Genomic DNA, 40,815 nt, shown 5'->3' with positions numbered 1-40,815 from the left:
ACTGATCGGCCGGAATCATATGACTCATCATCAGGAAGCCGACGGTGTCCATGCCGAGCTCGCGGGCATACTCGATGTGCTGTTTCGACACATCCGCTTCGGTGCAGTGGGTGGCGATGCGTACCACTCTCGCCCCGGCCTTGTAGGCCGCTTTCAAGTCATGCACCGTGCCGATGCCAGGCAATAACAACGTCGTGATTTTGGCGTGACTGATGACATCGGCCGCGGCCTCAATCCACTCAAGGTCGGTGTGCGCCGCGAAGCCATAGTTGAAGCTCGAGCCTTGCAGGCCATCGCCATGGGCGACCTCGATTGAGTCGACCTTGGCCTTGTCCAGGGCACGGGCAATGTCCTGCACGTTCTGGATCGAATATTGGTGACGTATCGCATGGCTGCCGTCGCGCAAAGTCACGTCGGAGATGTAGAGCTTTTTGCCGGGATTAAAAGTCATGTCGGTCTCCTCAGGCGTTGAGCATCGACTGCGCCATGCGCTCGGCGGTGGCCAAGGCAGCGGAGGTCATGATGTCGAGATTGCCGGCGTAGGCGGGCAGGTAATGGGCGGCGCCTTCGACTTCAAGGAACACCGAGGTCTTGAGGCCGGAGAATTTCCCAAGGCCAGGAATATTCAGCGGTGCGTCTTCAGGGATGACGTCGAACTGAACCTTTTGTTTCAGGCGATAGCCCGGTACATAGGCCTGCACGGCGGCGGCCATCTCCACGATGGACGCTTCGACCAGCGCCGGGTCGGCCACTTCAGACAGCACAAACACCGTGTCGCGCATAATCAGCGGCGGCTCGGCCGGGTTCATCACGATGATCGCCTTGCCCTTGGTTGCGCCGCCGATCACCTCGATGGCTTTGGAGGTGGTCTCGGTGAATTCGTCGATGTTGGCGCGAGTGCCGGGGCCGGCCGATTTGCTAGCGATCGAGGCGACGATTTCGGCATAGTGCACCTTGGTCACGCGCGACACCGCCGCAACCATCGGGATGGTCGCCTGGCCCCCGCAGGTGACCATGTTGACGTTAAGTCGATCGAGGTTTTGCTCAAGGTTGACCACCGGCACGCAGTACGGGCCGATCGCCGCAGGCGTTAGGTCGATCAGGCGAATGCCGGGTTTAATCGAGCGCAAAAACGCGTCGTTCTTCACATGGGCACTGGCCGAGGTGGCATCGAAGACGAAGTCGATGTCCTTGAATACGTCCATGCCAGTTAGGCCTTTAACGCCTTCATGAGTGGTAGCCACGCCCATGCGCTGGGCACGGGCCAAGCCGTCGGAAGCCGGGTCGATACCAACCATGACCGCCATTTCCAGATGCTTGGCGTTACGCAGAATTTTGATCATCAAGTCGGTGCCGATGTTGCCGGAACCGATAATGGCGACCTTGAGTTTTGTTTGGCTCATTGTGTCGATCTCGTAGGCGGCCGGACGTCTGGAGCGTACGGCGAAGGATTGGGGTTAGACGAAACAGCAGCTGACTTCGCCCAGACGCGTTAAACGCAAATGCAGGCTGTCTCCAGCTGCTACCGGTGTCATTGGCCCAAGCGCACCGGACAGCAACACGTCTCCGGCCTGCAAAGGACGGCCCATCTCTGCCATGGTTCGCGCTAGCCAAAGACAAGCATCCAGCGGATTACCCAAACATGCGGCGCCTACGCCGATAGATGCTGTGACCCGATTTTTCTCTAGCAACATCCCTTCAAGTCGCAGGTCGAGCGAGGAAAGTCGAGTGGGCTGTTTGCCCAGCACATAAAGGGCGGATGACGCATTGTCTGCCACCGTATCAACTAAAGAGATGTTCCAGTTTTCGATGGCTGAGTCGACGATTTCCAAGGCCGGAACGACATACTCCACCGCGCGCATAAGCTCAGCCAATGTGGTGTCAAAATAGGGAAGATCGCGCCCCAGAACAAAAGCGATCTCACCCTCAGCCTTGGGTTGTATCAGTTGACTAGTCTGAATTTCCCCGCCGTCCGCAATTTCCATATCAGCGAATAACATGCCGAAGTCCGGCTGGTTCACCCCTAATTGCTGCTGCACTGCCGCGGAGGTCAGTCCAACTTTTCGCCCAATCAAACGACGGCCTCGAGCCAGCGCTAGCTTGGTGTTGATTTCTTGTACTGCATAGGCACCTGTCAATGAGTCAATACCGAAGGTTTCTGATATTCGGGTACAGGGCTTTCGTTGTTCGCGAGCTACAGACAACGCTGCGGCGGCTGCTTGCAGATGCTGCATCGGAAACGGATTCATGCGCTTTTCCTCAAAACAGAAGAAATAGGAGCCACAACCTCTTGGCCTGGTACCCATTGCAACTGAAATTTGAGCTCAGCAAGTGCACGATCCAGATCACTGGATTTGACCATAGCGAATGTGAATTTATCTGGACGCACGACTGCAATGGCGCCTGACGAGAACCCCGAACGCTTGAACCAGGCAACCATTTCACCGCTTGCATCCTCGACTTCTGTTAACTCACAGGTATTGGTGCGTTCAACGTTTTGGCCTTGTGGACGTTTGGCGAACTCGAAGAGTGTGAGATAGCGAGTACCCTGCGCTTCGAGCAATTGCCTTGAGGCTGGGCAAAGATGTTCTCGGGGATCCACATTCAGACCAATAAGGGCATACCCTTCGCCCAATACCTCATCGAGCAGCACACGCTTTCCTTTGAAGGTGCGTACTTCGGGCTGAGGGATCATCGTGCCTTCAGGGGAGCGTCGGTGCTTGCGTGGCAATCCCAAATAGCTGTCGAGTTCATAGGTTGGGGCGGGTTTGAAGCGTCCCTCGCGAACGTACCGACCGAGAAATGGGGTTACTAGGACGGTCTTAACAAGCATGTTTCGCAGCCTGCTGGTAATCGGGTTAGACATCGAAACGAAATCTTTCATCTGCACCGAAATATCAATCATGGCTTTGGCATGATGAAAGCGCTCAGTCCCATATGTATCGAGCAACCGATCGTTGGCGCGCCCCTTGAGGACCGAGTCCAGCTTCCAGGCGAGGTTGTAAGCATCGCGCACTCCTGAACTCATGCCTTGACCCATGAACTGAGGGGTCATATGCGCAGCGTCTCCAGCAATAAAGACTCGACCTTTGCGCCAGTCTTTGGCAACAAGTGCATTGAAGGTATAAACCAGCTTACGTTTGACAATGAACTTATCTGGATCGACATGGCGACTGATGAGCGCACGCACGACTTGTGGATCTTCCATCTGCTCCTTTGTCTGACCGGGCATCAACATGAATTCGAAGCGATGGAAGCGGCCAGGCTGAGGACAACAAACGGTAGGGCATTCGGGGTCGCAGATAAAACTGAAATAAGGGAGATGACGTAATGCGTCCTCGCCTTCTTTCATTTCCAGATCGACCACCAGCCAAGGCTCTGGAAAGTTCTTGCCACTCATACCGATACCCAATGCTTCACGAACGGTACTACGACCACCATCAGCACCTACTAAATAACGAGCACGAATGGTTTGTGGGTCGGGGTCGGTAGCAATTTCGGTCCGCGTATCGGTGTCATCGCTGAAGCGAAAATTACTGGTGGCTTGGTGAGTAATGGTGACGCCTTCGTCATCCTGTTCAAACTGCGTGAGTTCTCGGCCTCGGACGACCTGAACTGAGGGGTAGCGCTTAAGTAAGTCAGTCAGTGTTGTTTCAAGCCAAGGCTGGTATAGAAAGTTGATGATGGGCCAGCCGAAAGGGCGATCGAGGCGCCAGTACTGACCCAGTATTTCGCCATTCGCAAGCACCCATTGGGCAGGTGTGTCCACCTGCATGTTGATAGCTAGCTCGTCCACGACTCCGGCGGCTTGCATGACGCGCATGCATTCATCATCGGTGTAGACCGCCCGAGCGTTACCATAAAATGTAGGCTCGCGCTCGAGCACGATCACCGACAAACCACGCATTCCCAGCAGATGCGCCAAGGTTGCTCCGGTTGGGCCGAGCCCAGAAATGACCACGTCGACCATCTGCTCAGTAGAGTTCTTATTATTCATAGGGGTACCCTTCTTACAGCGGGGAATACTCGGGCTTCAACAACGAACGGACGCCGCGGCCAAAGTTGCCAAGATTGGTAGTTAACTTGCGCCAAGTGCCGGTTTTCTCGGGTCGATGGCCCCAGAGGCTAATGCCCTGATACGAAGTCGTTTGCCATTGCGCCTCGTCAACGACCAAAGCGTTCCAACCCAACTCCACCTCGAATCCACAAGGGGTCATCACGTAGAACGATTGTTCGCGATCGTTTGGGTGTTCACCGATTTCGTGAGCCATCTCAAAACCCAGTTTTCGGCATCGCAAAAATGCATCGGTGAGGGCGCCGGCAGAGATCGTCAATAAATTCATATGCTGGATTCGGGTGCGAACCGGATCCATTGGCAAGTCGCGTAGGCGCGCGATAGCAATAGAGTGGTGTCGCTCATTGACCCTTAAAAAATCAATGTCCAATGTCAGGCCGGCAATGCGCTCAACAATGTGGTCGCTATCTCTTGCATCAAAGATTTCTTGCCAGAAGCGACGCATTTGTTGTGGCTTGCGTGATGTGATCGCCAGATGTCCCATACCGGCTATTCCGGTGATAAAGCCGGCGTTGAGCATCGTCAGCGGTTCATCGGTAATCAATGGCTCCCAAAATAATTCGACGGCCATCCCCTTGGGGCCAACAATTCGCCAGAACTCCTTCACTCCCCTCTGAGCCGCTTCGCTCGGATCACTGTTCTCTGCTTGAATGCCCAGTCGCTTCAAGCGAAGTAAAACTTCGGTCAGTGTCTCTTGATCTCGCAGCTGCCACCCCACAGCAATGAAATCTTCCTGCCGGCCGCGTTGGACGATGATTCTGCGTTGGTGCGAATCCATACGAAATGCCACCGCTTGCTCATCGTCACAAGCCAAGTGCAGACCAATGCCGTCCTGAAATAATGAACGCCACGACTCCAAATGATTGGACTCGATCACCGCATATCCCATGCTGCTGGCGCCGAAGATGTCTAGGCTTTCTCTGTTTGCCATTGATTGATTCTCCATATCGGCAAGTCAGAGCGCAGTGCGGCAACTGAGAAACGCGGTGGTCACGGCGTTGAACTCATCCGCGCGCTCCCACTGCACCCAATGACCGGTTTTACTAAACAGATAGAGGTTGCAGTCAGGCATTTGTCTGCGAAGTGCTTCGCCACCACTGGGGCGATTGACCTTGTCTTCAGTCCCCCAGAGCACCAGGGTCGAAACTTGGCATTTTTTCAGGCGGGGATCTCGGGTGAAATCCCAGTTACGAAAGTTTGGAATACCTTGAGGTTTGCGCAAAGGCGGAGCAGCGATTACTAGTGGATCAATACTCGCTTGGTAGCGCTCTTGGATCATCGCATCGCTGACTTTACTGCCGTCATAGACTAAATACTCACGGATAAAACGAGTGATTTTGGCCAGGGTTGGACCTTCACCCGAATAATAATTGAGCAATAGTTTTAGACCGGGAGTTGGCAGGCTGCGTGTCGTATTGACACCACCTGGCCCCATTAGCACCAATGCAGAAACCCGTTCTGGAGCATCCAACGCCATGCGTAACGCGCAGGCTCCGCCCAATGAATTGCCGACCACGTGTGCACTGCTGATTTTCAGACTGTCCAGCAAACCAAGCATTGCTTGGGCCAAGTCCCCAAAAGGATCCTTACGATCAACGCCTTTGGTTGATTGGCCGTAGCCAGGCATGTCGGCAACGATCACCCGAAACCGTCGAGATAGCGCATCGATGTTCTTTGAGTAGTTGGATAAGCCGGATGCACCAGCGCCACCACCATGCAGCATCAGAAGTGGGTGCCCTGTGCCTATCTCGCTGATAAATATTTGCCGACGACCCACCTGCACCGTTCGTGAGGTCAGGGCAGGGAGGGGTTCTTTATTGTTCATTGTTAGCTCCTGTCGAAAGGCACTGCTCCCCATCAAACGGGTCTGTGCTTTTGTCGACTTTATCACTTAAGCTCAAAAATGAACAACTGTGTTCAACTGTGTTTTTTAAACAAAATCTGGATTGCACCCTTTGAGAGGGACGTACGCAGTCCGAAAAACGGTATGTGAGATTGGAAGGGGCTCTGCCATCGAGACCTTCAAAAGAGAAAGGACCTGATGGCAGGTAGGCATGAAAGAATCAGATGGGCAGCAAAGGTAATTCTTTGGTGGCAATCAATTGTGCTTCGTCGGCGGGGACCCCTAATGCCCGGAGCACGAATTCGGCCGTGTCGGAGCCGGCGTCCCTCCAGGTTTTGTGGCCTTGGATCACCAACATGGTCGCAACAAGTACGCTACCGCCAATCATGCTCATCACTGACGGCAGCTGCTCCTGACGAAAGCTGTATTTTTGGGAGGCCAAGCCACTGAGCACGTCGTGCATTGGAGGTCCGGTCCACATTTGTTGCAACGTCGTGTTACTGGCCGCATAGCGTACGAGGAAGCTGCCCCAGTAAGGTTCTTCATGGGCTCGGCGGATATAAAAGCGAATGCCATTAGCTAGGCGTTCGGTCGGTTGCATCTCAGGATTGGCGCTTCGGGCTACGCGGTCATTCATTTCGGCGCTCAGTTGACTGGCAACATCCTCGAACAATGATTCGATCGAGGTGAGATTGTTGTAGATCGTGCCACGAGCGACACCGGCGATCTGTGCAAGCTCACTGACATTGACCTCTCCGACACTTTTCTCGGCGAATAGCCGCATGGCCGCTTCGTGGATTCGTTTTTGAACGGTGCTTAAGTTCAAGGACTGAACTCCATTAGGACATCAAAAAAACATTGAACATCTGCGTTCAAAATAAAGCAACTCAGACGAAGAGTGCGTTGACAAATTTGAACATTGATGTTCAAAATTGTCCTCGTCGGTTAGACCGCTGCTCGCACTCGTGTTAGGTGCCGTGCCCCCTCAGTAGCCCTGTCGTTCAGTAGAACTCCAGCCAAGAGAGTCGCCATGTCAATCAAACAAGGCCGTATTGACGTTCATCACCACATCATCCCCCCTGCTTTTGTAGAAGCCATGGACGCTAAAGGCCTTAGCAAGGTCGCGGGGGCCCCCCTGCCGAAATGGACACCGGAAAAATCCATTGAGGTTATGGACGTGAATGGGATAGAGCGAGCGATCACTTCGCTGTCGGCCCCAGGAGTACATTTTGGCGGGGGAAAGCAGGAGGCCAGCGTATTGGCACGCCGTTGCAACGAGTTCGCTGTCAACATGCGCTCTCGTTATCCCACTCGGTTTGGCAATTTTGCTGTGCTTCCCATGCCGTTTACCGAAGCGGCCTGTGCTGAAGCTGTGTATGCATTGGATACGTTAAAAGCAGAAGGAGTCGTGCTCCTCGGAAGTACGGATGGCGTGTTTCTCGGAGATCCGAGGTTTGACGAGCTGATGGCTGAACTGGACCGACGTAAGGCCGTGGTGTTTGTTCATCCGAACATGCATGAAACCAGCGAGAGCATTGGGTTGCAGACACCTGGATTTCTGATCGAGTTTCTCTGCGACACAACCCGTGCGGCGGTCAACTTGATATTAAGCGGCACAATGGAGCGCTATCCTGGCATCAGCTGGATTCTCTCCCACTCTGGTGGCTTTCTACCGTTCGTTGCTTGGCGTGTATCCCTCGCCAATGCTTTGCCAGAGTTCCAAGACAATGCTCCCCAGGGCGTCATGACCTACATACGGCGCTTTTACTACGATACGGCACTTTCCCCGTCGAGCTTCTCCATGGCGGCACTTAAAGAGCTGGTAGACCCATCGCACATTCTGTTTGGTAGTGATTTTCCCTTCGCACCTGCGCCCGCCACGGCTTTGCAGTGTCAAACCCTGGACAGCTCAACGATGTGGCCGCATTCGGTTCAACACGGAATTAATCGTGGCCATGCCTTAAGCCTTTTCCCGCAGTTCAAGCAACCCAACGAAGTCATCGCGCCCGCTCCAATTTATGAGGGGGAATCGTTCACACAGCGCTTCAAGCGCAGCCTTACCCGCCCGTTGGGAGCGATGGCCGAGCGAATCCGCAACCGCTGAAGCTGGGCCCTTGTCTACGCATCAGATGCGCGGATTGCCTTTTTGGTCTGTGGGTTTTCCAGGTGAAAACGATCCAATCAAAACAGATTTGATCTCTATTGACTTTATTTGAACATGAGTGTTCAATTGGTTGATCGAGAGTAATTTCCGACCGCTTCAGAAAAATAATAAGAGCCGTAGCCATGACAATAAAAAATCAGTTTTGCGCACTGGGGCTTTGCCTTATGTCTACTCATACTCTGGCCAATGGCTTACAGGTCAATGAGCAGAGTATTAGCTCCGCAGGCAAGGCGTATTCCGGTCGTGCATCGGACGTTCAGGATGCCAGCATTGTCTACGGCAACCCTGCCGGCATGTCGAAATTGGCGGGTGAGCACGTCAGTGGCGGTATTAGCTTCATCGATGTCGACACCCACATCAGTGCAGTTAACACGTCGGTACCGGGTACTTCCCGTGGCGACATGGTACCCAGCCCGGTCGTGGTGCCTTCGGGTTTCTACACTTTGCAACTCAACCAGGACTGGCATATTGGGATGGGAGTTTATGCTCCCTTTGGCGGTTCGACGGATTACGAAGATAGCTTCCAAGGACGCTACCGCAGCTCACGCACCCAGGTGAAAGTGGTGACTTTGCAGCCTACGTTGAGCTATCGAATCAATGATCGACTGTCAGTAGGGTTTGGACCAACGATTAACCGTATCGACGGACTGCTTGAAAGTAAGATCAACAATCGAGCGGTGGGGGGGCAAGGTGATGGCACGGTCAAGGTAACAGGCGACGATACCGCACTGGGTTTCAATGTGGGCATCATGTTCGATCCACTTGATGACTTGACGCTGGGGCTGACCTATCACTCGAAGGTTGATTACACCCTTAAGGGCAAGACTAAAGTGTCCGGTGCCAATGGACTTCTGGCTCCAATTCCAGCGCTGCGGTTACCGGGGCTCAATGGAAAATACGATTCGAGCCTCGACTTCACTACGCCCGAAACCGTCGATGCTTCAGCAACCTGGCGCTTCAGCGAACGTCTGGACTTCTCCGCCGGTGCGTTATGGAGTAGATGGAGCCGGGTGCCTGAGTTGAATGTCCAGAATACGGGGGTGCCGTCTTCCTACGCCGCATTCGATACGATTGTCGAAACCCTAAAGTGGCGTGACACATGGTCGTTTTCAACAGGCATGTCTTACCGCCTCAACAAACAGTGGAAAATTCGTACGGGTATCGCTTACGAACCAACTCCAATGCCCAACCAGTACACCTCGACTCGGGCACCCTCTGGCGATCGTAAAATCTTAACATTGGGTTTGAACTGGCAAGCGACCGACAAAACGTCGTTGGACTTAGGGTACGGCTATATCCGCGAAGACACAGTCAAAGTTTCTCAACCCACTTCGCAAGGCGGTTTGCGTCCGGGTTACAGCGCAAAATATCAGAACACGATCAACGGACTAGGCTTACAACTGAATTATGCGTTTTGAAAGTGACGGAGTGGCCGTCCCCCGCCAAGAGTGAGGACGAGCGAAGGCTAAAAATCATCGAACAGCCAGCTCTACGTAAACGAAACTGATTCACCGCTAACCAAACATTGCGGCTTTGTTATTCAAGGCCAATGGACAGTCTTGGCCCGCGAAAAGGCAACGGAGAACAATAAAAATGATAGGCCACACTGCTTTTCCCCAAGCTGTATTGGCAACGCCGCAACCGGCGCGTCACTCCAAACCCTCCGTCAAGGCCGCAAGCATCGCCTATCTGATTTTCGAACGACCAGACCTCGACAAGGCTGAGCAGTATCTAACTGACTTCGGTCTGATCATCACGCAGCGTAGCGATGATGAGTTGTACCTGCGCGGCACTGGCTCAGCACCTTATTGCTATCGTGTAAAACGAGCAGAAACACCCCGATTTATCGGATTTGGCTTGTCATTGAGTTGCCATGAAGATTTAAAGGTAATTGCCCAAATACCCGGGGCCTCTACCATTGAAAAGGCACAGGCTCCTGGTGGGGGTGAGCTAGTTACGTTAACCGACCCTTCCGGTTTTTTAGTTGAGGCTATTTGCGGGCAAACTCCTGCGATCGAACTGCCACACCGCGCAGCGCTACTTTTCAATCAACCTGAGACCTCGCCACGAGTTAATGCTACCCAGCGTCTTCCGCAAACGCCTCCTGAAATCCTTCGTCTAGGCCATGTAGTACTGGAAGTCGCGGACTATCAGGCAACGTGTGCATGGTATACCCAGCATTTTGGCTTGATCCCCAGTGACGTGCAGGTACTCCCCGACGGTTCGCCTGCTGTGACCTTTATGCGTCTGGACTTGGGTGACACCCCAGCGGATCACCACACCCTGGCTCTTGTTCAAGGATTTATGCCTACCTACAGCCATAGCGCCTATGAGGTGGTTGATACCGATGCAATCGGTATGGGCCAGCGTGTCTTGCGCGAGCGAGGTTGGACACATGCCTGGGGTATTGGTCGACACATTTTGGGAAGCCAAATTTTCGACTATTGGCAGGATCCTTGGGGCGATAAACATGAGCACTATTGCGACGGTGATTTGTTCACCGCTGAGCACGCCATGGGTGTGCACAGTGTGAGCGCCGAGGCCATGGCGCAATGGGGCCAACGCATGCCCAAGAGCTTCACTAAACCTAAATTCAACGTGGCTAATATCCGCTCGCTATTGCGCAATCTCCGGCATAGCCCGGACCTAACTTTTCGCAAGCTAATCATTTTGGCGCGTCTTTTCGCCTGATTTGTTGCGCCCTGAACGCACCGATATTTAGAACATAAAATGTGATGCACAGGAACCACTGCCATGGCCACGCACGTTGTCCGTTTTATTTACCAGCACAAAATTCAGTGGGGGGTAATCCGCCAGCAACGTATCACCGTCATTCCTGGCCAATTTGCTAGTACCGGTGACTTTATTCGGGCTAATACCGATTCCTCCTTGATGGAATTGCAGGGCGATGAACTGTCATTGGATCAGATTACTTTGCTGAGCCCCGTGACCCGAGATCAACAGTTTGTGTGTCAGGGCGCCAATTATCGCCAGCATATGATTGAGTCGGGCATGGATCCCGACGTCAAACACTTCAACATGATTTTTACCAAAGCAACCAGTTGCATCGTGGCCGCTGACAGTGACTTGATTAAACCGCGGCATGTGCGATTTCTCGATTATGAGATTGAGCTGGGCTTGGTGCTCAAGCAAGAAATCAAAGAAAAGGCTCAAGTTACTGACAGCAATCTGCACGAGTTTGTCGCAGGCGTAGTGATCGTCAACGACTACTCAGCTCGCGACGTGCAAATTCCGCAGATGCAGTTTTACAAAGGTAAAAGCTACCGCACCTTTGGCCCCGTCGGTCCATATCTGTGCTTGCTGGCGCCCAACGAGATGAAATACCTCAAAACACTGCAACTAAGACTGACTGTCAACGAAGAAGTACGCCAAAACGACAATACCGCCAATTTGGTATTTGGTCCGGCAGAAACCCTCAGCGAATTGTCTGGCCTGCAGGACTTTGCCGCGGGCGATCTGATTGCTACAGGTACGCCGTCGGGGTGTGCGTTGACTGTACCCTCCCCAGCCAAGCAGCGTCTTGGTGCACTGCTACCAGATGCTATGAAGTGGAAGATTTTCCTTAAAGCTCAAGCTGCCCGTACTCAGTACCTCAAGATTGGTGACGTTGTGGAAGCCAGCATCCGCAGCGGCGACGGTGTGATCGATTTGGGACTACAACGTAACCACGTGGTAGGAGAAGCCTGATGGCGGTTCGAAATCTGGCGGATATAAGCGCCATTGAGCAAACTCCGCTGAGCCACCGCCACTTGCCCGCCAGTACCTACGCGACGTTGCATGCGGCGATGCAACGTATGCCTGACGCTCCGGCGTTGAGTTTTTTTCTAGAGGCTCAGTCTTGTCGTGATACTCATGACTGGAGTTACGCTCAGTTGTTTGCAGATATAACTCGCACTGCAAATGCTTTGCATGACCTTGGGGTTCGCTCGCAAGATGTTGTGGCATTTGTTCTACCTAATTTACCCGAAACACTCACGCAATACCGCTCGAAATAAACCGAACACCGGCCAATGCCCACGGTACTGGCCAGTAAGGCTTGCTGCGCCCAAAAAACTGCGGCAGGTCGGGAACACCTCCACAAAAACAACAAGAGGTAGTGACGGTTATGATGCGTAAACCTCCAATCGGGCGACAGCTCTATTTACCGCTGACCATCAGTCTCGCAAGCGGTATCAGTGCGCCCGCGTATGCAGTGAATTTCAACATTGGCGAAATTCAGGGGCAGTTGGATTCATCGCTGTCCGTGGGCGCCAGCTGGGCATTACGTAACCCTGATCCAGAACTGCTGAGCAGTCACAGCGCCGATGACGGCAAACGTAATTTCGGCAAAGGCGATACCTTCTCGAAAGTGTTCAAGGGCATTCATGATCTTGAATTGAAATACGGCGATTCCGGAATATTCGTGCGCGGTAAGTACTGGTATGACTTTGAACTCAAAGACGAAAGTCGCCCGTTCAAAGACATTGATGATAGCAACCGTAAAGAGGGTGCAAAGTCGGCAGGTGCGCAACTATTGGATGCTTTTGTTTACCATAACTATTTGATCGGCGATTTGCCAGGAACCGTGCGTGTTGGCAAGCAAGTGGTTAGCTGGGGCGAGAGTACATTTATCCAAGGCGGTATCAACTCGATCAACCCAGTAGATATCTCCGCTTTCCGCCGTCCGGGTGCAGAGATCAAGGAAGGGCTGATTCCGGTCAACATGTTCTACTTATCCCAGAACTTGACAGAAAACCTTACTGCCGAGACGTTCTATCAATTGGAGTGGGACCAGACGGTCATCGACAACTGCGGTACATTTTTTTCGCAGAACGATGTGATAGCCGATGGTTGTGGGGGGTTGCCGGTGGGGCCCATTCTCAATCGAAATGCCGCAGCACAAGCCGCTCTGCGTCCATTCGGGGTCAATCTGACTTCAGAAGGTATTGAGATTCCTCGTGCTGGTGATCGCGATGCTCGGGATGGTGGTCAGTTTGGTGCTGCACTACGCTGGTTCGCTCCGGAATTGGACAGCGAATTCGGTGCCTATTTTCTCAATTACCACAGCCGTCAACCGTATATCAGTGCCGTCACCAGCCCTCATGTAACGGACACGGGGTTTGCTCCACAATTATGCGGCAATCTCGGCGTCCCGCTGGCTGGTTGCAACAGCTTTCTAGGGAGTGCCGCTGGCCAGCAATTGGGTCAAGCGTATCGCCTAGGTACCTCGAAGTACTTCGCGGATTACCCGGAGGACATTCGTTTATATGGCTTGAGTTTTAGCACCAGTTTGGCCAGCGGCACCACCTTATCTGGTGAGCTCAGCTATCGACCAAACATGCCACTGCAAATTAATCCAGTGGACCTGATCAGCGCTGCGATTGGAGTACCAGCGGCCTCGCCTGTTCTGTCTTCCGGTGCTGTGACCTTGGCCAACAGCAGCGATGTCAGTGGTTACCGGCGTAAAGAAGTGACGCAAGCGCAAGTAACGGCAACACACTTTTTCGACCAAGTCATGGGCGCTGATCGAGTGACCTTAATTGGCGAAGTGGGTGCCACTCATATTGGAGGTTTGGAAGGTAAAGGCGGGCTGCGCTATGGTCGCAGCACTGCTTATGGTCAAGGTCGTCTGTACCCAAACAACAACCTCTGTACCAGCACCAGTGTGACGCCAAACAACTGCAACAACGATGGCTTTGCTACCAGCAACTCCTGGGGATATCGCGCACGAGCGATCTGGGAATACAACAACGTCATTCCGGGCGTTGAACTACGCCCCAATATTGCTTGGTCGCATGATGTGTCAGGTTACGGTCCGGAACCTGGTTTTAACGAAGGGTCCAAAGCAGTCAGTGTCGGTCTCGATGCAACCTACCTGAATACGTACAACGCTAGCTTGGCATATACCGATTTCTTCGGTGGCGATTACAACGTCAACATCGACCGAGACTTCGTCGCCCTGAGCGTCGGCGTCTCCTTCTGAGTGGAAGCAACCTAATGAAAACAAAAGCATTGCTCCGTTTTAAATTAGCCATCGCCATCGCTCTACTGGCCAGCAACACTCATGCTGCAGTAACGGCTGGTGAAGCTGCGAAACTGGGGAGTACCTTAACCCCTATTGGTGCGGAAAAAGCAGGCAACGCCGATGGCAGTATCGGACCATGGAATGGCGGGTTCTCCAAAAACACCGGTGAAATCGGGGTTAATGGGGCACTAAGCGACCCGTTCGCGAATGAGAAGCCGCTGTTCACGATCACTGCTCAAAACGCTGCCCAGTATCAGGAGAAGCTCACCCCCGGCCAGTTAGCAATGCTTCGACGCTACCCTGAAAGTTATCGTATGCAGGTATACCCAAGCCACCGCAGTGCGAGCCTACCGGACTCAGTCTATAAAGCGATTGCTGCCAACGCGATAAATAGCCATCTGATATCTGGTGGCAATGGCCTGGATAATTTTGATATCGCTATACCGTTCCCTATTCCGCAGAGCGGATTGGAAGTGATATGGAATCACCTTACACGCTATCGGGGCGGCAGCGTCCGTCGTAACCACGTACAGGCGACACCGTTGGCAGACGGCACTTTCATGCCGGTGTACTTCGATCAGCAATTCACCTATCGGGACCAGCTAAAGGACTTCGACCCGAAAAACCCCGGGAACGTATTGTTTTATTACAAGCAGCTGGTTACTGCTCCGGCTCGTTTGGCCGGCGATGTGGTTCTCGTTCACGAAACACTCGATCAGGTGAAAGAGCCTCGTATGGCTTGGGTCTACAACGCGGGTCAACGCCGTGTGCGTCGCGCCCCGCAGATTGCTTACGATGGTCCTTATCCCGCATCGGATGGGCAGCGAGTGGCTGATAACCTGGACATGTTCAATGGTGCACCAGATCGTTATGACTGGAAGCTGCTGGGGAAAAAGGAAATCTATATCCCGTACAACAACTACAAGCTTGACTCTCCGCAGCTGAAATATAGTGATGTGGTTAAAGCAGGCCATCTGAATGCCGACTTACCTCGCTATGAACTGCATCGTACCTGGGTAGTGGAGGCGACGTTAAAGCCAGACCAACGGCACATCTATGCTAAGCGCGTCTTGTACGTTGATGAGGACACTTGGCAAATCGTATTAGCAGACCACTACGACGCTCGCAACATCCTGTGGCGAGTGGCAGAAGGCTTTATGACTCAGATCTACGATAAGCAGATACCTTGGCTGGGAGTAGAGGCGCTTTACGATCTGATCAATGGTCGATACATCGTTTCAGGGCTACGCAATGAAGAAGAAAAACCGATGGAAATAGGCTTTAAAGCCCTAGGAGCGGACTACACACCGGCAGCCTTAAGAAGTGCTGGAGTTCGCTAGTGGCCTAAGCAAAACCTGACGCTACTTCGTCGATGGCGAAAGCCTGAGACCTCGCCGCCGCATCTTGCTGGCGGCTTTTTTTTGCCATAGCAATTTTTCAGCTATTCGAAAAGAGAAAAAATTGAGAGCTATCCCTTTTTTACCAGCTTTAATGGTTGGCAATGCGAAGGTGGTTCAGGAGTTACGTCAGATCAAGATATGTTTCACGGAATAGCGCGCATGGCGAATACTGCGTGGTTCAGTCGTATATATGCATATAGTTTGTCCGTAATAGAAATCCCTAGTTTTCCCGAATCGATAGTTACGGTTCGCGCGAAAAAATTAGGTGTGGGGCGGAGTTTGCTTGCAGGCGTAGGCCGTGGAAGGGTTAATATAATTAACGCTTGTAGTGTCAGTCGCGCACATCCTTGTTGACGGAAAGCAAAGTGTCGTGCACGAAGTAGATAATGATTTGTGCAAAATGATATTAACTGCGAGCTGAGAATATTCTTAAAAAAGGACAGTAATAAAAATGGGGTTACATTATGTTTTTTCATCTGTGGCTGTATAAATTGACAAGACAACATCTACCTACCGCTTTACCCAACTGGTTTGTGGCGGTCACGAACCGCGATGCTCGTTAATTCTGCTGTACAGGCTAGGCTAAGTGTTGAGCATGTGTTTGAGGACTAGGAGCAACTGATTGCCGAGCACAGGCGCAACCCGCTCTTCGACCACCTCATTGGCCGCATGTATTCAATGGAACAGCAAGATCGGAATGATGGTCGGGGCTACCACATCCATGCTGTCTACTTCTTCAATGACAACGAGGTGCGTGGAGACGTCTACAAAGCCATTCAGTTCGGTGAGTTGTGGGAGGACATCACGCATGGTCATGGCTACATGGGCAGCTGCAATCATGATAAGGAACGATACGGTGACGAGTGTGGAATTGGTCGCATTGAGAGGGGGGATCGCTCAATTCGGCGCTATCTCCACAAGGCGGTGAAGTATCTCGTTAAGGATGCTCAACACCTGCGCTTGAGGCCAGAGGGGCGAGATGCCTGCGGACGGGGCAGTTGAAGCGTCGTCATCGAGGGTAAAGATGTCTGAAAACTACGGCCCTACTCGCTACCGAGTGGGCGGTTGCCAATCCTGTTGCGGTTTGCAGAAGAGGCAGGCGGCGCCCGATCTTGGAGCGGTAAAATGAAAGGCGGTTGAAACGGTGGGTGGTCTCACGTACCACCATTACATCCACATCCAAGATACAGATGTCAGTCGGCCACTCCACTTCCTGTAGAAGATCCGCCAGCAGCGGTGCGGCGATGGCACTGACCCCCTTGCTCATCGCGAAAACCTTCACTCAGCTCGCGCACCTTGAGGGCCCGGCGGAAGCTGTTGTCGGAGTTGCTTCGCTGCACGTAGCCCTCGGTCTGCAGGTCTCCAGCAATCGCCGTACGGTGGTTCGCTGGAGCCCGGTAAGCTCGCCAAGTCTGGTCGAGCTGGCGCCGCCGTCCAGCGAGTTGAGCAAGGCCTGACCACGGCTCAGTCCGCAGACAGTTTCGTAATCGGAGCCTTGATCAATATTCATGAAAAGTCCTTGAAAAATAATGATGTGCACTCTGTGCACGGCGAAGCGGTTTTTCATTGTGGGGCGATCAGCACGATTCTTATACTCGGTGAATACCAAGCCAATGCCTGTGCCTGAGCTTGTGCCTGTGAGGTTTTGGCAGCGTCGGTTGTGCAGTGGTTTGCATTTGCTCATTCATCCCAAAAATAAGGCACGTCCTATGAATCGCAGACAAGTCCTCCAATCCATGGCTACTTCCGCGACCGTCGCAGCAGTTTCTGGTTTGGTCCCAAGCAGTGCCAGTGCTTCCGAAAGCAGCAAGTCTGAAGGTGTCCGCGCGCCGAGAGATGCTCGACGCATTGATACCCACCAGCATGTCGTTCCACCGTTCTATGGAAAGTGGCTTGAGTCCAGAGGTATCACCGCAGGCGGTCTGCCTATTCCAAGCTGGAGTGTCGAGGGCGCTTTGGATCTGATGGACAGCAACGGTATTGCAACCGGTATACTTTCGGTGTCCACGCCTGGCGTGCATCTTGGGAATGATGCAGAAGCACGTGTAAAAGCCAAAGAGGTCAACGATTTCTGCGCCGAGGTCGTTGATAAGCACCCTGGACGGTTTGGCTTCTTTGCTACGTTGACTCTGCCGGATGTTGAGGGAGCTATAGAGCAAGCCGAATATGCTCTGACCACTTTGAAAGCTGACGGCGTCATCTTGCTGGCGAACGTTCGGGGTACCTACCTCGGGGCGCCCGAGTGGGATCCCCTCATGGACGTATTGAATCGACATCAAGCCAACGTGTTCGTCCACCCTTCAGAACTACCTGCCGAGCCAGTCGAAGGAATTCCGCCCTTTGCTGCGGACTTTCTCCTTGATACTACTCGTGCGGCATTGAACCTGGCCAAGCGGGGGTGCTTGGAACGCTACCCTGAACTGAAGATCATTCTTTCTCATGCAGGTGGATTCGTTCCCTATGCTGCAGAACGCATGGCCCGTATTTGCTCAGAAGATGGCAGCATCGAGCGAGGTATCCATCGATTGCGCAAGTTCTATTTCGATACCGCGCTGTCGAGTAGCCCTTATGCCTTGCCAGCGCTGTTGGCATTCGCCAAGCCCGAAAACATCACCTTCGGAAGCGACTGGCCGTATGCCGCAAAGGAGCGTTCGAGTCACTTCACCCAGTTGCTGGATAGCTTTGGCTTCTCCGAGCAGCAACGCCTAGCTGTCAATCGGGAGAATGCCTTGCGCCTGCTTCCTCGTTTAGCCTGAATCCGCGGCCAGAGCATGCAGATGTCCTCGTAAGGGGACATTGGCTCGATGAGTATCCATTAGAGTTCTCCCGTGGTCTCGAACTGCGGACTTAACAACAATAAGATGGAGAAACAGCGATGCATTGCCCGGATATCAACCCTCGGCGTTCGTTGTATTTTGATTACAAGGTCTATCCGGCTTATTCTGCGGGTGTCGGCACTCAATTTTCGCAACGCTGTGCGGTGGTGATCGTGGGGGCCGGCCCGATCGGTTTGGTTCACGCCATCTACTTGGCCAGCTTCGGTATTGCATCGATCATCATCGAAGCCGAACAACAGGTTTCTGAAGGGAGTCGCGCGATTGTCTTCACCCGGCGTTCTCTGGAAATTCTCCAGCAGGTAGGGGTTGCCCAGCGTGTGACCGAGGCGGGATTGGAGTGGTGCTTCGGCAATTCATACTATCGTGCGCAACGTGTATTTCGCATGGAGTCAATACACGATGAGGATGATCGCTTTGCACCTATGACCAATCTCCAGCAACCCTGTCTAGAGCAATTCCTAGTCGATGCCGCCTTGGCGAATCCCTTGATCGATATGCGGTGGGGCAACAAAGTCACCAATATTCTGCAGCGGTCCGACCATGCGCGCCTGACGTTGGAGACACCGACCGGATGCTATGAGCTTGAGGCCCAGTGGGTTGTTGCTGCCGACGGTGCGCGATCGGCATTGCGTTCATTGCTCGGGCTCAAGCTGGAAGGCGCGGCGTACGAGGGGCGTTTTGTGATTGCCGACATTCGTACACAGCTGGACTTACCTACAGAGCGCCAAGCGTTTTTCGATCCGCCCTGGAATCGAGGCAATACAGTGCTGATGCACCGCGAGCCTAGCGATATCTGGCGCATTGATTATCAGCTCCCTTCGCATGAGACAGAGGAGCAAGCATTGGCCCCGGATTCGCTGCGCACCCGGATTGATGCCCAGTTGCGTTTAATGGGCGTTGAAAATCCACAGTGGGAGCTGGATTGGTGCTCGATTTACTCTGCGAGAGCATTGACCCTGGCAAGTTATGTTCAGAACAGGGTCATTTTCAGCGGTGATGCTGCTCATCTGCTTCCGATCTTTGGTGTACGCGGCGCTAATACCGGGTTCCAGGACAGCAATTGTCTGTGCTGGAAACTGGCCATGGTGATCAAGGGGGTAGCACCGCAGAAACTGCTCGATTCGTATGATCACGAGCGTGTCGCTGCTGCACGGGAGATCATTGCCGAAGCGGGCAAAAGCACACGCTTCATGGCCCCCCAAACGCCTGGACAGCGTCTATTGCGAGACGCGGTGTTGTCATTGTCGCTGAGTCAGGAATTCGTTAGGCCGCTATACCACTGGCGCACGTCCAAGCCTCATGACTACCGTGACTCGCCACTGAACACCCAGGTCGATGACGATGGCTTGATCATCACAGGTCCTGGCAACGGATCGCCATTGCTTAACATCCGTTTTGGGGTTGACGACTATCTGTTCGACCATCTCGGTGCAAGTTTTCATCTGTTGTATTTCACAGACGAACCAGTTATCCCCGGGGCCGTCATCGTCGAGGTTGAAGCGGTACGCAAGGAGGGCATCCCCATTCAAATCATCGCAATCGGCATGCAAACCGCTGTGAAAGGGGCGCAGTTGTCCTTGCCGGATGTCGATGGGCGGGTTCGGGCGAAATACGGTATGAAAGCCGGAGGTGCCTATCTGGCCCGGCCTGACCAACATGTCTGTGCTCGCTGGCTAGACCTTGGTCGAGCCGATGTACACAGGGCTGTGAATTGCGCATTGGCTATACATTGAGGAGGGTGACAGTGAACACGCTGAGCATATCAGAACTGGAAACCGTATATGATCACCTTGCAGCCGCTCTAGACAAAGCTCCCGAGGACAAACGTGAGCTTTTTCTAGTGAAACTGGCACTGCTCAGTGCCGAAGCACTGGGTGACCCTCAACGCACCACAGCGCTGGCTGAAATAGCCCTGATCGATCTTTAGGATATTGGCTGGTCGCAATGTGCGAGACTCATCACATTGCGATCCTGCCGGCCTGCCCAGGCTAGAGTGGAGTTCGTCAAGATGGACTATTGGCAACTACGGCCTTTTGAGGCAAGGCTGAACATCAGCAGTTCCCGCGCCGCAAACATACTCGCTCGTATGGAGGCGGACCGCGGCCGCTCACTTGCGATGGACCTTTTGAGCCTGGCGGGCAAAAGTGTGCCGCTAGCTCAATGCACAATTTTCACCTACAGCGAGGGACGTAACCCAGAGCTGCTTTCATTTGCCGACCATGGACGCAATGTCGAGCTTGCCCGCGTTTCGGGGATCTACACACAGCGCTTTTTCAGCCGCGACGGTAATCGACAAGCTATCGCAGCGCTCGGCGCTAATGAGCGAATCATAGTTCAGCGTCAATCGATAGAGGACATCGCTGACACTCGTTATCGCCACGTCTGCTACGAGCAGCCCAGGATCAGCGAACGTTTGGCATTGCTGTCGACCTGCAAAAGCGAGCGATGGCTATCGGTAAATTTCTATAGAGGGCGAGAGCATGGTGCATTGTCTTGCGGGGAAATAGATCATCTCGAAGCCTTGGCCCCCGTGGCGATGCAAGTCGTTCGTCTGCACCACCAAGCTTACCTGCAAGTCCAGGAAATGCCCTCCATTTTGGCAGAGCGGGTTGCAAGCTTATGCCCAAATCTTACTGCGAGAGACAAACTGTTGCTGCGACTGATGCTTGCTGGGAGCGATTCGGTCGATATCGCGCATCGAATGGGCGTGCAGCCATCGAGCGCCGCGACGTACATCAAGCGGCTCTACCGCAAAGTAGGTGTGAGCGGTTTGAGAGAGTTGCTCGCTGTCGCAACCCAGCCCTTGCATGGCTCCGTCGACACATTGCCGTAAGCCAGTCAGTCCGGAATAATGTCAACTTAGATTGACATTTGTGGTGAAATTGCACACGCTGCATATTGTCAATCAAGGTTGACGATGAGACCAGCCGTGGATACTAAAGTCTGTTATGGCATGGTCGTCCCTTAGTCCTATTTGGAGCATGTGGTCGATGCAGGAACCATCACTTCGCCTGACGGATAATCCAGACAGGCATTTCATTGAGCGGTTCATCGCAGAGGACGCGCGGGATCAGCCGGTACAGGGCAGCCCGCTCGCACGTCAGTTGCACATGCGTTTGCTCAGTGCGACACACGGTGCGGTGGACGCTTCTTTTGAGATCGGCGTGGAGTTTACTCAAGGGGGTGGGGTCATCCAAGGCGGCATCGTAGCGGCGATGCTGGATTTTGGTCTGGCCTTTGCCGCCTTGTCAGTACTCGACACCGGCTGCACAGCTGTGACTACAGCCCTCAATGTCAATTACCTGAGGCCTGCTTCGCTGGGGCGTTACCACGTCCACGCATTTCTGGAAAAGCAGGGGCGTACGCTGATTTATGTCAGCGCCAAGTTATTGGATGCCAATGAAAGGCCAATCGCCATAGCCAGTTCCCCTATGGCAATCGTGTCGATGTAGTTGTATCACTGCCTGGACGGCGGTGGCCGTCATTCGGAGAACCCATGAATAAAAACAATAGTCTTGTCGTTCCGAACTTCACAGCCCCTGTTTCCTTATACGGTCAACCGGAAGCAGTCGAGGTGCCCTCGCATCGGCTGTTGGCGAGTCATGTTACCCGCCACCCAAGTCTGCCTATAACCCCTGTCCAAGAGGGGCTGGCGGTCAATGCCCGTCGTTACCCGGATAAGCTTGCCATTGAGTTCTACGGGCAGGCGATATCGTACAACGTCCTGCAGGACCGAGTTCTGCGGTTGGCGGGCTATTTAACGGAAAGTCTCGCTGTGAAACCCGGCGACCGAGTGCTGGTGGACATGCAGAATAGTCCATCATTCGTTGTCGCATTTTACGCAGTCCTGGCTGCGGATGCCGTTGTAGTTCCAGTCAACCCAATGAATTTGGAGTCGGAGCTGCGATGGTTGATTGAGGACAGCGGCGCCAAAGTCGTGATCGCCGCGCAGGACATTGCTGAGGCATTCAGCGCACTGCTGGAGCAAGGTGTTTTCAATCATCTGGTGTTGGCCTGCTACAGCGATGATCTGCCAATTACCTGCAAAGAACCCATCGCTGATTTTCTCATCGCACCACGCCAAGAACCCTTTTCGCCAGCGGTAAGCACCCTGGCTCAGGCCTGTGATCACCCTCGGATCAGGCGTGACGCGTTACGAAAAGGTGAGGATCTGGCGATGCTGGTTTACACATCCGGCACAACGGGGCATCCCAAAGGCTGCATGCTCAGCCATCGTGCGGTTAATGCCCAGCTCGTAGCGCTTGAACACTGGAACCATTGGTCGTGTGGAGCCATGGTATTGGCGACTGCGCCATTCTTCCATGTTACTGGTCTATGCGGATCCATGTTGCTGCCCCTGGCATTGGGTGCATCAGTCGTCATCTTGCCCCGCTGGGACCGTAGCGTAGCGATGGACTGGATTGAATCTCGTGGAATCACTCACTGGACTGCCATACCCACGATGGTTATCGATTTGCTGGGCTTGGATGGAATTGAGCGGCGCAATTTTTCCTCAATTCAGCTTATTGGAGGGGGCGGAACGGCAATGCCGAACGCGGTTGCGAAGCGCCTTCAGACACTGACTGGGCTGTGCTATCAGGAGGGCTGGGGAATGTCCGAAGTGTGCGGCGCCATTCACCTGAATCCGCCCGGTGCGGTAAAGCCTCAATGCCTGGGAATCGCCATGTTCGATGTGGACACCCGAATTATCGACATTGATGGCGGGGCGCAGCTCTACGGTGGAGAACAAGGCGAGATCGTGACGCGTTGTCCAACCCTGTTCAGCGGATACTGGAACAATCCACAAGCGACTTTTGAAGCATTGGTGGAGCTCGACGGCCGTCTATTCCTGCGAACTGGCGATATTGGTTCCTTTGACTGCGAGGGTTATCTGTTCATGGCCGAGCGCCTGAAACGGATGATCAATGTGAGCGGGTACAAGGTGTGGCCGAGCGAAGTCGAAAACATGCTTTATCAACATCCGGCCATCCAGGAAGCGTGCGTCATCGCCGGTCGCGCAACGGACGGGCGTGAGACAGTCAAGGCGTTGGTGGTCCGTAAATCCTCGGCACTAGAACCGTTGGACGCCGAACGGCTCATGAGCTGGTCGCGCCAGCAGATGGCAGCCTACAAAATCCCCCGGTTGATAGAGTTCGTCGATGCGTTACCGAAGTCGGCAACTGGCAAAATTCAGTGGCGGGAGTTGCAAAACCTGGAGAATCAACAATGACCCCTTACACCCCGCCTTTGGCAGATCTGCGGTTTGTCATGGAAAACTTATTGGATCTGGATCGCCTATGCGAACTCGGAGCTTTCGAAGGGTTGGACGCCAGTCTGATAGCCACAGTCTGCGAGGAGGCCGGGAAATTTGCGGCCGGAGTATTGGCCCCGTTGAACCAGGCTGCAGATCGTGAGGGAGTGCATTGGAGTCCTGACGGTGTAAAAAGCGCTCAGGGCTTTGCTCAGGCCTACAAGCAATTTGTCGAAGCGGGGTGGAACAATGTTGCGGTGCCCACCGAACTCGGTGGGCAGGGTTTACCTTGCATCGCGGCTTCGGCGATTAGTGAAATGTTCATGTCCGCCAATAAGGCCTTCGCCATGTGTCCGGGTCTTACCCTGGGTGCTATCGAAGCATTGACGGCCTGTGCAAGTGAGGTTTTGCAAACCCGTTATTTGCCTGCCATGGTCAGCGGTCGTTGGAGTGGCACGATGAATCTTACTGAGCCACAAGCGGGGTCAGACGTCGGAGCTATTCGTTGTCGAGCGACACCGGACGGGAAGGGGGCTTATAAGCTGGTTGGGCAGAAGATCTTCATCTCTTGGGGGGATCAGGATCTGACCGAAAATATCCTGCACCTAGTGCTGGCGCGCCTGCCGGATGCACCGGCGGGAGTGAAAGGTATTTCGTTGTTCTTGGTGCCCAAGTATTTAGTCAATGAGGATGGAAGCCTTGGCCCTCGTAACGATGTGCGCTGTGTGTCGGTGGAGCACAAGATGGGTATTCATGCCAGCCCTACCTGCATGATGGCCTACGGTGACGAAGGCGGTGCATATGGCGTTCTGGTTGGTGAGCCCAACCGTGGGCTGGAAGCGATGTTCGTGATGATGAATATGGCCAGGCTCACGGTGGGGATTGAAGCGGTAGGGCTATCTGAACGTTCCTATCAACAGGCTGTGGCCTATGCACGGCAACGTCATCAAGGCAACGACCTGCAGGGCAATCGCAATGTGCCGATCATCAGGCACCCCGACGTCCGGCGCATGCTGATGCGGATGCGAGCCCAGACCGAAGCGATGCGTGCAGTCGCATTGGTGATCGCCCAGGCGCAGGACTTTTCTGAACACCATCCGAGTAAGGATGTGCGTGAGAATCAACAAGCCTTCCTCGAGTTGATGACGCCCGTTTTCAAGGGCTGGGCGACCGAGACCAGTCTGGAAGTTACCTCTCTGGCGGTGCAAGTTCATGGGGGTATGGGCTTCGTTGAAGAGACCGGAGTTTCCCAGCATTACCGAGATGCTCGGATCGGTACTATCTACGAGGGCACGACAGCGATTCAAGCTAACGATCTGATTGTGCGTAAACTCATGCGTGACGAGAGCGGGCAGTTCGAATTGCTCATCAATAAAATGCGCAAGGTCGCTGTAGAGCTGGGGGGAGATGACGTATTGGGTAGCCGGCTTTCAAAGGCTGTCGCGGATCTGGAAAAGTCGGCCCGGCATATTCGGCAACTATTTGCCAGTGATCCGGAGCAAGTGCTCGCCGTCGCCGTGCCGTTCCTGATGCTTTTAGGCAAAGTGGCCGGGGGTTGGCAATGGGGGCGGATGTTGATCGCTGCCAGACGGCATGCTCTCGAAACTGAGGATTCGGCATTCATGCAGGCCAAATTGCTGACGGGAGAGTTCTATGCCGAACACATTCTGGTGGAAGTTCACGGCCTGGCGAGCACGGTCTTAATTACGCGCTGTCCGTCACTTGCAGTGAATGAGGCCTCGTTTTAGCACCATCTGTCTGTATTAAAAAGCCCGTCGCTTTCGTGCGACGGGCTTTTCTACTCGGCTCACCAGAGTTTAATACCGTATTCGATATTGAATCGCGTCTGATTGATGTCGCGGGAAAAAGTGCTGTGATAGGAGGCATTGCGGGCCATAAATCCTAGGCCGGCCAGTGGGCCGCTTTGAACCACGTAGCCCAACTGGACAAATCGCTCACTCTCATGACCTCTCTGATCCCCGGTCGCAGGCACGAGTATGTTGTTGCCGCGAAGGTAACGGAACCGGGCGGTCAGGCCGGGAATGCCTGACGCGGCGAAATCATATTGGTAATTGAACTGCCAATTTTGTTCGTCACGGTTAACCATATCACTTACCATTGCTCCCTCGCTGTGGACGCTCAGCACTGTGCCGGAAATTCCAGGCATGCCAGTAGCACCCGATACTTCGTAGTAACCGACTCCGAGGGTATGGCCGCCGGCACGCCAATTGCTCATCAGCCCCAGGTATCGGCTGTCGACCTTGCCTGCAAGTGACTGCCCTGAGTCTTTGCTGTCGTAGTAGCGAATGTCATGGACCAGTTGCCCCACTGGCAGTGCTTGGGTGAGCAAGGCACCCAAATAGTGTTGTTGGTAGATGTCGTCAAGACGACCCGTGTAATAACTCAGCTTCACTGCATTAGCATGGGTATAGTCCACTCCAGCGTAATCGAACTTTTCAGACTCGGCGGCTTTGGCGAAACGGCCAAACGGCGATGCCATTTTCATCTTTTCGAAGCGATCGTCATCGCGGCCCATTATGCGGTCGAAATGGGCAGCGGTCAGTGTCCAGTCGTTCCATTCCCGCGACGTGAGTTCACTGCCTCTAAATACCGGCGAGAAAAGGCGTACGGGTGGGGTAATGAGTACTGGAACCATGGACGAATGACCGCCGACGCGCAACTCGGTCTTCGACCACCGCAACTTTGCTGTGGCGAAGCCTTTACTATATCCAGACTCCGCCCGTCCTTCATCGGTACGCTTGAGCAAGCCAGTGCCGCTGCGATCTGGTGCAGAGTCGAGTCGCAGCGCAGTCATGCCGGTGAGGTCGACCCCCAAGGCCAAGGGTGTGTCGGTGTAACCAGAGCGGATATCCAGAATCGCGCCTTGTGCCCATTCACGTTGATGAGAGACCGGTTGTCCGGGTGTACTGGTGTTACGGTAGTCCGAATCGAAGTAATAATTACGCAGGCGCAGATTTGCAGTGCTGTCCGTCACTACGTCTGCGTTGGCGGTCGAGGGAATAATGAGTGCTGAAAGTACAGTGACGCAAAAGCCCTGGAGTTTCATCGGTGGCCTAATTATCTTTTTTGTTGGCGTACGAATCCCTCGCGCCGGACACGTCGACGCGCGAGATCAATCAGTTGCAGAGATGGCGTTCAGGCGGCGGTGGGGGCCGGCTGCGGTTTGCGCAGCATGAATGCGGCGAGGAGAGCGGCGACCAGGATGCAGGGAATGGCCGCAACGATAACGGCACTACTTCCCATCCCCTGGAGTAGCAAATGACCAACCAGCAATGGTCCTAACATGGCGCCCAGGCGTCCCGATGTCACTGCGAACCCCAGTCCGGTAGAGCGTATTTCGCTCGGATACACCAAGGTGGCAAGGGTGTAGAGCACAAGCTGACCACCGATGGTGAAGAATCCGGCCAGGCCGCCTGCGGCCAACAGCAGTGGATAGCTTTCCGCTAGGCACAGAGCCAACAACGCGAGGATCATCCCTGCGTACATGAGGCGCACAACTTGTTCAGCTCTCCAGTAATCCAATAGGCTGCCTAGAATCACCGACCCGGCGGCAGCGCCGAAGCTGAAGGCGGCTTGCACCCAGGCCGCCTGATCATGCTCAAGTCCCTGCTTCATCAGCAGACTGGGCAACCAGTTGAGCAGGATGTAGATCACCATCAACGTGAAGAAAAATACTACCCACATCAGCAGTGTGGCACCGGTGCGGCGTGGGCCGAAAAGCGACTTGATCAAGGTACCTGGACTGTCCGCCACGACCAGCACACGATTGCGTTCGAAGGCGAGCGATTCCGGCAGCAGTGCATACAAGAAAGGCACCAACAGTAGGGGAGCGATTCCGCCGACGTAGAAGACTGTTCGCCAGTCACCGCCGATGCCTTCCATTCCCAGCATTGTCGCCAGTGCTCCGCCCAATGGCATACCGCAAAACATCAAGCTGACTGCGCGACCACGGTATCGCTCGTTGGCCGCCTCTGCTGTGAGAGCGATGACCGTTGGCAAGGCGGCACCCAGACCGACACCGGTGAGGAGGCGAGCGCTCAATAAGGATGGCAGATTCCAGGCGTAAGCAGTAAGCAATGAACAAATCCCGAAAATTGCGATGGACCACAGCAGCACGGCGCGCCGCCCATAGCGGTCTGCGAGTATCCCACCAAACAATGATCCGGGTATCAGACCCAGGATGCCGGCGCTGAATACCGCGCCCAGGTCTTGGGGTGATAGCCCAAACTCAAGGCGCATTCCGGCTGCTGCGATACCTGCCGATTGCAAGTCCAGGCCCTCAAATACTGCGATGCAGAAGCACAGTGCGATGGTCAGCCGCGAACGGGCAGACGAAGATAGTTTGCTCATGAAACGATCCTGTTTTTGTGGATGTTGTAAGGATGTTCATTCAGGGCAGAAGTCTGCCTCAGGCGCATTATGTCAACCTGTGCTGACAAATATCGTTGCGCAGAGCAATTATGTCAACATAAGTTGACGAGATTTGTTCGGCAGTGCGACAGCCGTGCGTCGCCGCAGGTAAGAAGGTGTGCTAGCTACCAAGCTTGGTTAAGGATTTGTTTCAGCGTGTCTAGATTCTCTTGCCCGATTCGGTCGGCCAAATCTCTTTCGATTTTTTCAAGATTACGGGTAGCGGCCGCCGACATGGCAAAACCACGCGGGCTGAAGCCTACCAACTTCACCCGTTTGTCCTCGGCACTATCTACTAGTTCGACAAGGTCCATGCGTACCGCCTCGTTCACTAGCTTGTGGACCGCTTGACGAGAGATCGCAAGTTGTCTTGCTAGTACCGAGATACCTACCGGCTCGCGTTTCATCAGGCCAAACAACCGGCTCATCGCAGGCGAGACCTGCTCATAGCCACTAGCTTCGGCCATGTCATACAGCCGAGTTTCGATCCAGTCCTGTCGCGCGCTGAGCAGTTGGCGCAGAAATACCTTAGGCGTGGAAGTTTCGACTTGGAGGAGAGGGGCGAGGGCTATGCTCGAGTTTTTTCTGGGTGATGACACGATTTCTTCTCAGGTTTGGTTGACAGCCAATATTAGGTAAGTCTAGTCTCTTCGTCAATGTCAACCAAGGTTGACAATATCTGGGTTTTTAGCCGTTCTCGACTATCGCAACTCATTGAAAATAAAAGGTAGATGATGACGAGATATATAGCTCCTCTGCGAGAAATGCAGTTTGTTATCCATGAGCTCGTCGGGTTACAGCGCACTGCCTGTCGGACGTCGAACGGCAATCTATGCGCAGAGACCGTCGATATGTTGCTTGATGAGGCGGCTCGCTTCACTCAGGAGGTTATTGCGCCACTCAATGCTACGGGCGATCGGGATGGAGCACATTGGGTAAATGGGAATGTGACCACTCCGCCAGGTTTCAAGCATGCCTATCAGCGTTATGTAGAGAACGGCTGGAACGCCTTACGCTGCGACCCGCAATACGGCGGACATGGCATTGGCCACTTGGCTGCGATCGCGGTGGAAGAGATGCTTGCTTCGGCCAATCTCTCCTTCGCTTTGATACAGGCGCTGAACATGGGCGCGGTCGAAGCGTTGCAGTTAAGCGCCAGTACTCCGATCAAGGACCGCTTTTTGGCAGAGTTAGTCGCAGGCAAGTGGACCGGCACTATGAACCTCACCGAGCCTCAGGCAGGTTCGGATCTCGGCGCTATTCGAACTCGGGCGATAGCTGAGGGTGAACACTTCCGATTATACGGTCAAAAGTGTTTCATCACCTACGGTGAACACGATCTAGCGGAAAACATCTTGCACCTGGTGCTGGCTAGAACGCCTGATGCGCCTAAGGGAACCCGTGGATTGTCGCTGTTTCTGGTGCCCAAGTACCTAGTAAATGACGATGGCAGTCTTGGCGATCGCAACGACGTCTGTTGCATCTCGATTGAGCACAAACTGGGTATACATGCTTGTCCGACCGCAACGCTTTCATTCGGCGATAATCAAGGTGCAATCGGTTATCTGATCGGAGATTTGAACGCTGGTCTGAGGTACATGTTCATCATGATGAACTTGTCGCGGCTCAACTCTGCCTTGCAGGGACCGGCATTGGGCGAGCGTGCGTATCAGCAGGCATTGGACTACGCTCGCACCCGCGCCCAGGGCAGTAATTCCGCAGGCCATCCGGTGGCAATTATCCAGCACGCGGACGTCAAACGCATGCTGTTGATGATGACCTCGCAAGTTGAGGCGATGCGGGCACTGGTTTATTGCACGGCGGAGCGCCTGGATATCGCTACCCGAATCGGAGATGAGGAGGGCGAACAACAGCTACGTCGTGCCGAATTACTCACCCCAGTCGCAAAAGGCTGGTGTACCGAAGTGGGGCAGGAAGTCGTGTCACTTGGAGTGCAAGTGCATGGTGGCGTTGGCTACATCGAGGAAACCGGTGCAGCACAACACCTGCGAGACATGCGTATTGCCAGTATTTACGAAGGCACAACCGGCATCCAGGCCAGTGATCTGTTGCTTCGAAAAGTTGTCAGCGATCGCGGGGCGATGTTGATGACCCTCTTGACCGAAATGCATGATGCTGTGGACTCGCTAGCGGATAAAGGCAGCCCAACGGGCGGAACGATCGCGCTTGCGCTACGCGCTGCCATCGTTCAGTTCTCCAGCAGTGTCGATCACCTATTGGGCCAGGAGCGTGGGGTTCAATCAGCATTGGCAGTGCCCTTCCTGATGCAATTCGGTTACCTGTGCGGTGGCTGGATGATGGTTCGCAGTGCCTCGATTGCTTGCGAAAATACCACGAGCGGAACGGCGTTTGAGCCGTTCTATGCGGCCAAGTTGCGAACCGCCTTGTTCTACACCGAACATGTGCTGCCGAAGGCAGCGGCATATGCCTCCACTGTGAACAGCAGTGCTCGTTGCGTGTTGGACTTCGAACCTGGCTTGGATTGAAAACACCAAAATTCCCTACCTACAGGACCTATTCAGGATGAACGCACCCTATGAGTTGCGAGACGATGGCGTGGCCGTCATTCGCATGGAGAACCCACCCGTCAACAGCCTTGCCCTGAAACTTCGCAAGGCCTTATTCAAAGCGCTTTGCGCCGCCCAAGACGACTCCCGAGTGTTGGCGCTGGTGGTAACGGGCAGCGGCGAAGGATTTAGCGCTGGGGGGGATCTGGTGGAGTTCGAAAGTAATAAAACCTTCGCTGCTCCAGAGTTATCAATCATGCTGATTGGTTGCATTGAGACATCGTCCAAGCCGATCGTGGCAGCAATGCATGGATTTGCACTCGGAGGTGGATTGGAACTGGCTTTGGCCTGTCATGGTCGAGTGGCAGACCCTGCCTGCAAAGTGGGCTTGCCGGAAACGACGCTTGGCTTGCTTCCCGGGGCGGGTGGCACGCAACGCTTGCCACGGGCAATAGGGCTGGAACCGGCAACCAATCTGATTATCAACGGCACCGTGTTGGCTGCGTCCGCTCTGGCCGAATCATCGCTGTTCGATGCGCTCAGCGAAACGACCGTGGAGCGTGCATGTCAATTGGCCTTGGAGTTGGTTGCACGGGGCGCTCCCTGGCCTCTGCTTCGCCATCAGCCAGTTCACCATTCCCATCCTGAAGGTTTCTTGGCCTTTGCCAGGCAGCAGGCGAAGTCCCGCCGCTACTCCAACTCAGCCATCCCACTTGCCCTCGACGCCCTACGTCTGAGCGTGGGGGTAGATTTCGATTCCGCTGTTGCTCAAGAGCAAGCGCTGTTTCGCAGGCAATTGGTTGATCCGGTATCCATGGGTATTCGCCATGCATTCCTGGCTGAGCGTCTGGCACCAAAGTCTGACGTTGATTTGAACGGTGGTACGCAGCCCATCGACGAAGTCATCGTGATTGGTGCCGGGTTCATGGGAAAGGGTATCGCGAGCTGTTTTGTTCGCGCCGGCTACCGCGTCAAGCTCTATGACAGCGTGCAAGACACGGCGCGAAGGGCGGTAGGCGATCTGGTTGTCCAGCTGGGCTGCTCGGCAGCACAACTGACCGCGATCGATAATTATGCCTCGATGGCCACCGCGGATCTGGTAGTCGAGGCTGCTGCCGAACGGCTAGATGTCAAACAGTCCATTTTTGCGGAGCTTGGCCGTCACTGCAAAAACGAGGCGATCCTGGCCAGCAACACCTCCAGTCTGGACCTCGACCAGATCGCATTGGCCAGTGGTCGTCCCCAGCGTGTGCTGGGTTTGCATTTTTTCGGGCCGGCCCAGGTGATGCGGCTTTTGGAGGTGGTGCGCGGCGCAGAAACGGATCCAGGAGTGTTGGCCACCGCGTTGGTCGTGGCTAAACAGCTGCGAAAAGTGGCGGTGATTGCCAGGGTTTGTCGCGGATTCATCGGCAACCGTCTGTTCGACAGGTATTTGCTGCAGGCGTTAGCGCTCGTGAATGAAGGCGTTTCGCCTTATCGAATCGACCAGGTACTGGAACGCTGGGGCATGAGGATGGGGCCATTCAAAGTAATGGATCTTGTGGGGATCGATCTTCTGCATGGTGCATGGCAGGGCGTATACAGGCCACTCGACATTCAACTCCTTGGGCAGTTGTGCAGGGCAGAGCGCACAGGGCTGCGCGGTGGCCGAGGTTGGTACTGCTATGACCGAGGTAGCAAGGCACAGCTTGATCCAGGGGTTGCTCAGGTGATCACCGTTGCCGACCCAGCCTGCCAGGTAGGCGACGCCATGATTGCCGAACGATGCTTATTGGCACTGGTCAACGAAGGAGCGCGTGTGCTTGAAGAAGGCATTGCCCAACGCGCCTCGGATATCGATGTGGTGTTCGTTCTTGGCTATGGATTCCCGGCTGATCGTGGTGGGCCAATGTACTGGGCCAGTACTCAGGGACTTGCACGTATCGAACGAACGTTGCGGCAATGGGCCGTGGATAGTGAAAACGATTTCTGGCGACCTTCTGCCCTGTTGTCCGACTTGGCTCGTGACTTCAAGGACTTTTCTCATTTTCCTAATCAGCACTAAGGGCTTCTCTATGCAACGTGCCGTCATTGTATCTACTGCAAGAACGCCTTTTGCCAAGTCATGGAAGGGCGGTTTCAACATCACCCATGGTGCTGCCTTGGCGGGGCATGTCGTCGCCTCGGCCGTCCAGCGAGCGGGCATTGATCCTGGCCTGGTTGAGGATGTTGTGTTGGGGTGCGCCAATCCGGAAGGAGCCACTGGAGGTAACCTTGCACGTCAAAGTGCCATTCGTGCAGGGCTGCCAGTAACTGTTGCCGGGGTAACGGTCAACCGATTCTGCGCCAGTGGTTTGCAAGCAATCGCTTGGGCCGGCCAGCGCATCATGACGGGGGAGGCCGAAGTGCTCGTGGCCGGAGGGGCAGAGTCCATTTCCTGCGTGCAGAACGAAATGAACCAGCATATGGTTCAAGACCCCTGGATTCTCGAACACAAGCCTGAGCTTTACTGGTCGATGGTCAGGACTGCAGAAACCGTGGCTCAGCGCTACAAGATCAATCGCGAGGCCCAGGACCTTTACGGAGTACAGAGTCAAGCGCGGGCATGGGCGGCTCAACAACAGGGGTTGTTCTCGGCCGAGATCGCTCCTATGCATACGGTGGCTGCAGTCATCGATGCTAACGACGGCATGCTGAAAACGCAGGAGGTATGCGTTGCGCTGGATGAAGGTATCAGGCCCGAGACCCGTTTCGAAGACGTTTCAAGAATTCGCTCCGCCATTCCGGGCGGCAGCATCAGTGCTGGAAATGCCAGCCAATTCTCCGATGGCGCTGGAGCCTGTGTGATGATGAGCGCTCGGCGAGCCGCCGCGCTCGGTGTAAACCCACTAGGTACGTTCATCGATATTGCAGTAACCGGGTGCGAGCCAGATGAAATGGGTATTGGACCCGTTTTTGCCGTGCCACGGCTATTGGCCAGACACGGACTGACCGTCGATGATGTGGACCTGTGGGAGCTTAATGAGGCCTTTGCAGTGCAGGTGCTGTATTGCCGAGATCACTTAGGTATCGATGACAATAAACTGAATGTTAACGGCGGCTCAATTGCGTTGGGTCATCCCTACGGGGCAAGCGGAGCGCGAATGGTTGGGCATCTACTCATCGAAGGGAAGCGTCGCGGTGCCCGCTATGCAGTGGTAACTATGTGTATCGGCGGGGGGCAAGGAGCGGCCGCCTTGTTCGAGATCGCATAGTCCATGATTTGATCCCGGCTCTTGAGAAGGGTGATTTCAGCAAGGGTCGGGATAGAGTTAGAACTTAGCCACGCCGTTAATCGAGCACAGCCCTAAGTGGTGATCTATTTGGCACCGTGCCTCACCAGTGCCGCCCTGCAGCAATGACTAACCTGCAATCAACTTCGATCAATCGTTTGGCGCTGATCACGCTACAAGCCTACGACCTACCATTGTGTGAGCGCTCTTGCTAGTGTTCTGTCTCAAAAATAAGTATCCCATTTGAGCTACGTTTCCTTGATCAGACAGGACGCGGGGTGGAACGATGAATTCTCAAGACATCGTGCTCAGTGACGATGAAAAAGTTGAACTAAACCGACGAGTTCGATCTGCCACCATCAGCCAGCGCGATGGCTGTCGAGCGCGTGTAATCTTGCTGGCCGCTCAAGGTCATTCACGTAATGAAATCGCTGAGTTGACTGGCGTCTCCGTGATTTCCGTCACCCAGTGGTGCAAGCGGTTTCAAGCACTGCGTCTTCAGGGGTTGGTAGATTTTCCGGGGCGAGGCCGCAAGCCTTCATTGCCTGCCGAAGCCTTTAAGCGACTACTTGAGCAGGTCACTCAACCGCGCATCGGTCAGCCACGCTGGAGCTGCCGTAGCATGGCGTGTGTCGCTGGTATTTCTCCTGCCAGCGTTCCACGGATCTGGGCTGCCAACGACATCAAGCCGCACTTCACCCGCACCTTCAAGCTGTCCAATGATCCTCAGTTCGAAGAAAAATTCTGGGACGTTATCGGCCTGTACCTGGCGCCACCGGATAAGGCGTTGGTGCTCTGCTGCGATGAAAAGAGCCAGGTTCAAGCTTTGCAACGCCCGCAACCAGGCTTGCCATTGGACATCGGCCACATTCGCACGCAAACCCATGACTATGTCCGCCACGGCACGCTAACGTTGTTCGCCGCCATGGATTATCTGCAAAGTTGACTGATTAGCAGCATCGAAACCCAGCATCGGTATCAGGCGTGGCTGGCATTCCTGAAAAAGATCAACCGATAAACATCCAAAGGTCTGCAACTACATTTGATCGTGGATAACTACGCTACTCACAAGCATCCCGTGGTCAAGGAATGGCTTAAGCGGCATCCACGATTTCACCTGCATTTCACCCCGACCTCAAGCTCCTGGATGAAGATGGTTGAGCGCTTTCCGGGATATCACCGTTTACCTGCGCGACGGCAGCTTCAGTTCCACGCGTGAACTGGCTAGCGATGGTCTGAAGTAGCCATGCATTCTGACTGACTTCAGCGGCTACCAATTTCAAAAGCGTCCGACTGATCCAAAACACTCAGATCAGTCGCGCTTTTCTATCTTTTTCGTTAACGACAGTACATCACTGCAGCCATTTTCCACATTACAGGTGCACCTTTTCCTGCGCTGGCCAGCATATGTAGGTGGGCAATCCACAGATTCGACAGGGCAAATAGCGTAAACATCTGCGCTGCATTCTTGGTCAATCCTCGGAAACGCACTTTCGTGTAGCCCAACTGCCGTTTGATCACGCGGAATGGGTGTTCGACCTTGGCACGGATCTAGGCCTTGGCCTTTTTGATCTTACGCAGTTCTATATACAAGGCACTGCGCTTGCCGTGTTTCTTGTAGGTGCTGCGCCGAGCGCGATCTGCCAGATGACTGCGCGACCTTCATGTTCAGGGCGCTTTTCGACCCCGGTATACCGGCGTCAGCGCACACCGCGTGTTCCTCGCCGTGCAGCAGTTGGGCGACCTGAGTGATGTCCGCAACATTGGCCGTCGTAACCCCACGCTGTGCACCAGACCGGATTCTTCGTCGGCACCAATGTGGGCTTTCGCGTCGAAGTAGTACTGGTTGCCCTTCTTGGTCTGGTGCATTTCCGGGGTGCGCTTACCGTCCTGGCTTTTGGTCGAACTCGGCGCGTGGATGTGGCATCGACGATGGTACCCCGGCGCAGCGACAGGCCGCGATCCCCCAGATAGCCGTTGATCACGGCCAGAACTCCGGCCGCCAGCTCATGCTTTTTTCCAGCAGGCGGCGGAAGTTGAGGATGGTGGCTTCGTCGGGAGCGCGCTCCAGGCTCAGCCCAGAAAATTGGCGCAGGATGGTGGTTTCGTACAGCGTTTCCTCCATCGCAGGATCGCTTTAACCGAACCAATTTTGCATCAGGTGCACGCGCAGCATCGCCATCAGCGGGTAGACCGGACGACCGCCTTCGCCCTTCGGATAATTCGGTTCGATCAGGGCGATCAAACCCTGTCACGGCACCACCTGATCCATCTCGATTAGGAACAACTCCTTGCGGGTCTACTTGCGCTTAGCGGCGTACTCGGCGTCCGCGAAAGTCATCTGCTTCATCGGGAAACTCGGGCAGATGGATTGGCGTATTTCACCAGATTTGGGAAGTCTTCTTCAGGATTTCCTTACGGAAGTTGTGCCTTATGTCGAGATCGATGAGGCACTATTAGTGCTTTTAACTAGAGTAATTTTTGCTGGCAAAGAATTTTTACACTTGATGAGTAAACTAGATACATTGGATTGCCTTCGAACTGGATGCACCGGCTTGGGGCGCATCCACCGTGATATCTGGATTGTGATCCTCGTTTTTGAGGTTGTCGTCGTCAACCACCATCGACAGAACTTTAGACGTCATAGACTTGAGGTTCCGGCGCTACTTCGTCGAGGGCCTAAGCCTGTGACCTCGCCATCGGCTTCCATATTTCTCAATCCGGAATTGTCTGATAGCTAAGTTTGTCAGAAAACTTCTTTAAATTAAATCTGGCGCTACGTTTATGCGCTTTTGTATTTTTGCGAAGTCACCATAGAACTATATTGTAATCGATGTTGACTCTCAATTCACCGACGTTACGCGCGAAGTCGCTGTCGTAATCTGCTTGGCGCACCCTGAACGCCACGTCTTTTAAGGCGCCGCTCTGAATGACGTATGATAACTCTACACCTCGTTCTCGTTCGGAGTTTCCGAATGTGTTGTTGGGTAAATTTATGTGGTCTCCTTTTATGTACCGCCACATACCACGTAAGCCAGGAACTCCTAGTGCTGCGAAATCGTAATCGTAGCGAACCTGCGTAACACGCTCGTTTGGGTTGACGAACTCCGAGACGAGTGCACCTTCAGTGTTGACATTTACACTCGTGCCAGAAATGTAGGGTAGGGCTGTAGAACCGTTAAGCTGCATGTAACCGAAGCCTAGAGAATGCCCACCTGTCAGCCAGGTGAACATACTACTAAGTGTTTGGTTATCGACTGCTCCGGCCTTTCGGGCACCGTCTGCGCGGCTATTAAAATAACGCACATCTGACTTGATGCGACTGTGACCTAGGTCCAGATAATGTACAACATCGAAATAGTCCTGCTGGTACAAATCGCTCAGAGTTGCGTGGTAATAGCGTGTGGTAAGCGTTTTCGACCAATTATAGTCGAACCCAATAATGTTCAAATCGTTTGAGGTTGCCCCCGCCTTGAAACGGCGATTGGGACTAGCGACCGCCATGGGTTCGTAATCGGTAGAGTCGCGATATTTTATACGGTCCAAATGGGCAACATGCAATGTGAGGTCATCAATTTCCTTGGAGGTTAGATAGCCACCTCGCAATAGTGGTGGAAACAACCGCATGGTGGTAGCCAGTAGTACAGGCATCAATGGTTGCAATGTACCAATCTGCAATTCTGTCTTGGAATAACGAGTTTTGGCAGCCAAACCGAGTTTTGAGTAATCGTCCGCCACTTCGTGACTTGATGCGTTATACGCAAGAATACCCGTGCCTGTCCTTCCCGGGCCGGAATCAAGCTTTATCCCGAGCATCCCCACCGCGTTCAACCCAAAACCGACCGGGCCCTCTGTAAAACCCGAGCCATAGTTAAATATGAATCCTTGAGCCCATTCCTGCGCTTGAGATTGACCACTGCCATCGCGGAAATCCCTGTCGTAATAGAAATTACGCAATGCCAGTTTTGCTGATCCATCGCTAATGAAGTCATTTGCCTGTAGTGCAGGACTTATAATAGAACATGCCGCTAGCAAGATATATTTGTTCATTATGGCCTTCGTTTTGTTTTTATTGATAGGCATTCTGTTATTGGAGGCGAACGGGTTTCAACTCTCCGGCTCTAGAGTAGAAGAGTTGGTTTAATTAATTACTCAGTCCTTTAACTGCGGAAAAAGCGCGCGCGCCGAATAGCGATTAATAGCGTTCAGTTGGTCTTTGGCGAAACCTTGGTAAGTATCAAGATTGCGTGTGAACCATTTCACTTTGTCATTGATGGCATAGGGAATGTCACTACCAAACAGCACATGCCCTGGTCGCGCGAACGCCATAAGGCTGGGTAACACGGTTGCGCTAGCGGACAGCGCAGTATCGAAATAAAAGCTTTGCATCTGACCGATTAACTCTTGCGGAGTAAATCCCAAGCCGAGGTTACCTAGGCTCTGCGCGAATCGGTCCGCACCGTAGGGGATAAATCCACCGGCATGCGACAGAATGATTTTTACGTTTGGATACTTACTCGGTACCCGATTCGCCAACAAGCTGAGTGCTGCTCGAGTGGTATCAAAAGGATAATCTGCCGTCGGGCCTGGGATACCCGGAATAAGCTCAAGTTTGGGTTGTGTCGGGTGGATGAGTACGACAGCCTTGTATGAGTCTAATGCTTGCCAGATTGGATCAAAGCGGGGATCTCCAAGGTAAAGCCCATCATAATTTGAAAGCAGAATCACACCCTCGGCTTTCAACGTGCTAATGGAGTGCTCTAACTCTTTCAAGGCACCTTCAATATCTTGCATCGGCAGGGTAACAAAGCTACCGAAGCGCCCTTTATGTTCATCCGCGAGTTGTGCGGCATATTCGTTGACGCGGCGCGCCATATCCAATGCTGCTTGGCCTTTCCAACCCGCCACCCCCGGAGCCGTTAACGAAAGTATTGCCATATCGATACCCAGGCTGTCCATGAACTCGATGTCGGTGATCGGGTCCCAGATAGGCATTTTCCAACCGGAGGGATCTCCGCCATTTTTGGCTAACTCAGCGGCCCAGAATTTCGGAACGAAGTGATGATGCACGTCGATGCGTCGGGCACTGGTATTGATAACACCGTCCGAAAAAGGTGCGGAAGTTGACGCAGATGCAGGCATTACAGACATTACGGCGCTAGCTGAAATGGCTACACCCGTGGCGCTCAGGAAGTCTCTTCGTTTCATGGCGATTTCTCTATCAGCACTGGTTTTGGATTGACCAATATTCAGTTTTATTCAAGTTGAAAGACCCCTCCTCATAGCAACGAGGGGCCAGTTAACGAATCAGTCGACTTGGGCTTTGTCGCGCCGCACCGATAGATAGAACATTGCCAACGCGGCGATGATGATACCCGGTGCCGAGGCCAGCATTACCCCAGTAGTACCAGTGCCCAATGCGAGCATTTTGCCGGCCACCAACGGGCCGCTCATCGCACCCAGACGACCAATGGCTACGGCGCTGCCGACACCGGTGGCGCGAATTGATGGACGATAGAAATGCGGTGCCAAGGCATACAACACGCATTGCCCGCCCGTGGCGAAGAAACCGGCGACGAAGCCGGCCACCAACATACTTTGCAACTGGGTGGCCATGCCCAAGGCGGTTAGGGAAGCGAGGATGCCGACATAGATCAACGTGGCCAGTGCCCAGGCCGGTAACCGGTCCATTACCCATCCGAGCAACAAGGTGCCAAATGCCGCGCCAAACTGCAGAGTTAGCATCACCCAACTTGCTTGAGCGCCACTAAAGCCCTGACCGATCAACAAGCTCGGCAGCCAATTGATCAGGATGTAAACCACCATGAGCGTGAAGAAATAGCTGACCCAGATCATCACGGTTGGCACTGCTGCGCCCTCGCGGAACAGGCCACTAACCACACCGATCGGAGCGACGTCACGGAGGCTGCGAAACGCAGCCGATTCCGGTAGATAGAGTCCCAGCAGAGGAACGATCAGCAACGGTACGATGCCGCCGACATAGAACACTACCTGCCAGCCTCCGGCCAGTTGGGCGATGCCAATACTTGCAGCTAGCGCTGCTCCCAAGGGCACACCGCAATACATCAGGCTTACGGCAGTGCCCCGCAGCCGTGGGCCAGCCACTTCGCTGGTCAGGGCGATCAGGTTGGGCAATGCAGCACCCAGGCCGACCCCCGTCATGCACCGGGCAACCAGAAGGCTGTTGAAATCCCAAGCCATGGTAGTGACCAGCGAGAACAGCCCGAACAAAGCCACTGACCCCATCAGCACACGTTTACGGCCGATCCGGTCAGCCAGCAAACCGCCGAGGAAAGCACCGGGCAGTAAGCCGAAGATCCCGGCGCTGAAAACCCAGCCCATGTGTAATTTATCCAGTTGGAACGCCGCCGCCATACCTTGGGCGGCAATCCCCGAGGCTTGGAGATCAAGACCTTCCATCAGGGCGACGAGAAAACACAGACTGATAGTCCGTGTCATGTGCAGCGGTGTTGTCAGTTTGAGCGATGTCATGGGCAATACCCGTTTTATTGTTGTAATGGGCAAAACAGAGCCGACCGGCCGCTGCGTGGGCGGCCAGCCGGTGTGGTGCTCGGTGTCAACGCTTGAGCAGATCCAGCGCGACGTCCACGATCATGTCTTCCTGGCCGCCGACCATCCGGCGTTTGCCTAGCTCAACCAGGATGTCGAGGGTCTTTAGGCCGTACTTCTGCGCGGCGATTTCGGCGTGGCGCAGGAAGCTTGAGTAGACGCCGGCATAACCCAGCGCCAGCGTTTCGCGGTCCACCCGCACTGGACGGTCCTGCAGCGGCCGAACGATGTCGTCAGCCGCATCCATCAGCGTATAAAGGTCGGTGCCGTGATTCCAACCCAGGCGCTCGGCCGCGGCGATGAAGACTTCCAGCGGCGCGTTTCCGGCCCCCGCGCCCATGCCGGCGAGGCTGGCGTCGATGCGATCGCAACCTTCTTCGACAGCGGTAATGGAATTGGCCACACCCAAGCTCAAGTTG

32 protein-coding genes and 4 pseudogenes are annotated in these 40,815 nt (G+C 54.1%); 20 read left to right on the top strand and 16 right to left on the bottom strand.

Features of this window, described 5'->3' with window-relative positions; all coding sequences use genetic code 11:
• The 7 genes and pseudogenes from EIY72_RS18355 to EIY72_RS18325 all read right to left on the bottom strand — a co-directional run.
• Positions 1 to 451: pseudogene (locus EIY72_RS18355) on the bottom strand (4-hydroxy-2-oxovalerate aldolase); the annotation flags it as partial.
• Between the two features lie 10 nt (positions 452 to 461).
• Complete coding sequence (locus tag EIY72_RS18350; RefSeq protein WP_093215860.1) at positions 462 to 1,403, bottom strand: acetaldehyde dehydrogenase (acetylating); 942 nt, start codon at positions 1,401 to 1,403, stop codon at positions 462 to 464.
• Between the two features lie 54 nt (positions 1,404 to 1,457).
• The gene (locus EIY72_RS18345; RefSeq protein ID WP_231985522.1) at positions 1,458 to 2,249 is read right to left on the bottom strand and encodes a 2-keto-4-pentenoate hydratase; all 792 of its coding nucleotides are present in this window, start codon (positions 2,247 to 2,249) and stop codon (positions 1,458 to 1,460) included.
• The gene (gene mhpA, locus EIY72_RS18340) at positions 2,246 to 3,997 is read right to left on the bottom strand and encodes a bifunctional 3-(3-hydroxy-phenyl)propionate/3-hydroxycinnamic acid hydroxylase MhpA (RefSeq protein ID WP_093215869.1); all 1,752 of its coding nucleotides are present in this window, start codon (positions 3,995 to 3,997) and stop codon (positions 2,246 to 2,248) included. Before mhpA ends, EIY72_RS18345 begins: the two co-directional genes overlap by 4 nt.
• 13 nt (positions 3,998 to 4,010) lie before the next feature.
• On the bottom strand, positions 4,011 to 5,006 hold the full coding sequence (locus EIY72_RS18335; RefSeq protein ID WP_093215873.1) for a VOC family protein: 996 nt from the start codon (positions 5,004 to 5,006) through the stop codon (positions 4,011 to 4,013).
• 24 nt (positions 5,007 to 5,030) lie between these two features.
• Positions 5,031 to 5,900 (bottom strand): alpha/beta fold hydrolase, encoded by an 870-nt coding sequence (locus tag EIY72_RS18330; RefSeq protein ID WP_093215877.1) that lies wholly within the window; start codon positions 5,898 to 5,900, stop codon positions 5,031 to 5,033.
• Positions 5,901 to 6,138: 238 nt separating this feature from the next.
• On the bottom strand, positions 6,139 to 6,744 hold the full coding sequence (locus EIY72_RS18325) for a TetR/AcrR family transcriptional regulator (protein ID WP_093215881.1): 606 nt from the start codon (positions 6,742 to 6,744) through the stop codon (positions 6,139 to 6,141).
• 204 nt (positions 6,745 to 6,948) lie between these two features.
• On the opposite strand from EIY72_RS18325, the gene EIY72_RS18320 reads away from it, so the two are divergent.
• From EIY72_RS18320 to EIY72_RS18290, 7 genes are all read left to right on the top strand, one after another.
• Positions 6,949 to 8,022 (top strand): amidohydrolase family protein, encoded by a 1,074-nt coding sequence (locus EIY72_RS18320; RefSeq protein ID WP_093215886.1) that lies wholly within the window; start codon positions 6,949 to 6,951, stop codon positions 8,020 to 8,022.
• Positions 8,023 to 8,204: 182 nt separating this feature from the next.
• Positions 8,205 to 9,500, top strand: a complete 1,296-nt coding sequence (locus EIY72_RS18315; RefSeq protein ID WP_093215891.1) for an OmpP1/FadL family transporter — start codon at positions 8,205 to 8,207, stop codon at positions 9,498 to 9,500.
• Positions 9,501 to 9,675: 175 nt separating this feature from the next.
• Positions 9,676 to 10,773 carry a VOC family protein gene (locus tag EIY72_RS18310; protein WP_093215896.1) on the top strand — a complete coding sequence of 366 codons (1,098 nt, stop codon included), beginning with the start codon at positions 9,676 to 9,678 and terminating at the stop codon, positions 10,771 to 10,773.
• A gap of 63 nt (positions 10,774 to 10,836) precedes the next feature.
• Positions 10,837 to 11,790 (top strand): fumarylacetoacetate hydrolase family protein, encoded by a 954-nt coding sequence (locus tag EIY72_RS18305; protein ID WP_093215901.1) that lies wholly within the window; start codon positions 10,837 to 10,839, stop codon positions 11,788 to 11,790.
• On the top strand, positions 11,790 to 12,098 hold the full coding sequence (locus EIY72_RS18300; RefSeq protein ID WP_093215905.1) for an AMP-binding protein: 309 nt from the start codon (positions 11,790 to 11,792) through the stop codon (positions 12,096 to 12,098). The genes EIY72_RS18305 and EIY72_RS18300 overlap by 1 nt, the downstream gene beginning before the upstream one ends.
• A gap of 110 nt (positions 12,099 to 12,208) precedes the next feature.
• Positions 12,209 to 14,065 carry a DUF1302 domain-containing protein gene (locus EIY72_RS18295; RefSeq protein WP_093215909.1) on the top strand — a complete coding sequence of 619 codons (1,857 nt, stop codon included), beginning with the start codon at positions 12,209 to 12,211 and terminating at the stop codon, positions 14,063 to 14,065.
• A gap of 14 nt (positions 14,066 to 14,079) precedes the next feature.
• On the top strand, positions 14,080 to 15,447 hold the full coding sequence (locus tag EIY72_RS18290; RefSeq protein ID WP_093215914.1) for a DUF1329 domain-containing protein: 1,368 nt from the start codon (positions 14,080 to 14,082) through the stop codon (positions 15,445 to 15,447).
• A gap of 735 nt (positions 15,448 to 16,182) precedes the next feature.
• On the opposite strand, the gene EIY72_RS29970 is transcribed toward EIY72_RS18290, so the two are convergent.
• Positions 16,183 to 16,347: a hypothetical protein gene (locus EIY72_RS29970; protein ID WP_157720921.1), complete on the bottom strand. Its 165-nt coding sequence runs from the start codon at positions 16,345 to 16,347 to the stop codon at positions 16,183 to 16,185.
• 404 nt (positions 16,348 to 16,751) lie between these two features.
• Here EIY72_RS29970 and EIY72_RS30380 point away from each other — a divergent pair, with 404 nt between their 5' ends.
• The 8 genes from EIY72_RS30380 (at position 16,752) to EIY72_RS18245 (ending at position 25,343) form a co-directional block, all read left to right on the top strand.
• Positions 16,752 to 16,964, top strand: a complete 213-nt coding sequence (locus tag EIY72_RS30380) for a hypothetical protein (RefSeq protein WP_157720922.1) — start codon at positions 16,752 to 16,754, stop codon at positions 16,962 to 16,964.
• A 279-nt stretch (positions 16,965 to 17,243) separates the two neighbouring features.
• Positions 17,244 to 18,263, top strand: coding sequence for an amidohydrolase family protein (locus tag EIY72_RS18275; protein WP_093230322.1), 1,020 nt, complete (start codon positions 17,244 to 17,246; stop codon positions 18,261 to 18,263).
• A gap of 119 nt (positions 18,264 to 18,382) precedes the next feature.
• Complete coding sequence (locus tag EIY72_RS18270; RefSeq protein WP_093215919.1) at positions 18,383 to 20,077, top strand: FAD-dependent monooxygenase; 1,695 nt, start codon at positions 18,383 to 18,385, stop codon at positions 20,075 to 20,077.
• 11 nt (positions 20,078 to 20,088) lie between these two features.
• Positions 20,089 to 20,271: a DUF2783 domain-containing protein gene (locus EIY72_RS18265; RefSeq protein WP_093215924.1), complete on the top strand. Its 183-nt coding sequence runs from the start codon at positions 20,089 to 20,091 to the stop codon at positions 20,269 to 20,271.
• Between the two features lie 81 nt (positions 20,272 to 20,352).
• A complete protein-coding gene (locus EIY72_RS18260) occupies positions 20,353 to 21,177 on the top strand; it encodes a helix-turn-helix transcriptional regulator (RefSeq protein WP_093215929.1) in 825 nt (274 codons plus the stop codon).
• Positions 21,178 to 21,334: 157 nt separating this feature from the next.
• Positions 21,335 to 21,796 carry a PaaI family thioesterase gene (locus EIY72_RS18255; RefSeq protein WP_157720923.1) on the top strand — a complete coding sequence of 154 codons (462 nt, stop codon included), beginning with the start codon at positions 21,335 to 21,337 and terminating at the stop codon, positions 21,794 to 21,796.
• A gap of 44 nt (positions 21,797 to 21,840) precedes the next feature.
• Positions 21,841 to 23,574, top strand: a complete 1,734-nt coding sequence (locus EIY72_RS18250; RefSeq protein ID WP_093215949.1) for a long-chain-fatty-acid--CoA ligase — start codon at positions 21,841 to 21,843, stop codon at positions 23,572 to 23,574.
• Positions 23,571 to 25,343 (top strand): acyl-CoA dehydrogenase, encoded by a 1,773-nt coding sequence (locus tag EIY72_RS18245; protein WP_093215954.1) that lies wholly within the window; start codon positions 23,571 to 23,573, stop codon positions 25,341 to 25,343. Before EIY72_RS18250 ends, EIY72_RS18245 begins: the two co-directional genes overlap by 4 nt.
• A gap of 59 nt (positions 25,344 to 25,402) precedes the next feature.
• On the opposite strand, the gene EIY72_RS18240 is transcribed toward EIY72_RS18245, so the two are convergent.
• From EIY72_RS18240 to EIY72_RS18230, 3 genes are all read right to left on the bottom strand, one after another.
• Positions 25,403 to 26,662: an OprD family outer membrane porin gene (locus tag EIY72_RS18240; RefSeq protein WP_093215958.1), complete on the bottom strand. Its 1,260-nt coding sequence runs from the start codon at positions 26,660 to 26,662 to the stop codon at positions 25,403 to 25,405.
• A gap of 89 nt (positions 26,663 to 26,751) precedes the next feature.
• Positions 26,752 to 27,966 carry a 3-(3-hydroxy-phenyl)propionate transporter MhpT gene (gene mhpT, locus EIY72_RS18235; protein ID WP_093215963.1) on the bottom strand — a complete coding sequence of 405 codons (1,215 nt, stop codon included), beginning with the start codon at positions 27,964 to 27,966 and terminating at the stop codon, positions 26,752 to 26,754.
• Between the two features lie 185 nt (positions 27,967 to 28,151).
• A complete protein-coding gene (locus EIY72_RS18230) occupies positions 28,152 to 28,493 on the bottom strand; it encodes a MarR family winged helix-turn-helix transcriptional regulator (RefSeq protein WP_093230325.1) in 342 nt (113 codons plus the stop codon).
• Between the two features lie 384 nt (positions 28,494 to 28,877).
• Between EIY72_RS18230 and EIY72_RS18225 the strand changes: the two genes are divergently transcribed.
• The 4 genes and pseudogenes from EIY72_RS18225 to EIY72_RS18210 form a co-directional block, all read left to right on the top strand.
• A complete protein-coding gene (locus tag EIY72_RS18225) occupies positions 28,878 to 30,533 on the top strand; it encodes an acyl-CoA dehydrogenase family protein (protein WP_243701730.1) in 1,656 nt (551 codons plus the stop codon).
• A gap of 37 nt (positions 30,534 to 30,570) precedes the next feature.
• A complete protein-coding gene (locus EIY72_RS18220; RefSeq protein WP_093215968.1) occupies positions 30,571 to 32,598 on the top strand; it encodes a 3-hydroxyacyl-CoA dehydrogenase NAD-binding domain-containing protein in 2,028 nt (675 codons plus the stop codon).
• A 10-nt stretch (positions 32,599 to 32,608) separates the two neighbouring features.
• Complete coding sequence (locus EIY72_RS18215; protein ID WP_093215972.1) at positions 32,609 to 33,787, top strand: acetyl-CoA C-acyltransferase; 1,179 nt, start codon at positions 32,609 to 32,611, stop codon at positions 33,785 to 33,787.
• A 304-nt stretch (positions 33,788 to 34,091) separates the two neighbouring features.
• A pseudogene (locus tag EIY72_RS18210) lies at positions 34,092 to 35,034 on the top strand (IS630 family transposase); the annotation flags it as partial.
• 109 nt (positions 35,035 to 35,143) lie between these two features.
• Here the strand turns inward: EIY72_RS18210 and EIY72_RS18205 are convergent.
• A pseudogene (locus EIY72_RS18205) lies at positions 35,144 to 36,092 on the bottom strand (IS5 family transposase).
• A gap of 79 nt (positions 36,093 to 36,171) precedes the next feature.
• On the opposite strand from EIY72_RS18205, the gene EIY72_RS18200 reads away from it, so the two are divergent.
• Positions 36,172 to 36,546 carry a hypothetical protein gene (locus tag EIY72_RS18200; protein ID WP_132680158.1) on the top strand — a complete coding sequence of 125 codons (375 nt, stop codon included), beginning with the start codon at positions 36,172 to 36,174 and terminating at the stop codon, positions 36,544 to 36,546.
• A gap of 67 nt (positions 36,547 to 36,613) precedes the next feature.
• On the opposite strand, the gene EIY72_RS18195 is transcribed toward EIY72_RS18200, so the two are convergent.
• The 4 genes and pseudogenes from EIY72_RS18195 to mhpE all read right to left on the bottom strand — a co-directional run.
• The gene (locus EIY72_RS18195) at positions 36,614 to 37,855 is read right to left on the bottom strand and encodes an OprD family porin (RefSeq protein ID WP_093230331.1); all 1,242 of its coding nucleotides are present in this window, start codon (positions 37,853 to 37,855) and stop codon (positions 36,614 to 36,616) included.
• Positions 37,856 to 37,957: 102 nt separating this feature from the next.
• Positions 37,958 to 39,013, bottom strand: a complete 1,056-nt coding sequence (locus EIY72_RS18190) for an amidohydrolase family protein (RefSeq protein ID WP_231985523.1) — start codon at positions 39,011 to 39,013, stop codon at positions 37,958 to 37,960.
• Between the two features lie 99 nt (positions 39,014 to 39,112).
• The gene (gene mhpT / locus EIY72_RS18185) at positions 39,113 to 40,318 is read right to left on the bottom strand and encodes a 3-(3-hydroxy-phenyl)propionate transporter MhpT (protein ID WP_165939609.1); all 1,206 of its coding nucleotides are present in this window, start codon (positions 40,316 to 40,318) and stop codon (positions 39,113 to 39,115) included.
• A gap of 85 nt (positions 40,319 to 40,403) precedes the next feature.
• A pseudogene (gene mhpE, locus EIY72_RS18180) lies at positions 40,404 to 40,815 on the bottom strand (4-hydroxy-2-oxovalerate aldolase); the annotation flags it as partial.

It is taken from the genome of Pseudomonas vancouverensis (assembly GCF_004348895.1).
In the GTDB taxonomy this organism is placed as follows: Bacteria; Pseudomonadota; Gammaproteobacteria; order Pseudomonadales; family Pseudomonadaceae; genus Aquipseudomonas; species Aquipseudomonas vancouverensis.
Note: the sequence above shows the minus strand (reverse complement) of the source record. Positions and strands in the feature narration are given on the sequence as shown.

What these genes read in the sequence shown, in the direction of transcription:
- EIY72_RS18350 (WP_093215860.1), bottom strand. Translation starts at nt 1,403, where the DNA reads ATGAGCCAAACAAAACTCAAGGTCGCCATTATCGGTTCCGGCAACATC.
- EIY72_RS18345 (WP_231985522.1), bottom strand. Translation starts at nt 2,249, where the DNA reads ATGAATCCGTTTCCGATGCAGCATCTGCAAGCAGCCGCCGCAGCGTTG.
- mhpA (WP_093215869.1), bottom strand. Translation starts at nt 3,997, where the DNA reads ATGAATAATAAGAACTCTACTGAGCAGATGGTCGACGTGGTCATTTCT.
- EIY72_RS18335 (WP_093215873.1), bottom strand. Translation starts at nt 5,006, where the DNA reads ATGGCAAACAGAGAAAGCCTAGACATCTTCGGCGCCAGCAGCATGGGA.
- EIY72_RS18330 (WP_093215877.1), bottom strand. Translation starts at nt 5,900, where the DNA reads ATGAACAATAAAGAACCCCTCCCTGCCCTGACCTCACGAACGGTGCAG.
- EIY72_RS18320 (WP_093215886.1), top strand. Translation starts at nt 6,949, where the DNA reads ATGTCAATCAAACAAGGCCGTATTGACGTTCATCACCACATCATCCCC.
- EIY72_RS18315 (WP_093215891.1), top strand. Translation starts at nt 8,205, where the DNA reads ATGACAATAAAAAATCAGTTTTGCGCACTGGGGCTTTGCCTTATGTCT.
- EIY72_RS18310 (WP_093215896.1), top strand. Translation starts at nt 9,676, where the DNA reads ATGATAGGCCACACTGCTTTTCCCCAAGCTGTATTGGCAACGCCGCAA.
- EIY72_RS18305 (WP_093215901.1), top strand. Translation starts at nt 10,837, where the DNA reads ATGGCCACGCACGTTGTCCGTTTTATTTACCAGCACAAAATTCAGTGG.
- EIY72_RS18300 (WP_093215905.1), top strand. Translation starts at nt 11,790, where the DNA reads ATGGCGGTTCGAAATCTGGCGGATATAAGCGCCATTGAGCAAACTCCG.
- EIY72_RS18295 (WP_093215909.1), top strand. Translation starts at nt 12,209, where the DNA reads ATGATGCGTAAACCTCCAATCGGGCGACAGCTCTATTTACCGCTGACC.
- EIY72_RS18290 (WP_093215914.1), top strand. Translation starts at nt 14,080, where the DNA reads ATGAAAACAAAAGCATTGCTCCGTTTTAAATTAGCCATCGCCATCGCT.
- EIY72_RS29970 (WP_157720921.1), bottom strand. Translation starts at nt 16,347, where the DNA reads ATGATTGCAGCTGCCCATGTAGCCATGACCATGCGTGATGTCCTCCCA.
- EIY72_RS30380 (WP_157720922.1), top strand. Translation starts at nt 16,752, where the DNA reads ATGGCACTGACCCCCTTGCTCATCGCGAAAACCTTCACTCAGCTCGCG.
- EIY72_RS18275 (WP_093230322.1), top strand. Translation starts at nt 17,244, where the DNA reads ATGGCTACTTCCGCGACCGTCGCAGCAGTTTCTGGTTTGGTCCCAAGC.
- EIY72_RS18270 (WP_093215919.1), top strand. Translation starts at nt 18,383, where the DNA reads ATGCATTGCCCGGATATCAACCCTCGGCGTTCGTTGTATTTTGATTAC.
- EIY72_RS18260 (WP_093215929.1), top strand. Translation starts at nt 20,353, where the DNA reads ATGGACTATTGGCAACTACGGCCTTTTGAGGCAAGGCTGAACATCAGC.
- EIY72_RS18255 (WP_157720923.1), top strand. Translation starts at nt 21,335, where the DNA reads ATGCAGGAACCATCACTTCGCCTGACGGATAATCCAGACAGGCATTTC.
- EIY72_RS18250 (WP_093215949.1), top strand. Translation starts at nt 21,841, where the DNA reads ATGAATAAAAACAATAGTCTTGTCGTTCCGAACTTCACAGCCCCTGTT.
- EIY72_RS18245 (WP_093215954.1), top strand. Translation starts at nt 23,571, where the DNA reads ATGACCCCTTACACCCCGCCTTTGGCAGATCTGCGGTTTGTCATGGAA.
- EIY72_RS18240 (WP_093215958.1), bottom strand. Translation starts at nt 26,662, where the DNA reads ATGAAACTCCAGGGCTTTTGCGTCACTGTACTTTCAGCACTCATTATT.
- mhpT (WP_093215963.1), bottom strand. Translation starts at nt 27,966, where the DNA reads ATGAGCAAACTATCTTCGTCTGCCCGTTCGCGGCTGACCATCGCACTG.
- EIY72_RS18230 (WP_093230325.1), bottom strand. Translation starts at nt 28,493, where the DNA reads ATGGCCGAAGCTAGTGGCTATGAGCAGGTCTCGCCTGCGATGAGCCGG.
- EIY72_RS18225 (WP_243701730.1), top strand. Translation starts at nt 28,878, where the DNA reads ATGTTGCTTGATGAGGCGGCTCGCTTCACTCAGGAGGTTATTGCGCCA.
- EIY72_RS18220 (WP_093215968.1), top strand. Translation starts at nt 30,571, where the DNA reads ATGAACGCACCCTATGAGTTGCGAGACGATGGCGTGGCCGTCATTCGC.
- EIY72_RS18215 (WP_093215972.1), top strand. Translation starts at nt 32,609, where the DNA reads ATGCAACGTGCCGTCATTGTATCTACTGCAAGAACGCCTTTTGCCAAG.
- EIY72_RS18200 (WP_132680158.1), top strand. Translation starts at nt 36,172, where the DNA reads ATGGATTGGCGTATTTCACCAGATTTGGGAAGTCTTCTTCAGGATTTC.
- EIY72_RS18195 (WP_093230331.1), bottom strand. Translation starts at nt 37,855, where the DNA reads ATGAACAAATATATCTTGCTAGCGGCATGTTCTATTATAAGTCCTGCA.
- EIY72_RS18190 (WP_231985523.1), bottom strand. Translation starts at nt 39,013, where the DNA reads ATGAAACGAAGAGACTTCCTGAGCGCCACGGGTGTAGCCATTTCAGCT.
- mhpT (WP_165939609.1), bottom strand. Translation starts at nt 40,318, where the DNA reads ATGACATCGCTCAAACTGACAACACCGCTGCACATGACACGGACTATC.